The organism is Pseudoalteromonas sp. P1-13-1a (assembly GCF_001401875.1).
Lineage (GTDB): Bacteria > Pseudomonadota > Gammaproteobacteria > Enterobacterales > Alteromonadaceae > Pseudoalteromonas.
Genome location: NZ_LKDV01000034.1, coordinates 1 through 44775, shown reverse-complemented (window position 1 = coordinate 44775; position 44775 = coordinate 1). Strand labels below are relative to the sequence as shown.

The window sequence follows — 44775 nt, the reverse complement described above, 5'->3', positions numbered from 1 at the left end:
ATAAAACCCCCTATTTAGGTAGTTAACCCAGCTGTAAGCAAAAGAGCATCACCCCCTTTACAAACAATGGCGAGGGTCACTGGTTCAAGCCAGGTGATATTAAGCCAGCTAAAGGTATTGAAATAATTTAATCTTCTAATAACCTCGGCTAATAGTTAAATTCCCTTGTAAGCAGCTAAACTGTTGATTATAGTCTGTGATAAATCAAACAACATTCAAGCCAATGCCAACTAAGATCTACGCCAAAGCCAAAATACTGATAGTGGAAGAGCAGCCTCTCGCTCAAAGCTATATGAAACAGTCGCTAGAAAGGCTTGGCTTTCAGCAGTTGTACTTTGCCGATCATGCAATTGCAGCAAAAGAGCAATGTTTGGCGGAGCAATTTGATTTAATTGTATGTTCGTTTAATTTAAGCAAACACCAAGACGGCTACCAACTCTACGAAGAACTCAGAGTTAAACAACTGATAAAAAACTCCACCGCGTTTATTTTTATTTCTGCAGAAACCAGCGGTGCGCTAGTACATAGCGTTTTAGAGCTTCAACCCGACGATTTCTTAGTAAAGCCATTTACAGTACAAGAGTTAAAAACGCGGATTGAGCGTATTTTAAAACGTAAAAATGAGCTACAGAGTATTTATACTTTAATAGATGATGGCAACGACTCTAAAGCTATCAAAGTAATCGATGCCGCTTTAAATAAAAAAAACAATATATATAGTCCTATTCTACTGCGCTTAAAAGGTGATGCGTTGCTTAGGTTAAACCGCAGTGAAGAAGCTAAAGACTTTTTTACCTCGGTGTTAGATATACAAAAATTTGCCTGGGCCAAAGTGGGTTTAGTAGAAGCGTTGATTGCTAACAATGAGCATATACTGGCTCAACGTATGTTAAAAACCATGCTTGAACGTCATGAGACACGTTTAGTTGCTTTAGATTTACTTGGCCGGTTAGAAATAAAATTAAACCAATTTGAGCTAGCGCAAGATTTTTTAAGCCAAGCTGTGGATATTGCACCCCGTAATATTCAAAGACAAAAATCGTTAAGCAATGTTTCGTTAGTAAACCATGATTACGAAAAAAACTATTTAACCCAAAAAGACATAGCCAGCTACGCGCGTCATTCTATTCACGACAGCCCCGATATTTATCTCAATGCTGCCCGTGCCGGTATAGACTTTGCGCTAACAACCGATCAAACAGATCAAATACAACGTATTTCGCGCCAAACTAATAAATATATCAATGATTTAAAAAAGCAGTTTCCTAATAACGCAAATCAATCTCAAATTGATGTACTCAATGCCCGTTTGCACTATTTAAAAGACGAGCACCAAAAAGCAAAGCGTCTTATTGAGCAGCTCGATGATGACGATACGTTAATACGCTCTGTAGATGGGGCGCTTGATAAAGCAAAAGCGTTTCACGAACTGGGTTTTCACCAAAAAGCACAAGCCTTATTCAGCCAAATAATTAGCCACTGTGAACGCCACCCCAATATGAGTGATATGACTTACTTGCGTTACATTCAACAGCAGCAAAGTGAGCGTCGCGATATTAAAATGGGTCCGAAAGAGCTTAACAACCATGCAGTAACGCAGTTTAATAAAGGGCAATTAAATACAGCGTTAGAGGCGTTTACGCAAGCATTTAGAGTAATGCCGCGCAACCCAAGCATTGCTCTTAATTTATTACAGTGTTTATTTGATTCAACAAAACAAAAAGGCGGCACTTTTAACTTAGTTCTTGCCAAAAAGTGTTACGCCCTTTTGGGTAATGCTAGCTTGCAACCAGATCAGTCACAGCGATTAGATAAAATTCTGCATATGGCAAAAGAAATGAAACTCGATATACAAAACTTAAGTAAATAAAACCCTAGAGCTTTTTCATTGCAGCGGCATTTACACAGTAGCGCAAACCCGACGGTGCTGGGCCATCAGGAAAAATATGACCTAAGTGTGCATCACACACATTACACACCACTTCAACGCGCTGCATACCATGGCTTAAATCGCTCACATAACCAATTGCATCGACAGTTGCAGGCTGCGTAAATGATGGCCAACCTGTGCCGCTATCAAACTTTTCATCGGCATCAAAAAGTAAATTATCGCAGCAAACACATGCATATTTACCTGGTTCCAATAATGTACAACTTTGAGAGCTATGTGGGCGTTCTGTGCCCTTTTTACGTGTCACATAATATTGCTCATCACTTAGCATTGCCTGCCATTGCGCGTCTGTTTTTACAACCTTTTCGCGTGGCGTAGGGTTGCCATTATTGGCAAAATTTATAACATCATTCCAAGTAAGCATAATAGCCTCCTTCGGTATTAATAAGTGATTAGGGCCTGTTGTTCTTTTAAGGTTAAATTTGCAGCAGTCTGTTTGGTATTTAGGCAAGGCAGAGCCTATGCAGTGTAGTTATTCCCCATAATTGGGCGATAACGTAGCATTAATGCCAAACAGGCGCTGCCCAATGGGTTCTTCCTAGGGGCTATTTACTCTTTGTTGCTCAGCTTTTACTTAGCCCACTAGGTTACAAACCTCGCGCCGCGATTAAATAGCCCCTAGTTTGAACAAACTTTAATCCACAAAGTTCAACAGACCCTAACTAAAGCGAATAGTTTGCTTTTCATGATCTGAAAGTATGCGCTTCATATAGGCGTCTATGTCATTTTTTTGTGCGGGTAAACTTACACTAAATTGTCGCTCGTTATTGCTATGAATAATAAGCTCATCGTTCTTACTTTCTATATGTTCAATATTGCCAATAACAAGCCATTGCGGGCCAAATTTTTTATCAAAAAAACCTGCCAAACTAAATAACATTAAGTGCTGTGCATCGCGCTGAATAAAATTATCAAGCGTATTGCGCTTTTTAAAGGCGGGTGTCAGCCTGTAACAACACGAATAAAACACAAATAACCATAACCCTATTACGGCAGAAAACCAAATATGATCAGTTAACGATGTAAACAGCACCAAAGCACCTAAAATAATGCCAATACCAAGCACTACAAGGGCAATTTTTTTATTAATGTTATCCATTTGGCTCCCTTTTATTTAGCGTTTTTATCATCTGCTTTTTCGGTAGGCTCTGGCCAATCGTTAAAAAACACCTTTAAATAACGACTCTTTGCCAAGTACCACATTACCCAAAACACAATTACCATTTGCACAGCTAAAAACAGTGAAAACCGGTAATGACTATGTGCTGCTTGTATTGTTAACCAGCTTAAGTCGGTTATTGCGCACACAAGTAACGGCCAGCGCATGTAACGCCATGCCATCGCTAAACGCGCGCTTTGTTGGTGCGAGTCCCGCGGACGTCTTAAGCAAAATAAAAAAGTGGGCATAATCGCAATAGCACCAATTGAAATTGCGATAAAAAAATCGTTTTTAGATTTAAAAAATAACGACATTAAATCAAGCTCAGGGCGGCGACTCAGCGCCGCTATAACCCAAATAAAATACGCCCGTAGTAACACCAATAAACTTAGGTGAAATGCAATTGGCGTACGGTAGCTACCGTATTTATCCCAATACTCGGGTCCATATCGGCTCATTTTATTACCCTAAGCATTGTACTTATCAAACAGTGCAATTAAGTCATCTTCGCTAAGTATGTCTATGCCTAAATCTTGTGCTTTAGTTAATTTAGAGCCGGCTTTTTCGCCCGCCACCAATGCATCTGTTTTAGCCGACACACTACCGGCTACTTTTGCACCTAACTGTTGTAAGCGTGCTTTAGCATCGTTTCGGTTTAAAGTATTAAGCGTGCCTGTTAATACATAGGTTAGCCCAGCTAAAGGTTGTTCATCCTCTGAAGGCGGCGTTAGCGCTGGCCAATTAATGCCTTGTTCGATTAAAGCATTAACCACATCTACATTATGTTGCTCATCAAAAAAGCCACGAACATGCGTTGCTACAATAACGCCTACATCGCTCACTTGCGTAAGGCTTTCAACACTGGCGTGGGTTACCTTTTCAAGTGTTAAAAAATGATTTGCTAAGTTTTGCGCTGTGGCCTCGCCAACCTCACGAATACCCAGCGAATACAAAAACTTTGCAAGCGTCGTTGTTTTTGCAACTTCAAGCGCATCCACTAAGTTTTTAGCCGACTTAGGGCCCATACGCTCAAGTGACTCAAAGTGACCTTGTTTTAATATAAATAAATCTGCGGGGGTTTTTACCAGCTCTCTATCAACCAGCTGATCAACTATTTTGTCGCCTAAGCCATCTATATCAAGCGCTTTGCGTGATGCAAAATGCTTTATCGCTTGTTTACGCTGAGCTTGGCACACTAAGCCACCGGTACAACGAGCCACGGCCTCGCCTTCTACTTTTTCAACGTGTGAGTCACAAATAGGGCAACTGGCAGGAAATACAATGTCGCGTGCATCATCTGGACGGCGCTCTAGCACTACTTGTGTAATTTGCGGAATAACATCGCCAGCGCGGCGTATAATTACTGTATCGCCTACCTTTACACCTAAGCGGGCTATTTCATCGCCGTTGTGAAGCGTTGCATTTGATACCGTAACACCGCCTACAAATACAGGCTCTAAACGCGCTACGGGTGTTATAGCACCTGTGCGGCCAACCTGAAACTCAACATCAAGTAACTGGGTTATTTCTTCTTGCGCAGGAAACTTATAAGCAATGGCCCAGCGCGGTGCACGTGCAACAAACCCTAAACGCTCTTGTAAGGCTTTTTGATTTATTTTTATTACTACACCATCAATTTCATATTTCAGCTCGCTTCTGCGCGTTAAGATATCGCTGTAGTAATCTAAAGCCGCTTGTGTGCCTTCTACTAACTTTGTTTCTGGACACAGCGGTAAACCCCAATCAGTTAATTTTGCCAATTGTTGGTAGTGATCCTCAGGGATTGTACCCTCAGCCACCAGCCCGGTGCTGTATGCATAAAACATTAGCGGGCGTTTAGCAGTAATTTTTGAATCAAGCTGGCGTAGGCTACCTGCGGCTGCATTTCGCGGGTTAACAAATACTTTTTCGCCACGTTTTTCGGCTTCGCTGTTTAGTTTTTCAAACCCAGCGCTATCCATAAATACTTCGCCACGTACTTCAAGCTCTGCAGGGTAATCGCCACGCAGCTTAAGAGGCACATTTCGGATTGTTTTTACATTTTGTGTAATATTCTCGCCGGTAAATCCATCGCCACGCGTTGCTGCCTGAACAAGCACACCATCACGGTAAATAATCGACACAGCCAAGCCATCTAATTTAGGCTCACAACAAAAAGTGAGCTCATCTTGGCTCATTAAACGCTCTTTAATACGGCGGTTAAAAGCGCTAAATTCTTCTTCACTAAAGGCGTTATCAAGCGATAGCATGGGCACTTGGTGAGCTACTTGTTCAAATTTACTCAGCGCTGCGCCTCCTACCTTTTGAGTAGGCGAATCAGGCGTTAAAAATTCTGGATTTTCTCTTTCAAGGGCACTTAACTCGCGCAATAGTCTATCGTATTCTGCATCAGGAATACTGGGTGTATCAAGGACATAATAATTGTAGTTGTGTTGCTCTAACGTACTACGAAGATGATTAATTTGCTCACTAATGCTGCTAGACATTTAAACCTCAAAAAACATAAAAAAAGCCACTTTTAGGTAAGTGGCTTAATAAAAATAATGTACGCGTATAAATTACGCAGAAAATGCACGAACCTGCTCAACATATTGACGAACGCGCTCAACGGTCATTTCTTCACGCTCGGCATCTAAAATTTGTGCACCAAATTCATCGGCAATTTTCTTAGCTGCGCTATGTAACATATTAAACGCTGCAAGCCCATCGCTTTCACAAGGTAAAGTCATAAATAAGCTAACCCCTGCGGTGCTAAATTGTTCCATATTATCAATGTCAAACGTACCTGGGTTATACATATTTACTAATCTAAATAACACTGGACCTTGCCCTGCTGGGTCTATGTGGCGATTAAAAAAGCCTTCTTCTGAATATTTAAATCCTAAGGTATTTACTGCAGGCAATAACTTACTGCCTTGCATGCTTAGCCCCTCAGGCATTTGAATATGCACAATAACAAAGTCAGACACATCTGCTGGCGCTTCTTTTTCGCTCTCTGGCTCTGGTTCTAGCTCTGGCTCTTGGACTACTTGCAGGTCATCTTCAATGGGTGTTTGCGCCACACTAGTATCTATTTGCGGCTCGTTTGCATCAAAGTTTAGCTCGCCAAATTGCGGCTCATCTCGCTGGGCAACAACCGGCTCTTTAGGTTCAACAGGTGTATGCGAAGGTGTATCTTGCATTGGCTCAACCCGCTCTGAAGGCGCTACCTCTGGGCTGTCTTTTTTTCTAACTGACCATAAACCATGTACTAATAAGCCACCTATGACAAGTACACTGATCACAATTAAAACCAATCTTAGTTCTTCGGCCATCTCCTCACCTTTTATTATTTGTTATGCCTAAACCCGTGTATTAATTAACACTAATACGCTTAAATTAAACTGTTATGTATGTGCAAGTTGCACTGCTTGTTCTATATCTACTGCTACCATGCGTGATACGCCTGGCTCTGCCATAGTAACGCCAGTTAAACGCCCTGCCATTTCCATCGCAATTTTGTTATGACTAATATAAATAAACTGCACCGATTGTGACATTTCTTCAACCAAACGGCAAAAGCGTACCACGTTAGCATCATCAAGCGGCGCATCTACTTCATCCAGCATACAGAATGGAGCTGGATTGAGCCTGAATATAGAAAACACTAATGATAATGCGCTCAGCGCTTTTTCTCCACCACTTAACAGATGAATTGTCGAATTTTTCTTACCTGGCGGCTGTGCCATTATACTAACACCACTTTCGAGTAAATCGTCACTGGTTAATTCTAAATACGCGCTACCACCGCCAAATACTTTTGGAAATAGCTCGGCAAAGTCTTTGTTTACTTGATCGAAGGTAGCTTTAAAGCGTGTTTTGGTTTCGCTGTCTATTTTACGTATCGCCCCTTCAAGTGTATTTAACGCTTTGGTTAAATCCTCAAGTTGATTATTAAGGTAATCACTGCGCTCTTTAGCTTGTTCAAACTCATCTATTGCGGCTAAATTAACCGGACCTAGCTTATCTAGTTGATGCACAAGCCCACTGATCTGATTTTGCGCTGCATTTAAACTCAGTGAATCAGGCAGTGTATCTAAAACACTTTTTAAACTTTGCTTTAATTCTTCAAGCGGCTCAAGTGCTGCCTGCGCTTTTATAATTAGGCTTTGCTCTTCAATGCTTAGCGTTTGATGGTGTTCTTGCAAAGCCACCAACTCACCTTGAGAGTGCTTAAGACTCGCTTGCTTGCTTATAAGTGTTTGCTTTGCCTCATTAAGCTTTTTTTGTAACACATCTAAGCTCGCTTCACCTTGCTGATGTTTTATTAAAAGCTGTGCTATTTGCTCAGTGAGCTCTTGCTCAGGTATTAGTAACGCTTCCATTTGCGCTTGTAGCTCTTGCGCTTCTTCTTGCGCACTAATGAGCGCTTGCTCAGCATGATTAAGCTTTGTTTGACTAAGCTGCCACTCACTGTGTGCTTTTTGCTCTTTTAACGTGGCTTGATGCGCTTGTGTTTTATATTGCTCAAGTGTCGCTGCAGCTTGGCTGTATGCTGTATTACTGCGTGTGCAAGCGGCGTCGGCCCTTGCCAGTTCGTCAGCTAAAACACTTTGCTTTTGATGTAATACTCCAAGCGCAGTGTTGTGCTCATCGCGTGTTTTTAATAATTGTGATTGCTCAGTGGTTAATGCACGCTTTTGTTGCTGGTACTTTTCTAGTTGCTGTAAAAACTGCGCTACTTGCTCTTTTAACATGTCGCTGCGCGTAGTGGCCACGGCAATGTTTTGTGCTAATTGATGAATTGCGTTTTTAAGAACCGCTAATTCATCATTCAGCTTTTGCTGCTGTGTTTTTAGCGCATTAAGCTGCTCAACGTCTCTTGCAAGTGTATTTTCGGCCTCTACTAAGCTCGCTGTTTTTTGCTTTAACTGTGTGTGTTTTAAAAGTTGTGAGTTTTCGGCATTTTTGTCTGGGCTGCGGTGCCAGTTTCGAGCATGTAAAGCACCGCTCTTATCCATAACCGCAATATAAAATGTATCGTTTAATGCAGCTAAGTCAGCGTTTTCGCTGTACGCAATACGGGTCAATAAATCGGGATAAACACCCTCAGTAATCAACGCCGCAACGCTATTAACTGGTATTTCACTTTTGTGAGGCCACACACTATTGTTGCTTTGCACATCCGCTACGTTTAGGTGCTCAAGCGTTTGCAGTGCCTGTTCAACTATATGTTCAAACCCTGGTTTTACTTCTAATTGATCAAATAAAGTGTGCTGCTTATTATCATCTTCAATCCCTAAACTGCTTTTAAGTCCAGCAATGCGCGCTTTTAGCTCATTAACGTGCTGCACGCTTTGCTGATGCTGTTGCTCAGCGTCATTCACTAAATCGGTTTGCTCTTTAAGCGCTGCGTTGCACTGAGTTTGCGCCGTTTGCTTACTAGCAAGCTCATGAGTTAGGGTTTGTTTGTATTTTTGTTGCTCGGCTAGTTGCTGCTCTAATTGGCTACTTTTAATATCATTAATTTGGCTATTTAGCTGGCTAAGCTGTGCGTTTACATGGGCTAATGATTGCTCTGTTTGCTTAACACTACTTTGCTGCGCCTGTACTTTATTATTAAGCGCGTGCTGTTGTTGATTTAGGCTTTGCCACGCGGCTGTGTGCTTATTTTTTTCATCCGCTAAATCTGCAAGTGTAAGGGTAAGCTCTTCAACTTGCTCGCTGCACTCTAAGCCGTATTCACTTATCTCTTGGTGGCTCACAGCTAACTGCTCGCATACGTTTTGCTGCTGTGTTTTTAGCGCTTCACTTTGCAGCTTTCGCTGCTCAAGCTTAACCATACTTTGCTTAAGTGTTTGCGTTTGCTGTTTAATATTAATGTGTTGCTGTTCAGCGCGAGTCAACTCTGTGTGGGTAACGTGTTGTTGGTGCTGCGCATCGTTAAGCGCATCTTGCTCTGCATTTACTTGAGCCTCTAGGCTTGCAAGCACATCGTCATGGCCTGAGTGGGCCGTTTTAAAAAAGGCGATTTGCTCATTAAGCTTTTTAATTTGCTCACTTTTTTCAAGCTGTTGTTGATGCAGTTTTTGCCATTTTAATACAGCCACTTGGCCTTTTAAGGTACGCTCTTGCGCTTTTAAATCGCGATATTTTTTCGCATCAACTGACTGTAAAGCGAGTTTATCAAGCTGAGTTTGCAGTTCTTTACGCACATCGAGCAAACGCTCTAGGTTTTCGCGGGTACTTTTAATGCGGGTTTGGGTTTCGCGGCGGCGCTCTTTGTATTTAGACACACCGGCGGCTTCTTCTAAAAATACGCGCAGCTCTTGAGGTTTGCTCTCGATTAAACGCGAGATCATCCCTTGCTCTATAATTGCGTAACTACGCGGACCAAGCCCAGTGCCTAAAAATATATCGGTAATATCGCGCTTACGGCATTTGCTCCCATTTAAAAAGTATAACGATTGACCATCGCGTGTTACTAAACGCTTAATTGCTATTTGGTTTCTGTCGGCAAATGTATTAGGAAAATCACCTTGGGTGTTATCAAAAATAAGCTCTACTGACGCTTGCGAGATAGGTTTACGATTAGTTGATCCATTAAAAATAACATCGGTCATGGCATCGCCACGTAAGTTTTTAGCTGAGCTTTCACCAAGCACCCATCGCACAGCGTCAATCACGTTTGATTTGCCACAGCCGTTAGGCCCAACAACACACGTCATTTGATCTGGAAATGGAATTTTAGTGGGCTCTACAAACGATTTAAAGCCCGCTAATTTAATAGTGCTTAAGCGCATCTTATTGTTATTACCGATTATTATTGTTATTACTTACAAACAATTTAACTCATAAACAGTTAAAAAGTTAAGCTTGGCGTTTAAAGTTATCTAAAATAATACCTGTGGCCATTGCCACATTAAGTGACTCTGCCTCACCAAAAGCCGGTATGGTTATTTTATCGCTTACTAATTTTGCACACTGCTCGCGTATGCCATGTGACTCACTGCCCATAAGCAATACACCCTTTGCGCTAAAGTCTGTTGTATGTACGCTTTGCCCATCTAAAAATGCCCCATAAATAGGCATATTTAATGATTGTAAGTATTCAGGTAGCTCTACTTGGCTTACCGATACTCTGACAAATGAACCCATAGTCGCGCTAATTGTTTTAGGGTTGTAAGCATCGGCACTATCGGTACTTGTTACTATATGTTTAATGCCATACCAATCGGCAACTCTAATAATAGTGCCTAAATTACCAGGGTCAGAAACTCCATCAAGCGCCAATATTAAACCGTTGTTATCAGGTAAATCAGCCTTTGGCATATCAACCACGGCAATGGCCGCGTTGTTACTTACTAAGGTACTGGCTTTAGTCAGCGACTCTTCCTCTGCTGGCGTAAAATTTACATGTGGGAAGTGGTTTTGATGAGTATTTATAAACGCTTGTGTTGCAAATATATCAACCGCCATTAATGGGCTGTTTAACAACTCAAGTACGTTTTTTTCACCTTGTACAAGGTATTGATTATATTGTTTTCTGTACTTTTTCTGGCCAAGTTGGCGAATAAGCTTGAGTTGGTTTTTTGAAATCATAACAGCCCCATAAAATTATCTCCCTAGTATACCAGAGATGATTTAAAGTGCAGCACCACATATATTAAAAGCAGTGCCATTGCAGGCTGTAAGGCTTTTAAAGATTGAGCTTTGCGCCAAATTTAGGTAAATTAACAAAAAAACAACATGGATAATATTTTAATGGAATCAATACACCCTACTTCCCCAGAAACCACCCCTGCAGTAAGTGAGCCTGCTGCCCCTATTTTTAGCGGTCAAGTACAGTTTAGCGGCAAAGGCGGTGAATTTTTTGGTATTTGGATTGTTAATATTTTACTGAGCGTGCTTACTTTAGGTATTTATTCGGCTTGGGCAAAAGTGCGCACAATGCGTTACTTTTATGGCCACACCCGCATTGACGGCCACAGCTTTGACTACTTAGCCACCCCGATGCAAATTTTAAAAGGCCGTATTTTAGCGGTTATTGTATTTTTAATTTACTCCTTTGGTAGCAGCTTTTTTCCTTTTGTAGGTTTACTTTTTGCGGTTGCTTTTATCTTTTTAATGCCGTGGATAATTAACCAAGGCCTGCGTTTTAATATGCGTATGACCCGCCATCGTAATGTACGCTTTGCATTTAAAGGCGATTACGGCGAAGCCTTCATTAATTTTATACTGTTACCTATCGCCAGCATTTTTACCCTTTATTTATTAATGCCGTATGTTTTAAAACGTATCGACAGTTACATACACAGCAATATTAGCTACGGTGATACGCCATTAACCGTAAACCTAAAAGGTGAAACCTACTACTTAACAGCGCTTATTTGTTTTGTGGTGAGCTCTATCACTATGGTGGTTTTTATGGCTGTTTTGGGCTTGTTTGGCCTTGATTTAATGAATGCAGAAAACCAACAAGCTGCACAAGATCCAGCCAAAATGGGCATTATGTTTGGTGGGTTAATGATTGCTTATGTATTTATGATTGCCATAGTCACCGCTGTGTGGGCTGCGGCTATTCGTAATCATATTTTTGATAACAGCCAATTTGAAGACGTAGCATCTTTTAAATCAGAGCTGAGGCCTATTCCTTTTGCCATATTACTGTTAACTAATATGCTAGCCATTGCGTTTACTCTTGGGCTTGCCTACCCGTGGACCAAAGTACGCACATCAAGAATGCTTGCCGAGGTTACAACCGTTAGTATTTACCCAAGCGCCCTAAACTTGGTTGATAGTACACAGCAAGAGCAGTCATCATTTGCCGAAGAAGCAGCCAATGTATTTGATATTGACCTATCGCTAACCTAAGAGCTAATTATGCACGTACAGGGACATTACTTCCCCAAGGCATCAAGCAATTATCAACAAGGAGTCGCTAATATTGGCGACTCCTTAGTTGCAATTAGCCATGATGATCAGCTTATTTCAAGCTACGCTATAAGCGATATAACACTCACCCCAGGGCTTGCCGGTCTTGCTGACGAACTGTGTTTTAATGATGGTAGCCGCTTTATTCCTACTGATGTAAATTATCGCTGGCCTTTTAAAACGAATAAACTCGATAGACTCGAGCGCCTTGAAAAAAGTAAATGGGCCATTATCGCGGCTGTTATTTTTACACCGCTTTTTATGTGGCTAATGCTTTATAAAGTTGTGCCCACTATTGCCGTTTATAGTGTTGATACTCTGCCGCGTAGTGTTGTAGAGCAGATGGGTGAACAAAGCTTTACCATAATTGAAAAGCTAGCACTTGATGAAAGCGAACTGCCTAATGAGCAACAAATTAAAGTACAACAATACTTTAATACCATGCTTAATGAACTCTCACTTGAGCCATCTATTTATAGGTTGTCGTTTTATAAATCAGAGGCCTTTGGAGCGAATGCATTTGCAATGCCTCACGGGCGCATAGTGGTCACTGATGAATTAGCTAACTTATTAGCTGATAAACCCAACGCGTTAAAAGCGGTATTACTTCACGAAATTGGTCATGTAGTCCACCAGCATAGTGTACGCATGACCGCGCAATCGGCAGCCAGTACCATTGTACTTGCTGTGATATTTGGCGACTTAGAAGGCATAGCAGAAGTGGCACTTGGCACCGGTGCTACCTTTGCACAGCAAGGGTTTTCGCGTGATATGGAGCGTGAGGCAGATAGCTATGCACTCATTCAACTTGAGCATTTGGGTTATTCGAGCAATGATTTTGCCGATGCCATACAAGTACTCCAAAGTGCCCATACAAGTGAAAATGAGCACCTTGAAAAGGTGAATAATTTGCTCGAATACCTATCAAGCCACCCAAGTGCACAAGAGCGCATTGATAATGCCAGAAAATAACACGGTTTATATCCAACTTGCCCGCTATATTGTGGGGCTTAGTTGGATATACCACGGCTTTTTCCCAAAGCTGTATCATATTGCACCACTTGAAAAATTGATGACTGGCAGTGCAGGTTTTTCAGCACAAGTGTCTGACTTAATTACACGTTCGGCGGGTGTTGGCGAAATTATATTTGGTTTGTGTTTATTGGTATTTTATAAACATAAGCATATCGTTATTTTAAATATCGTAGCGTTGATTGGCCTTTTACTCGCTGTAGTAGCAATGCAGCCACAATTACTTATTGAAGCATTTAACCCAGTAACTACTAACCTGCCGCTTATTGGATTAAGTTTTATTTGGTTAAAAGAAATTACTAAATAATCGGTATCTTTAAAATAAAAAAGGTATGCCTGCCCATACCTTTTTTGTAGTGCTCTCTTATAGCGTTAATACTTATTTTTATGTGTCCACAAATGCAATAATTCACTGGCAATGGTTGCTGCAGCAATAGCAGTAAGCTCACTTTGGTCGTACGACGGTGATACTTCGACCACATCCATTCCGATTATATTTATACCTTTAAGTGCGCGTAGTATTTTAAGCACTTTATCAGATGTTAAACCACCGCACACGGGAGTACCTGTACCTGGTGCAAATGCCGGGTCTAAACAATCTATATCAAACGTTAGGTAAACGGGTAAGTCGCCTACTCGCTCACGTATTTGCGCTGCTATTTCATTGGCATGCAAATCGTTAGCTTGCATTGCATCAATCACTGCAAACTCATGCTTTGATTGGTCAAAGTCGGTGCGAATACCAATTTGTATGCTGTGCTCTACATCAATCAGCCCTTCCGTAGGTGCATGATAAAACATAGTTCCGTGATCAAAACGTGAGCCATTGCTGTATGTATCGGTGTGCGCATCAAAATGAACCAGTGCCATTTTGCCATGTATCTTTGCATGTGCCCGCAATAGCGGAAGCGTTACAAAGTGATCGCCCCCAAGGCCTAACAGCGTTGCACCTTGGCGAAGCATTTGCTCTGCGGCCATTTCTAACTGTGCCGTAAAATACTCCGGATCGCCTACCGGATAAGTAAAGTCTCCGGCATCGGCAACGCTTAACCGCTCAAACAAAGGAAATGTCCACGGGTATTTAGTGTCTTCCCAGGCTAAATGTACCGAGGCTCTGCGAATGGCATCGGGCCCTAAGCGTGCACCGGGGCGACCCGACGTTGCCAAATCAAAGGGTAAGCCTAATACAACAACATCTGCATCAATAGCATTAATGTTTTGCACCATAGGACGACGTAGAAACGTCATCCCGTTTGAATACAATGAGTGGTCAACATGACCAAACAAGCTAGACATTACTTATAACTCTTCTAAATAAGTGTAGCCATTAAGGCCGTTTTGCAACTCGTCTAAAACGCTTTGCTGTTCATTTTTATCTATTTTTGCAGACACTAACTGCGCGTACGACTGTTGAAAGCTCTCAACATCTAAATGCACATAGCGCATCATATCGGCCACCGTATCGCCTTGATTTATTTCGCTAATACTGGCAACACCTTGCTCATCCATATTGATAATAGCACTGTGCGTATCGCCAAATAAATTGTGCATATCACCTAAAATTTCTTGGTACGCACCCACTAAGAAAAAGCCCATTAAGTAAGGTTTATCTACACTGTACTCAGGCACGGGTAATGTGCTTTCAATGCCTTGACCATCAACATAGTGCTCAAGTGCGCCATCTGAATCACAGGTTATATCAAGTAATACCGCACGTTTTTTTGGTGCTTCGGTTAAGCCACTTAATGGCAATACCGGAAACACTTGGTCAATCCCCCACGCATCAGGCAATGATTGAAAAAGCGAAAAGTTTACAAAAAACTTATCGGCTAAACGCGCATTTAACTCGTCAATAATTGGGCGATGAAAACGGTTTTTGTTATCCATGTTTTTGTTAAGCTCATAACAAATACGTAAGTTAACTTGCTCTGCCCACGCACGCTGCGTTAAATCTAAAAGCCCCAGTGCAAATTGGTTATGCGCCTCTGCTAAGTCACCTTGGCTATCGTGATAAATTTCAATCAGTGCACGGTCATCCGTTAAACCGGTTAATTGCACAAACGATGCCCACATGTTTTTTAATAACAGAGGTGCATCTGCCACTGGTGCTACTAATTCCTCTGGCGTGTAACTTTCAGTACCAATAACATTAGAAATAAGCACTGCATGATGCGCCGTTAGTGCACGCCCCGACTCAGAAATAATCGTCGGCATGGGCTGCGCGTACTGCTTACAGGTATCACCAATGGTGTACACAATGTTATTTGCATATTCAGCTAAGCTGTAATTCATAGAGTTATGCGATTGGCTGCGCGTACCATCGTAATCAATCGCTAAACCACCCCCAACATCTAAGCACTCAATGCTTGCACCTAATTTGCGTAACTCACAGTAAAAACGCGCAGCCTCGCTTACCCCTAAACGCACATCGCGAATGTTTGCCATTTGCGAGCCTAAGTGAAAATGCACAAGTTGCATTAAATCAAGTTGGTCTGCCTCTTTTAAACGATTGACTACATGCAAAACTTGCGACGCTGATAAACCAAATTTAGATTTTTCGCCGCCACTTGCTTGCCACTTACCTTTGCCTTGCGATGCTAAACGTACGCGAATACCAATGCGTGGTTTAACATTTAGCGCTTTTGCTTGGCTAAGTACCATGTCGAGCTCAGAAAGCTTTTCAAGCACTATGTATACTTTGTGGCCTAGCTTTTCGCCAATCAGTGCTAAGCGCACATATTCTTTGTCTTTGTAGCCATTACATACAATCACTGCACTGGTTTTTTCTGCCATTGCCAATACTGTTAGAAGCTCTGGTTTGCTGCCCGCCTCAAGGCCTAATTGTTTTTTTTCTAATTCGGCTTGGCTTGCTACTATTTCTTCAACCACTTCGCGCTGTTGGTTTACTTTAATTGGGTAAACTAATAAGTAATCTTTTGGGTAACCATAGTTTTCAATCGCGGTATTAAACGCACTACATAAACTGTGCACACGATGATGTAAAATTTGTGGAAAGCGCACTAAAGCCGGTAAGCTCAAGCCCTTTTCTTGAAGTTGTTTTGCAATATCTGGTAGTGCAATAGTTTGCTCTGGGGCGTGAGCCTTTGGGGCAACATACACATCACCTTGATCATTAATACCAAAAAAACCTTGGCTCCAATGACGAACATTGTAACTCGTGCGAGCTTGTTCTAGTGATGTTGTCTCTTTCATTTATCTTTCTCTTTTGTTTAATGAATGCCGGTTCGGCGAGCTGCGCGCATTAAAAGAAAAATAGACTGTTAAGTCCAACAAGTATTTTTACTCGTAACGAGTGATTTTTAGTGTTGAGAAAAAACACCTACACCTTAGCTTTTTACAGCTAACCGCCTTTAGAAAAGCAAGCTGATAATACAGCTAAAAAATAAGTACAGCTGTACTTTTTTAATATAAAATAGAACAACTGTACTTATTTGGTATAAACATGAAACAAATTTATTTTAATCAAAACAAGCCACCTAAATTTTCTAAAATAACAGAGGCTGCCACTTTTGGTCTGACCAAAACATTTCCTAAACTCAGTGCCCGCCTTGCCATGAAGGTATTTTGTAATCCGCATAGCCGACGCCAATACGAATTTAGAACATGTATACAGCCAATTAATATTAAGCTTACTACCGAGCTTGGTGCAGTAAACCTGTACTATTTTAGCCAAGCCGAAAACACTAAAACGGTATTTTTATCTCATGGCTGGGCCGACAGCACTAATCGGTTTACTGCTTTAATAGACGAACTACTTGAAAAAGGCTTTAATGTTTACTCAATTGATCACATAGGCCATGGCTATTCGCACGGCAATACCTCGCACTTATACGGGTATATGCAGGGTCTAACAGCGGCTTTTGAGTACTTTAATGGGCAAAACATTACCATTAATAGAGTCGTTACACACTCTATGGGCGGTGTTGCTTTGTTAAACTTAGCGCCTCATTATTTAGAAAATAAAAAAATTGTGTTTATCTCTGCCCCTGCACAAATATTTGAAGCCATGTTTGCAAAAGTTAGGCAAGTGGGGATTTCTGAGCTCATGCTAGAAAACATGCTTAATAAGGTGTCAGACAAATATGGTATTAACTGGCAAAACCTTCACCCTGACCATTCTAAAAATAAAATAAACGAAAACATGTTGTTTATTCATGATAAAAATGACTCAGTGGCAAGCTTTGAAGCAATAAAATTATTGACTGAGAACACACCCGCAACACTTGTGGCCACACAGGAGCTTGGGCACGTACGCATTTTAAAAAGCCAATACGTGTACGACCAAATAACACGCTTTATGGATTAACAATGAAAAAAAGTGAGAGCACTAAGCGCAATATACTGCACAAAGGAATGGCCTATGCGGCTGCACATGGTTTATATAGCTTGTCGATAGGGAAAATAGCGGCAGTCACTAACATGTCGCGTACTGGGGTGATCTCACACTTTGCCAATAAAGAAGATATGCAAGTGGCTATTTTGGCCTACACCGAAGAAGAGTTTAGAAAACAGGTTGTTGATATATCTGTTGATGAAGATGCGTTAATTCATTTAAATAATTTTCAGCAACGCTGGCTTGAGTGGCTCAATTTTTTAGATACGGTATCGCCTGGTAAGCAGGCAAGCTGCCCGCTCATTAAAGCGTCGGTAGAATTTAAAGCGAGCCCCAATTGCTTGGTAAGGCAGTTTATGCAAGACCAACACTTAAAAATGATTAACTACCTCACTAAACTTGCAGTTAACTGCCAAGCACAAGGCTACTTTAGCCAAGACAAAGAGCCGAGTATTTTTGCGTATGAGTTTTATGGCTTATATACCGGGCATGTTGTACAAACAAGTTTAATAGACAATCCAGCTTTAACGCTTACTTATAAAAAAGTAGTTGGCAATTTAATTGAGCGATATATGCGTTAACAGCAGTAGCCTGTAAGGCGTTTTTCACCTTTAATATGACTTACTTTTTAAGCGCTTTTAGGCGCTTTTAGGCGCTTTTAGGCGCTTTTAGGCGCAAAAATAATAATAGCCATACCCAGTAAGGCAACCGCTCCGCCCACTAAATCCCACATTGTAAGTTTTACGCCATCAACAGCCCATAACCACAGTAAAGCCACACATATGTACACGCCGCCATACGCGGCATACACCCGTCCAGCGGCTGCTGGGTGTAACGTTAGCAACCACGCGAATAGCGCTAAACTGACTGCTGCAGGTATTAAAAGGAATATGGATTTATCTTCTTTAAGCCAAAGATAAGGTAAGTAACAACCAATAATTTCAGCAAGGGCGGTAATAATAAATAGCGCGATAGTTTTTACTTCAAACATAAAACCTCACGTAATTTAAATAACAAGAACATAATAACCCTAAGTAACTGCAAATTAGTTACTTAGCTAAAATATAATGTGAAATATGGGTAAAAGACTCTTTACCCATATTTAAGCAAAACAAGTTACTCGGCCAAGGCCGCGTCAGCCAGCTTCATTGTACTTTCGAACGATTTAGTACCGGCTATAAATAAACCGTTGTGGCAAAATACAGCGTCGTCTAAGCCTGTTTCAGCTTGAAACTCTTCATCCGATAAACCAGCCCACGCTTTAGGCAGTGACTTTCTGTCTTCAAACGAGCCAAGCTCTACTGGTACAGTTTGAATAATCCATTGGCCGTTTTGCGAAGGGTAAACCATAAATAAAGCGTCGCTTGATAAATGGTGTACTGTTTTTTTCCATGGTGTGTATTTTTCTAAAATAATCACGCGGGGATCTTTTGCCTCTTCTATTGCTTTTGCAACAATATCTTTGGCGTTAATGCTTCCCTTTGCTGAGGCAATAAAACGGGTTAATAAACGCGCTGCAAACTCAACGGCTTCATCAAAGCATTCATCAAAGTTGCCTTCCTCTTCCCATGTTGGATTAAACATAGAAAGCGTTTGGCTAAGCGTTATGCCCTCAACCACACCTTTAACGTAACCACAATCTATTGCATCAATAGTAGAGACTAAACCAGTGTCTACTCTATCAGCCACCGCTTGGTTATTATCACACAGTGCTAAACCATACTTTTTCCAAATTAAGCCAAATGACGAGTATGGCGTGCCATTTTCGCGCTCGCCTGCGCCGCCGCGTTGGTGGTGATCAAAGCGTCCTTTGTCAGGGTTGTATTCGCCACCTACATCAACAACAATATCGGCACTTTCTATTATGGCTTTATCGCGGGTTCGTACTAAGTTAAAGGCAGGCAATACATGCTTAAGTACCGCAATGCTAAACACATCGTCGGCATGGAAATTACCGCTGTGGGTTACTACTGTTAAATCGCTCATTGGTTTTGGGCTACTTTTAAAAAAGATAAAATTCTCACTTATGAAGTGCTAAATGCAGATTAAAACTTACGTGGCGAATTTTATACGAACAGCGCAATGAAAAACAGTGAAGTATTTTTTGCGCCCCCATTAAAGGGCAGGCGCAAGGAATAAATTAGCAATTTTATTTTGGCTCAGGGCTTAGACCAAGCTCCATAAATACACTTTGTGGGTTATCTTTATACGAGCCAAAGCTTGCACAGCGCTCAAAACCTAAATCCTCGTATAAACTAATTGATTCGGTTTGCTTAGGGCCCGTTTCTAAACGAATGAGTGGAATTTTTGTTTCGCCGGCATAATGCAGCAAGTTTTGCATGATACGTCTTGAAAAGCCTCTACCTCGGTAACTCGGTTTAACGTACAAGCGCCTTATTTCGCCATAAAGCGTACCGTCATTTTGCTTAACAATAGCACCACAAGCAATAATGCCATCTTCATTTTTTAAACCAATTGCGTAAACGTTGTCTTTATTTAATTCTTCTATTTTAAGAGATTGGGCTGTAGCCACCGGATATAACGAGTTTATCAGTCTATCTATATCTGCAAACACATTAACTACATCAGGATCCTTAGGGGTTAATTCGACTAACTGCATCTCTTGTCGTCCATTTTTTATTTTGAATCATTATAATAAGTTCATAATATATATTTACGACATGTGTTCCTAGTGTTGTTTAAACAAAATGTTTTAATAAGGTAAAAATAGATTTATTAAAACGTTAGCTAAATGAGCGCAAACAACGTTCAGGCTACTAAGCACTTAGGCTTTGCTTTTTTAATTGATGGGCATGCCACTTAAGGTAATTGCTGCTGTTCATTGGCTTTGCAACTAGGTAGCCTTGTATGCAATCTGCATTGAGCAAGTTTAGTAGCTCAAACTGCGCCTCTTGCTCTACACCCTCGGCGACCACAGTAATATCTAAACTTTTACCAAGGCTTATAATCGTATTAACAATATTAAAGCCTTTGCCTTTATCTAAAATTTTATCAATGAAGCTTTTATCAATTTTTATTTCCTGAACAGGGAAGGCATTTAAATGTGCTAAGCACGAATAGCCAGTGCCAAAGTCGTCAATTGAAAACACAAATCCACGTTCTTGTAGTTCAGCCATTTGTTTTATTGTGCTGTTTATATCACCCGACAACATGGTTTCTGTGATCTCAAGTTTTATGTGTTGTGGCTTTATGTTGAACTCTTTAATTGTAGAGCATAGCTCACGGGTAAGCTGCGACGAATTAAACTGTATATGGCTAATATTTATAGATACACTAAAGTGCTCTTCTATCATATTGCTTTGACTAAGTTGATTGATAAGGCTACAAATATTACGAAGCACTATATTTTGCAGTTTTTGGAGCAAACCGTATTGTTCTGCTATGGGTATAAACTGGTTGGGCGCGATAACCCCTTTTTCTGGATGAATCCATCTAATCAGCGCCTCTGCACCCACTAAATTCCCTTGCATATTTATTTGCGGCTGAAAATACGCACAAAACTCATTATTTGCAATGGCCCTTACAATATCGGTTTCTAATTCAGCTTGTTTTTCAAGTAATGTTTGCAACCTAGGATCATAAAAGCTGCAGCTGTTTCCCCCTTTTTCTTTGGAGCGGTACATAGCGGTATCTGCAAATTTTAATATGTTATCGGTGATTGTGTGCTCTTCGTTGATTAAACAAATGCCTATACTACAGCTCACTTGAAATGCCAGCTCCCCAATTGAAAACTTATCGTTAAACACGCTTTGCACTTTTTTTGCGACTATTTCAGATTCAACACAGGCTTGGTGATTATGCTCACCAATGTATTCGAGTAAAATAATAAATTCATCGCCCCCCACTCTCGCTAACGTATCTGATGCTCTTAATACGCCACTTAAGCGTTTTGCCAATTCTTTTAGTACTTGATCGCCTGCGCCGTGACCTAGTGAGTCATTTATTCGTTTAAAGTTATCAACATCTAAAAACAAAAGTGCGCCCGTTTTGTTGCTGCGTTTAATACGCTCTACACATTTTTTTAAGCTGTCGCTGAGCATGCGCCTATTAGGTAACCCAGTTAAAGGATCAAAAAAAGCAAGCCGCTGCACTTCTTGCTCGGCTTTTTTGCGTAGGGTCACATCTCTTGCCATCCACACTACGTGTTTAAGTTTTGGATTATCTGGCTGGTAGTTGTTAAGTGCGGCCGCTCTACCTTCAAAGGTAATGTGGCCCTTAGGCACTTTTAAATCGTACTCAAATACTTGCATTTCATTAGTTTGGATGGTTTTTTTGATAACCCCCATAATCATGTCGGCATCTTTTACAGGGAACAAATCTTTTACACTTTGACCAACCAAATCATTCGATGATTCGAGTAATAAATCATTCGAGGTGCCATAAATATCGGTATAGACTCCCTCTTCGTTCAAAATCAAAATAAGATCGGGCATCACCTGCGTAAACGCTTTAAATTTTTCATTACTTTTTTGCAGGTCTGCAACTAGCTGCCTAGCTTTTAGCGATTCTGCGTTTTTTTCAAGTGCTATGCTGGAAAAGTGTACAAAATAGTCAATAAGCTCTAAATCTTGTTGTGTAGGTGCTTTAGGGGTGCCGTGGTAAATAGCAAACGTGCCTAATATTTCATCAGTGGTTGACACAATCGGGGATGACCAACAAGAGTATAAACCATAGCTTTGCGCTAACTCTTTGAAACCTTCCCATAAAGGTGAGAGGTTAATATCAGGTGCAATAATTCGTTCGTTTTTATAAGCAGCGGTGCCGCAAGATCCAACGTTAGGGCCTATAAATAAACCATTTATTGCCTTTAAATATCCATCGTCGATATTTGGGGCAGCACGATGAAATAACTGATTACCCGTTAAAGAAAGTATAGAGCACCTTGCCGAGCTGTCTTCAATGATCTGCTCTATAGCTAAACAAATATCTTGTAAAACATCATCTAAAGCTATACCTAACGCAATTTTAGATAATATATTCTGCTGGTGAGATAACAATTGTTTTAGTTTTGCAGTATTCATACTTCACCATGCATCTAGGTACTATTAAGTTATTAAGCACTTTAAAAAAGCAGTGCATCAATAACTTCCTGCTCTTAGTTCGTATATTTAAAGTGAGTATAGTTAAAAAACTTACAACGCGAGTTTTATTATTACGATTAAAGAAATTGTTTTTAATAAAATAGCTAAATATCAGTGTTAGTATGCGTCAAGCTCACATTGTTTTGCAACAAAAAATAAACATTGTTAACAAAGCAGTCCAACTAAGACACTCATCAACTTTTTAAAAATTTTGCAGGTTTAACACTTTGTTACTTAAAAAGGCTGTTCAAAATTATCAGTCTAATTATACTGCATGCAGATATGAGTATTTTTTTGAGGTTACTGTGCAGATCATACAAGGTATGGAATATTTTTTTTCGGGCTTTAAATTAATTAGCCAAAAAGGCCTTAAGCGCTTTGTGCTTATCCCGCTTTTACTTAATATTTTATTGTTTGGTAGTTCACTCTTCTTTTTATTTGGTTGGCTAAGCGACAGCTTTAATTATATCAACAACATGTTACCTGAGTGGCTTAGTTGGCTTGAGTGGCTAATGTGGCCTATAGCAATACTTGTTGTACTATTTAGCTACAGTATGCTTTTTACCGTAATAACCAACTTTATTGCCGCACCATTTAATGGCTTACTCAGTGAAAAAGTTGAGCTTTATTTAACAGGTCAAAAAATAAATGACGACGGTTTTGCTGATTTAGTTAAAGACATACCCCGCATGGTAGGCAGAGAGTGGACAAAGCTTTGCTATTACTTACCCCGCGCTATTGGCTTTTTTATTTTGCTGTGGATTTTACCCGTTATTGGCCAAGTATTATGGGTTTTATTTACATGTTGGATGTATGCTGTGCAATACAAAGACTTCGCTTTCGATAACCATAAAGTAGGCTTTAAACAAATGAAAGACGATTTAAAGTCTAAGCAAGGCTTATCTTATGGCTTTGGCTTTGCTGTTATGCTACTCACTGCAATCCCATTTATTAACCTAATTGTTATGCCCGTTGCTGTGTGTGGCGCTACCCGTTTGTGGGTAGATAATTACCGCTCTAAATACCGAGTGGGCTAAATAACACTATAGCAATTAATAAAAGCACCTTATGGTGCTTTTATTTTACCTACTTCAATTTAAGTGCTGTGTAATTTAATTTAGCGCGCCTTGGTAGTGGTGCATTTTTTTCATCTTGTAAAATAAACGTAGTGATCACTATCGAGAATAACTGCTTTTCAAACGTTATGTTGATGACTTCGCCTATTTTAGTTTTATAAGTATGCTGCTGATTAAACAGTTTAAGCTCGCCGTTTGCTAATTGCTCAACATACAAATAGGGGGTGTGCAAAGGCAGTTTTAACCTTATAACATTTAAACTGCTTTGCTCTTGCACTGCAATCCACTCACCTTCTTTATAAAGCGTATTAAAACGCGTTATGCCCTCGGGCTGTAGTACAGAGTCTTTTTGTATTAAACACGTGCTGCACCCGTTTACACGCCTTTGCTGCCAATTTACTGGCTTGTTATTATAATAAAGTGCATCAGTTAGTAACCATTCACTATCATGGCTTTTGCCAGTGTTATGTGTGGCGTTTTGGCTACACGCAGCGATAAAACAAATAATAGCACCTTGCAAGAGGGCTGCTTTTATAAATCGGTAGCTCATTTAGTGCTCTTTAATTGCTTTAATTTGGTTGATTATAACCTCGCTTGGTGCTGCTTCTTTTATATAGCTAGGCAATGAAGTAGAAACAGCTTGAACACGTTGTTGTTGATACTGTTTATGGCTCATTGTATTGGCAACACCAAATCGATTGCCTGCACTTTGCGAGTAAAACTGCAAGTTGATCATGCCCCACTCGTCAGCGTCGGTAAGTACAGTAATTTGCGAGTCTTGGTTTGCATCAAAGTTAGTCAATGTATCGCCAAATATTGCATTGCAATTATAATCAACCGCCTCTGAGCCTGGTCTATTTAATCCGGCGCTTTCTTCAATAGCACTTTCATTTATATCTGCAGCACTACCATTTGAATAGTCAATTATAAAGTCATCTGTCGAGCCCGTTTGATTATTAGTATTTGGTACAAGGTCACAATTAATATTATTGGTATAAAACCGATCGTAATAACGGTCGCCTTCATTATTGCCTATGCTTGCAAGCCCCGTTAATTGATATAAGTAATTCATTGAGCTTAAATGGTTTGGCTTAAAGTTCACTTCTTCATCGCCACCATGGTAAAGCCCTAAATTATGGCCTAACTCATGAAAAATAGTAGATGCTTGGTAATTGTTCGTCACATTTTGTGATGTTTGATCATCAACCGATAACCCCCAACCGCCCATGGTCAACATTAGGTCATTACCATTTATTTCAGCAATACCCGAGCCACTAATGCTGCCGTCTTCGTTACCACTGTTTGCCATTAATAAATAATGAAAAATCGGACGGCGCGTTGTATCGGCATATTCCATTTTATAAGCAAATAAATTAGCTGTGCCTTGATCATATTCAAAGGGCGTGTAGCTGTTAAATGGTACGGTTGTACCGCCCCCTAAATCAAAGTTAGCGGTAGAAATACCCGTGCTTTGATCAAACAAATCGCCCACATCAAAGTGAACCATGTAACCATTAGATGCAAATACACTCACTACTTTTTCAAGTGCTATGCGCTGTGGCGTAATACCTGGATCTGTACTGTCCATATAATCAATTTCTATAAATATATCTTTTTGATTTTCACGTGCTCCCCATTCATATAAGGGTAGCCCGCCAAAGGTTGAGCCTTCTTGCTCAGCACAATCTGGAATACCATCTAAATCAGTATCGGTATCACAGGTAACATCGTTTTGCCCTGCAGGCGTATTAAAAACTGAGTAAGACCAATCGCCTGCTTGGTTAGTATCTGTTGCATTAAGCACTCGTTTTAAACTTGACCCTTGTTCAGCCTGCATTGCTGGCGCATTGCCGCCTTGCCACTGCGCGGCACTAACTGGTTGCTGGTTAGAGTTACCAAATTTTACAAAGTCGATTGTTTGTGTTGCTGCGCTGTTTAATAGCTCTGCATAGCCATTTATATACCAATAAGGACGTAGTTCATCGCTTTGGTTACCCACCAGCACAATTTTAGGGTTATTAAGTGCCGCACTTGCTAAAAATTCATCACCAAAGCGGCTTTGCAGTAAAATATAACTGCCGTTTTCTACTACTTTATTGGGTAAAGTAAATACTTGCTCGGCGCTTACTGAACTATCAAGCATATTAATTGCGCGCGTTTTTAATGAGTAATTTTGTAAATTAACAGCCTCTCCAGTGCCATTATAAATCTCAACCCAGGGCGTATCATTAGTAAATTGAACCGATATGATTTCAGTTATTTTTAAATCTTGGGTAGACGTAGTAAACTCACTCACTTGACCAGCTATTGAAGCAGTGCCGAAGAAATTTACTAACTGATCAGTTAAGCGGACTTTGTATAGCGTGTTTTCTAAAAAATTAGCGCTTAGGTTAACGCTTTTAAAATACTCATTCGTTTCATCTGGCCCATCAGAGATACTTTCTAAATTCAATGCCACACAGGTTGCAAAATCATCACTTGATACCTGAATACTGCCTTCACAACTACCCGCGCTACTATTAACAGTTAACGAACTACTGCGCATTACATCAGAGAACGTAATGCTAAGGGGGGTGTCAACCAATACCGGTTCATCTGATCCATTAGGTGTTATTTCTGTCACCGTTGCTGCGCTGGTATCAACAATTGTCGTATTAAGTAAAAAATTAGTGCTGTCTTCACCGTCACTGGCTATCAGGGTATAGCTTTTTGCAGAAATACTATTTACAGGCGGTGTATAGCTAAAGCGCAGCGCTTGGGCATCAATAACGCTCACTTGTGCCCCTTCTAAATCATCTGGAAAGATAATTTGTACCGTATCCCCATCGATGTCATTTACTGATAAATTAAATTCAGCACTTAAGTTGTACTCCACTTCAAGGCTTACATCATCAGCTACAGGTGGAGTATTTGGCGGCACCACAGCAACTGTTTTTTGGGCACTGTTAGTTGCATCGTCGTTATCTTTAACTGTGGCTAGAAAGGTAATATTAGTATTTTGAGCAACTACGGGGGCAATAAACGTTATACTAAACTCTGTTTGCGTAAATTCGACCACAGGGCCGTTTGTTTGCTGCCAGCTTATTTCGTTAATAGTGCCATCGTCGTCTTGCGCAGTGGCTGTTATTGTGACTGACTCATTTTGCATTGCCTCCTCAGGCCCTGCTAAAGTAATACTAGGCGCACTGTTTAATTGCGTAATAAGTACCGTTGCACTGCCTTGCACAGTGCCTCCTGCATTATCAGTTACAGTAACAGTAAAACCTAGCGTTTCGTTTTCACTCACATTCGGTGCAGTAAAGTTTAATACACCTTCGGTTTGGCTAAATTCAATAGAGGAACCAGCAGATTGCACCCACACTATGCTGGTAATCGTGCCGTCGATATCTTGTGCATTAGCAGTTAAACTCACTTGGGTATTAGCCAGTGCGCTGCTTGGGCCTGTAATGTTTACCGTAGGAGGCGTGTTTTGGACAGTAACCGTGCCTGAAAACACCTGCTCTGTTGTCGCCCCGTCGTTATCGGTTACTAGCACCGAAAAGCTAAAATTAGTGTCAGTATTTACATTTGGGGCAGTTACCGTGAGTGTGTTGCCATTGGCTGTAAAGGTAAATTCAGGCCCCGATAGCTGCTGCCACTGGTAACTAGAAACCTGCCCGTCGCTATCGCTTGCTTGAGCTGTAATGGTAAAGGTTTGGTTAGCAACAATAACACTGCTGCTAACATCAATACTAACGGTAGGGGCAGTATTAGCAGTTGAACCGCTGTCTGAGGAGTCACCATCACTGCCCCCGCCGCCGCAACCGGCTATTAAAAGTGATAAAAAAAGTAATCCTAGCCATTTGTAAACATTATTTAATACCACTTTTATGCCTCTATGATTTAGCTATACAAATTTTGGGGCACCTTAACAACGTTTAAATGAACGGTGATTTCCTCACGATCATGATACAAATGCTTTGCTTGCAACTCATAGGTTATACCGTACTTAGTAAGCTCTTCTTTGATCATCGTCAGGCATTCATAAACACTATCAAAGCGTTTTTTCATAGGCAGCTTTAAATTAAATATAAGCTCTTTGGCGTATGCGTTTACTGCCCAGTCAATCATTAGATTAGTCACTTTGGTTGGTTTTTCCACCATATCGCACACTAACCAATTAATATTTCTTTTTTCTGGGCGATATTTGAAACCATCGGCTCTAAAATGTTTAACTTGGCCTGTTTCCATCAAACTATCGTTCATTGGGCCATTATCTATTGCACTCACAAACATGCCTCTGCGCACTAATTGATAGGTCCAACCGCCAGGGCAAGCACCTAAATCAACCCCTCGCATGCCTGGTTGTACTCGCTCTTCACGTTCTTTCTCAGGAATAAAAACATTAAAGGCTTCGTCAAGTTTTAACGTTGAGCGGCTCGGTCCATCACTTGGCATACGTAAACGTAAAATACCCATAAAAAATGGCGAATTATTATAGCTATACGAATACCCTACATACGCGGCATTATTGGCTAAAAATAGTACATGCATCACTGGGCGGTTTGCTTTTGGCTCACGCAATACCGTGTTTTGTTTTTCAAGTGCTTTTTTTAGTGGTGTTGATATTTTTTTACAAAAGGTCAGCAGCTCTTTGCCTTCGTTAGTATCGGGGGTTTCTACACGCAATTCACTGCACAATGGAAACTCCTTTGCGGCTTCTTTTAATGCCGTCACACGGTCCTCTACCGGCATATTTTCAATCAACGTACCTGCAAACCACTGGCGCGCAAATACCATATTTTTAAAATCGACCTTTTTGATTATTTCGTCGCTGTGTTGCGCTTCAAAACATTCATAAATCACGTAGCCGGTATTTGGTTTGGCTTTAACATAGCCGGCAAAACCTTGCTCGGCAGCATGAAACGTTATTTCAGCAGCCGCATCGTTTTCAAAACCACTACGACAATAAATCACAACACTAGACATATTAACCCTTAAACTCTTTAAAACTTAAATCGTGCAACTTGCACTAAAATAACAACCCAACCAATTATAAAACATAACCCACCTAGTGGGGTTATTGGCCCTAACCACTTCATTCCGCTGAGGGCTAATAAATACAAACTGCCACTAAAAAGCAGTGTACCGGCAATAAAAAAGCCACCCGCTATGGATAAATTAATACCCCACTTAATTAAAATTGCTACGGCTATAAGTGCTAAGCCGTGCACCATTTGATACTCAGCTGCGGTTTTAAATACCCCGAGTGAATACTCAGTTAAACGACTTTTTAAGCCATGCGCGGCAAACGCCCCTAACATAACCGACAACATGCAAAAAAAGCTGCCTGTGAGTAAAAATAGTTTAATCATAATTGCTCCACTCTATTAGCTATAAATTTATAGGCTTCACGCGCCGCTGTTTCGCGGTTTTCAAGCTCGCTCACTCCACTTTTTTTACGCGGTTTAAGTGAATGATCACCATCGCTAAGCCATACAAAGCTTGGCTGTTTTGGCATAGAAAGCGTTTTAAGCTCTTCACGGGTACCAAAGGTATCTCGCTCGCCTTGTAATACTAAAAACGGGCAAGGTATATCTGCAAAATGCTCGGTGCGCAGCTTTTCAGGTTTACCGGGCGGGTGAAACGGATAACCAAACGCTAATACACCTGCAATCGGTTGAGTAGAGGTACAGGCAAGCATAGATGCCATACGCCCACCCATCGACTTGCCGCCAATAAATAACGGTAAATTAGGTTGCGCATTTGTCAGTACTTGCTCGTAATAAGCTAACAGTTTTGGAGCTCGCTCTGGTGGCCTACGTTTTTGTGTTTGTTTAGCAATTTGCATGTATTCAAAATCAAATAAACCTACATCAATACCCTGCGCACTAATGAGTTTAGCCATATGCTGCATAAAATCAGAATCCGCCCCTGCACCCGCACCATGTGCAAATATAAACTGTGCAATAGCCGGCTGCGTTGCGCTTTTAAACCATTCAATCATTATTAATACTCTTGTTCTTGCTCTACTAAGCTCAGCATCCAATCTTTAAACGACACTATTTTACCCAGCTCTGTTTGCGACTCTCTAATCACTAAGTAATACGCGTTTTTACTCTCTAAACTGTGGCTAAATGGGATCACTAAACGGCCCGCGTCAATATCGGGTTTGGCAAGCACACTATTGCCTATTGCTACCCCTTGGCCGTGCACCGCGGCCTGTAGCACCATTGATGAGTGGCTAAATATAGGGCCTTGATTCACTTGAACGTTGCGTACACCCGCCGTTTTCATCCAAGTTTTCCAGTTACGCCGTGTGGTATCGTGCAACAGCGTGTGTTGAGCTAAATCACTTGGCTCATTAAGCGGCTTATGACCGCTTAATAACAGCGGGCTGCATAAAGGCACTAAATACTCTGTGTGTAGTTTGTAAGTTTGAACCCCGCTCCAATGCCCTCTGCCATAATAAATAGCAATATCTACATCATCACTTAATGAATTTTCATCTTGGTCTTGCGCTTTTATACGCACATCTATTTCAGGGTGTAGCTCATTAAACAAACTTAACCGAGGTACTAACCACTGAATCGCAAAACTAGGAGTTAAGCTTACGGTAAGTGACCCCTTTGCACCGCGAGCAAGTAGCTTTTCGGTAGCATCTATTAACTGCGTAAAAATCTCTTTTATATCTAAAAAGTACCCTTGGCCTTCTTCAGTTAACAACAACGAGCGGTTTTTACGTAAAAACAATTTTAGGCCTAAATGTTCCTCAAGTGTTTTAATTTGGTGGCTCACTGCTGCTTGCGTTACATACAGTTCTTCTGCTGCTTTAGTAAAGCTTAAGTGGCGTGCCGCAGCTTCAAAAGCTTTAAGTGCGTTTAATGGAGGGACTCGTCTTGACATAGTAACCAAGCTTAGAATTAGTTTTTCTTATGCGTAAGATTATATACAGCATCGTTGTGCGTGTATATTAAAGGAATAAAAAAAGCGACCTAAGCCGCTTTTTAACTATTACCTAAATAGGTGTTAAATTATAAATCGCTTGCGCTTGTATCAAGTGGTGCAAAGCTTTTAATTAAATCATCTACCGCTTTCATTTGCGATAAGTACCCTTCAAGCTTACTAAGTGCCAATGCACATGGACCATCACACTTTGCTTCATTAGGATTAGGGTGCGCTTCAATAAATAAGCCCGCTATACCCAATGCCATGCCACTGCGAGCAAGCTCGGCAGCTTGTGCACGGCGTCCATCAGCAGAGTCTGCTCGCCCGCCTGGGCGTTGTAGCGCATGGGTTGCATCAAAAATAACCGGTGCCATAACTTTCATATCATCCATACCTAGCATATCAACCACTAAGTTGTTGTAACCAAAGCTTGAGCCGCGCTCACACAGTGCAACATTGTTGTTACCCGCTTCATTAAATTTAGTAATGATATGACGCATTTCATGGGGTGCTAAAAACTGTGGTTTTTTCACATTAATAATGGCACCCGTTTTAGCCATAGCGACTACTAAATCTGTTTGGCGTGCTAAAAATGCAGGTAACTGAATTACATCAACCACTTCAGCAACAGGCGCAGCTTGGTGTGGTTCGTGCACGTCGGTTATAAGCGGAATACTAAAGGTATTTTTAATCTCTTCAAATATTTTTAAGCCTTCTTCCATACCTGGGCCGCGGTATGAATTTATTGATGAGCGATTCGCTTTATCAAACGAGGCTTTAAATACATAAGGAATATTTAATTTAGACGTTACTTCTACATAGTGCTCTGCAATGCGCATTGCTAAATCGCGCGACTCTAAAACATTCATACCACCAAATAATACAAATGGTTTGTCGTTTGCCAGCTCAATGTTATTAATATTAATTACTTGGTTGTTCATTTAAATTCCTTAAGGTGCAACTGCTTGCATCATTAATCCACAAATGTAGGCCATATATGTACCTACACCATACCCTAGTACAGCTAATAAAACGCCCACTGGCGCAAGCGAAGGGTGAAACGCAGAAGCCACCACAGGCGCCGACGCAGCGCCGCCAACGTTAGCTTGCGAGCCCACCGCCATATAAAATAACGGGGCTTTTATTACTTTGGCTACAATCAGCATTAAACTTGCGTGTGTTAGCATCCAAATAGCCCCAATTAAAAATAATCCTGGGTTACTAAATATAGCGGTTACGTTCATATGTAAGCCAATTGATGCCACTAAAATATATAAAAAGCTCGAAGCAACTTTTGATGCGCCAAACGCTTCTATTTGTCTTACTTTAGTAAATGATAAACTAATACCAATCGTGGTTGAAATAACAATTAGCCAAAAGAATTTACTGTTTAAGCTGTACTCTTTAGCCCACGCATAATTGTTTGCAAAAAACGGCCCTAAAAAGTCGGCACAAAAATGAGCGAGCCCTGTTATACCAAATGCTATGGCAATAATGTTCATGTAGTCATTAAGTGTCGGCATGCGAGCATGCTGTGCATGGTATTGCTCAACACGGCTTTTTAAATCTTCTATAGCGGTTGTATCAGCCCCTGTTGCGGCATCAATTTTTTTATGGTTTGCGGCCATTAGTAATAAAACAGCCATCCAAATATTCGCCACAATCACATCAACGGTCACCATAACCGAGAAAATATCGCCGCCCACTTCAAACATTTCTTTCATTGAAGCTTGGTTAGCGCCGCCACCAATCCAGCTGCCGGCAACCGTTGTCATACCACGCCAAACAGCATCTGGGCCGTGGCCGCCTACTAAATCAGGGCTAAATACACTCACCACTAAAATTGATAAAGGTCCACCTATCACAATACCCAGCGTTCCCACTAAAAACATAATGAGCGCTTTGGGGCCTAAATTGATAATCGCTTTTAAATCAATACTAATGGTAAGTAAAATTAAACATGCAGGAAGTAAATATCGCGAGGCAACATAATAAATATTGGAGCTATGCCCATCAACAATGCCAAAGGTATTGAGTAAAGAAGGTAAAAAGTAACACAGCAATAATGCCGGTACATACTTATAAAATGCTTTTAGTTTGGGGTTTTCGCTGCTAGAGGTTTTAAAAATAAACCCTAAAATTACAGCAAGCAACCCCAGAACAACAGCATCATTAGTAATTAATGCAGTGTGAGTATCAGCCATATTTGTTCCTATTCTTAATGGTGTGTTTTATTATTATCTTCAAGTTCTTCTAGTTGATGCTGAATAATTTCGATTGCCGGATCGTCCGGGCACTCATCAATAAAAAACTGTAAATCATCGCGTGCCATTTTAGGACAATCTAACTGGTTGAGTAAGTAACCTCTGTCGCGTCTCTCGTACGGGTCATCGCCTAATAGCTCCATTAGCAACTCAACACAAACTAAAGCATGGCCAAATTTATTCTCGCTAATAAACGACCATTTTTGCTGCGCTAAAAACAGTTTATAAACTTCATCGTTATAGATAAGTTCAAGTGGCTCTTGCTCTTGGCCATTTTCTTCATCTGCATTTTCAGGAATGATGTACCAACTTTGTTGCCCACTGCGCGGCTCAATAATGTAGCCTTCTTCATCACTTATAGCGACATGCACGCTAATATCGCCCTGATTAATACACACACTGGCGTCTAAATGCGCTTGCTCAAGCAAGTGTGTTAATAAAATTCCTAATGTGGTTACAGAGCCGCTGCGCATGGTGAGTGTGTAACTCAAACTATTTATTTTATGCTCTGGCACCTTTAAGCCTGAGGCACTAAATAGCCACTTGCTATAAAAAGTATCGAGTAAAGCTTCTAATCTATCGTGAGGGTCTTTTTGCTTAACGCACAATGCATTTATCTGCTGTTCAAAGTCAGTTAAAACAGAAAAAGTAGGTGCTAAGTCTATTTGAGGGTCCCATTTCGATTCTGCATTAATACACCGATAAAGTGGCGGTGGAGTAAATTCATCATATGTATCATCTAAATAAGATTCGTCGTGTTCGTCATACCCGAGGGTGGTCATCAATACTACAACATTTATTAAAAAACGAAGGCATAGTTTACCTAATTTTAAGGATAGTTACCAATCCAGCAAAGCTTTGGCTTATAAATTAAGAATAGTGATGTGCTTTACAAAAAAGTGGCAGCCACGGTAGCTTGTGAAAGTGTGAAGGATTTGGCAAATACAGAGCGGCGTTTGCAGAATAAAGCGTTTGTCTAGAGTGCTGTGCGTGTCTAAAAAATTATACACGCACCGACTCTTAACCAGAAATTCTTATAAAAGTAGTGGCGATTTAGCCGTTGCTAAATACCCTATTGCTAAAATGACCACCGTATTAACCGCCACATACATAATTTTAGGCAGTGTTTTCGTTTGTTTAACGCTAATAATACCTATCGCAATGTAAATCACCACAAGCACTATTTTTTCTAATAACCATAGTTGCTCAAATGGGTTTATTTTGGCCATAAATACGAGTGTAAATGCAGAAATAAGTAACAAAGTGTCAATGCTGTGACTACCAATAAAAACCAATTTATTTTTGGCAAGCTTGCCACTGCCCATACGCGAAAAAGAGCGGATGTAAAATAAAATAACGCTTAGCATAGCAATTGCCATGTGTGAGTGTTTTACTGCTAAATAATCCATAAGCCTCAGTACTTTTTGTTTTAATAAAATTATTATACCAATCCGCATAAGTAAGTGATCTATTTTGAGGATGGAAAAACGTGTTGATAGCAAGACAAAAAATTCGCTATTTAGTTGTTCTCGGCAATTGCTCCTGCATTGCTCTACCTTCTGCATCCATGCAGTCGTAAATAAGAATTTTTTAACGCAGATAGCGACACGTTTAACCCCGCAAAATGATTAGATATTATTGCGGATTGGTATTAGAATCCGTTTAACGTTCAACATGCTCTACGGACTATCTCGGCTATTATGCCCTATAAACCAAAAAGCACATAGCTGCAAACGCTATGTGCTTTTTAATGTACAGTAATAGCTAGCCTTGCTGGCGTTGCACGTTCTCAAATGCAAGTTGTACATTTTGAGAAAAAATCTCAATTAAATTACGTTGCGTATCGGTTATATTTTTAGGGATCCCCGATATAAATAGCATCGAATTATGATTGTACTCGCTGCTACAATAAGCAAATAAATAGTTGTCTTTATAGATTATGCTCTTATCTTCAAGTGCTTTATGGCAGGCTTCTAATTGCTCACTAGGAAGTACATCATCTAAGACTTTACCTTCGCTTTTTTCAAACTCTCCCGTAGCAGAGCGAACAATCAACTTATCATTACTACTGTCTTCAATATTTTGAGCAACCAATGTTGTTGCATAAACGGCTTGATCCGCAATGCCTAGTAAAGAAGTAAGTTGCTGCATTACTCCTTCCATAAACTGCTCAATTGAACGCGTTGCAAAAATATCCCGCGAGGCAATAATGATTTTTTCAAGCCCTTCGCGAGATTGTTCTATAGAAATAATATCGCGATACGAGCGCAGGCTTGACATAATAACAGTAAACAGCTTTTGCGCTGTCAACTCTGTTTTTGATTTGTAATCATTAATATCATAATTAATAATAACTTGACGTTCAGGTGCTTGCCCTGGCTGACCTGTTCTTAAAATAATACGAATATGATTATTGTTAGCTTCTTCGCGGATAAATTTAGCAACTTGCAACCCGGCATCATCGGTTTCCATTACTACATCTAGCAGTACAATAGCGGCATCTGGGTGCGCATTTATTAATTCTTTTGCTTCAGCGCCCGAATATGCGCTTAAAAACTCTAAACGTTTATTCTGAAATTCAAAATCACTCAACGCAAGCTTTGTAACAGCATGAACTTCAGGTTCGTCATCAACGATTAATACTTTCCAAGTGCCAAGCTCTACTTCACTTTCTAACTCTTCTGGCTCATCTGAAAATAAAAAATCACCCATCATATTAAAAGTTCCTTAATGCATTTATAGAACACACATCATGGCTGTTTGTTGTCAAATTAAGGCCATTGTGCGAGCGTTACACGATCGTTATTTCCCAAGTCTTTTACTGTTTTAATATTTATATACGCCATTTGCTCAAACAAATGTCGAACAGCTTCACCCTGTTCAAAACCATGTTCTATTAAAAGATAGCCACTCGCGAGCAAATAGTCACGTGATTGTGTAATTATTTGTTTTATATCAGCCATTCCAGCCTCATCGGCCACTAACGCAGAAAGCGGTTCAAAGCGCACATCCCCTTCTTTTAAATGCTTATCGTCGTGCTCAATGTAAGGGGGGTTGGTAACAATTAAATTAAACTGCTCATTTTTCAGCGCGCTAAACCAGTTACTTTGCTTAACTTGCACATTATTAATCGCTAAACGCTGCTGATTACGCGTCGCTAAGGCCACTGCATCTGCTACTTTGTCTACTGCGGTAATATGCCACTTTGGCATTTCACTGCCCAGTGCAAGTGCAATAGCGCCAGTCCCAGTGCCTAAATCAAGCACTTTAGCTTGCTCAGGCATGGCAAGCTCTAAAGCGTGTTCAACTAAGGTTTCAGTATCCGGTCTAGGAATAAGCGTCGTGGCATTTACCTCTAGGGGTAAGCTCCAAAATTCGCGCTCACCAATAATATGCGCTACGGGCTCACCGTTTAAGCGCCGCTGACAAAATTCATCATATTGGCGCTGCTCATCGCTACTAAGCGGCTTGTCTGGCCACGTAAATAAATAACTGCGAGGCTTTTGAAGAACGTGTAATAACAGTACTTGTGCATCTAATTTGGCACTGTCACTTGTTGGTGCAAGTATGTTTGCACCAACCGCGATTGCCTGCTCAAGAGTGTGACTCACAATTACTCATCGCCCATGGCGGCAAGTAAATCGGCCTGATGCTCTTGCATTAATGGGTCAATAATTGCGCCTAAATCACCAGTTACCACTTCGTTTAAGCGATAAAGCGTTAAATTAATACGGTGATCGGTAATACGCCCTTGCGGGTAGTTGTAAGTACGAATACGCTCTGAGCGATCGCCACTTCCCACTAAATTACGACGTTCAGAAGCTTCTTCGGCTTGGCGTTTTTCATCTTCGGCCTGCTGTAAGCGCGCAGAAAGCACCGACATCGCTTTAGCACGGTTTTTGTGTTGCGAACGCTCATCCTGACACTCAACCACCACACCTGTTGGAATATGAGTAATACGAATTGCAGAATCGGTTTTATTTACGTGCTGTCCACCGGCACCCGAGGCTCTAAATGTATCTACTTTTATATCAGCAGTGTTTATTTCAATGGCTTCTGCTTCTGGAATTTCAGCCATTACTGCTACCGTACACGCAGAGGTATGTACACGCCCTTGCGATTCAGTCTCTGGTACACGTTGTACACGGTGAGCGCCCGATTCAAACTTAAGCTTACCGTACACGCCTTCGCCGCTAATATTTGCGATAACTTCTTTGTAGCCGCCGTGTTCACCTTCATTGGTGCTTACCACTTCCACTTTCCATTTTTGTGTTTCAGCGTAACGGCTGTACATTCTAAATAAATCGCCTGCAAAAATAGCCGCTTCGTCACCACCAGTACCGGCACGTACTTCTAAAAATACATTGTTGTTATCTTTAGGATCTTTAGGAAGCATAAGCACTTGTAGCTCATCTTCTAACGATAAAATTTGCGCTTTAGCTTCTTTGTATTCTTCTTGCGCCATTTCACGCATATCGGGATCTGAATCTTTTAGCATTTCTTCAGCAGTGGCGACGTCGTCTTGTGCTTGTTGGTATGCTAAAAATGTTTTTACAATTTCTTCAAGCTCAGAGTATTCTTTTGAAAGAGCACGAAAGCGGTTTTGATCACTAATGACCGACGGATCGCTCAGTAGCGCTTGTACTTCTTCGTAGCGTTCTACTAAGGTTTCTAATTTACGATATACAGACTCTTTCATTTAACTGTTATTCCTGATCAATACCTAACATTTTTTTCAACTGAGTTAGTTGAGCCACTTCACCTTTTTTAGCCGCATCTTGAATTGCACGGGTAGGCGCGTGCATTAAGCGGTTGGTTAATTTATTGGCCAACTCTAATATAATTTTTTCTGCATCTTTACCTGTATTTAGCTGACTAACCGCCCGCTCAACAAGTTCAGACTTAATGGTTTGTACGTCGTTTCGGTAGTGACGAATTAAGTCAACCGAATCGAGAGAGCGAACCCACATTTCAAATTCTTTTACGCGCTCGCTTATTATTAATTGTGCTTGCTGTGCTGCCTGTTCACGCGCGGCCATATTCTCACTTACAATGGCTTGTAAGTCATCAACGGAATATAAATAGGCCGCATCAAGCTCGCCTACTTGGCTTTCTATATCGCGCGGTACAGCTATATCAATAAACAGCATAGGCTTATGGCGGCGCTGTTTTAATGCTTGCTCTACTACCCCTTTACCTATAATTGGTAACGTACTGGCTGTTGAGCTAATAACAATATCGGCTTTGTGCAAACGTTCAGGTAACTGCGCCAGCGCAATCACATCGGCCGACACTTCTTGTGCCAAACCGCGTGCACGCTCAATGGTTCTATTGGCAACCGTAATTTGTTGCGGCTCATTTTGGTATAAATGTTTAGCGACAAGCTCTATTGTTTCGCCGGCACCAATTAATAACACATTGGTTTTATCAAGCTTGCCGTAAATATGTTTTGCTAAATTAACCGCAGCAAACGCCACCGACACAGCACTAGCACCAATATCGGTGTCAGTACGAACCTGCTTAGCGACCGAAAAGGTTTTTTGAAACAACCTATCAAACTTAACGCCTACAGCATCATGTGTTTTAGCGCTATGGTAAGCTTGCTTAATTTGCCCTAAAATTTGCGGCTCACCCAATACCAATGAATCTAAGCCGCACGCAACACGCATTAAATGATTAATAGCAGCATCACCTTGGTGGCAATATATATTTTTGCTCAGTTCATGTTCATCCAGGCCATGGAAACTGGCAAGCCACGCTAGCAATGCTTGGGAATTTGACTGCTCAAGGCTACAATAGATTTCGGTACGGTTACAGGTAGATACAATAACGGCTTCGTTAAAGTCGGCATGACCGCTTAATTGCTGGAGCGCCTCAGACATTTGCTCAGGCGAAAAAGCCACTTTTTCACGTAATTCTACGGATGCGGTTTTGTGATTAATACCAAGTGCTATGATGGTCATATTTGCCAAATATTGCTGCGCCCTACTTTAAAGGCGGCAATTTTACCAAAAATCAGCGGAATATGGAAAGTAAGGAACAACATTTGATTAGACATTATTTAATTTTATTCACTCTTTTTCTGTTTTTAGCGGGCTGCGCCCACAAAATTGATACAAAAACAACGCTTTACGATGATTGGAAACCTCGCTTAGCGGCGCAAAAAACCTGGCAAGCTCAAGGTAAGTTAGCGTTTATAAGTCCTGATGAGCGACAATCTGCAAACTTAAATTGGCAACAAGACGAAAAACAAAACAACTTAGTGCTCACTACGTTTATTGGTACACGTATATTGTCGTTAAAACAAACTCGCACAGGTGCGCTACTTGATTACGACGATAAAACATACACGGATACTAACGCTGCGTTATTATTAAAACGCTTAACCGGTTTTGATTTACCTGTTGATAACGCTGATAACTGGTTAAAAGGCACGTTAACCTCACAAACATTAAAAGTAGACGAACTTGGCCGTGCACAACAAGTTATCTGGTACGATAACACGAATAAAAAATGGCAAATAACGTATTCAAACTATAAACAGCAAGGTGGCTTTTGGGTCCCCGGCAACGTCACGCTAAAACACCAGCAAATTAAAATCAAAATTCAACTCTACAATTGGCAGTTTAATTAAGCATGAATACTCAAACGGCTTTTTCGGTCATTGCGCCGGCAAAACTCAACTTATTTTTACACATCAACGCGCGTCGTGATGATGGCTATCACGAACTAGAAACTTTATTCACCTTTTTAAATTTTGGAGACACACTCGAATTTTCTGCTAATGAAAGCGCTACTATTTTAGTAACGGGTGATACTAAAGACATAGCAGATTGCGATAATCTCATCTATAAAGCTGCTTTATTACTTAAAAAACATTGTCGTATTTCATCAGGTGTGAAAATAAATCTAATTAAACGCCTGCCTATGGGCGGCGGTGTTGGTGGCGGTTCGTCAGATGCTGCCACCACGTTACTTGCGCTTAATAAAATGTGGGATACTCAGCTAAGCATCGATGAATTAGCCAACCTAGGCTTGCAATTAGGTGCCGACGTACCGGTATTTATTCGTGGTAAAAGCGCCATAGCGCACGGTATTGGCGAACAGTTGGTGGAAGTAGAATTAGCGCAAAAATGGTATTGTGTAGTACACCCTAATCAACATGTAAGTACCGCTAAAATATTCACCCATCCAGATTTAAAACGCGACACACCAAAAATTTCAGGTGATTGGCGAACCCACAAATTAACCAATGATTGTGAGCCTTTAGTTAAAAAGCTCTGCCCCGAGGTTGAAAAAACCCTGCAGTGGTTGCTAAAATACGCCCCGTCGAAGATGACCGGAACAGGTTCATGTTGTTTTGTCGAATTTGCTAGCCAAGTTCAAGCACAAGATGTACTTGATAACCTCCCCCATACTTGGCAGGGTTTTGTTGCTTCAAGCACAAATGTCTCACCTGCTCATACGGAGCTTGCCGCCATATTCGATCAATGAAGTAACGTACAAGTAATCATAAGTTAACGCGTAGTAGGTTTTACCTATTTACCCGTTAGTCCAAAAATTCAGTGCCTGAGGAACCCTACCGTGCCTGACATGAAGCTCTTCGCTGGTAACGCAACACCTGAGTTAGCTCAAAAAGTTGCAAAACGTTTGTATATTGAATTAGGCGATGCTGTTGTTGGCCGTTTTAGCGACGGTGAGATCAGTGTTCAAATAAATGAAAATGTTCGTGGCTCGGATGTTTTTATCTTGCAATCAACCTGTGCCCCTACTAACGATAACCTAATGGAACTTATTGTTATGGTTGATGCTCTACGTCGTGCATCAGCAGGTCGTATTACGGCCGTTATTCCTTATTTTGGTTATGCACGTCAAGACCGTCGAGTACGTTCTGCGCGCGTTCCAATTACCGCTAAAGTTGTTGCCGATTTCTTATCAAGTGTAGGTGTTGACCGCGTTCTTACGGTTGATTTACACGCCGAGCAAATCCAAGGCTTCTTTGATGTACCAGTAGATAACGTATTTGGTAGCCCTGTACTACTTGAAGATATGGAAGAGCGTGAGTTTGAAGACGTTGTTGTAGTATCACCAGATATTGGTGGTGTAGTGCGTGCCCGCGCTATTGCAAAACTACTTCACGATACAGACCTTGCTATTATTGATAAACGTCGCCCGCAAGCAAACGTTTCTCAAGTAATGCATATTATTGGTGATGTTGAAGGGCGCGACTGTATTATTGTAGATGATATGATTGATACCGGTGGTACCTTATGTAAAGCCGCAGAAGCACTTAAAGAACATGGTGCTAAACGCGTATTTGCCTATGCAACACACCCTATTTTATCGGGCAAAGCCGCAGAGAACATCCGTAACTCAGTAATCGATGAAGTAATTGTAACTGACTCAATCCCGTTATCTGATGAATTAAAAGCGCTTGATAAAGTAAAAGTACTGACACTTGCTGACATGTTGGCCGAAACAATTCGTCGCATCAGCAATGAAGAATCTATTTCAGCGATGTTTGAACACTAAAATCACGCATCTGCTTGAACATGTAAGCGCCTTTTGGCGCTTTTTTTGTATGTGTTGTTTATTTTATCGGGGGGTGGTGTTATGATAGCGCGCCTTTTGGGTAGGGACCTTGGTCGCAAAGGCCCTAACACTTTTAATTATTGGAGACATTATGTCTAACGAAACTTATACTTACAACGCTGAACTTCGCGTAGAAACTGGTACTGGTGCGAGCCGCCGCCTACGTCGCGAAGACAAAGTACCTGCTATCCTTTACGGTGCAGATAAAGAAGCGGTATCGCTTACTCTTGCTCATAAAGACATGATCAAAGCACAAGAAAGCGAAGGTTTTTACACGCACATTCTTACGCTAAATGTTGGCGGCGAGTCTGTTGAAGCTATCTTAAAAGATATTCAACGTCACCCATTCAAGCCAAAAATCACTCACCTTGATTTCCAACGTGTAGATGCAACTCACAAACTAGTAACTAAAGTTCCTCTTCACTTCATCGGTGAAGAAGTAGTAACTAAAGCTGGCGCAACTGTTGTTCACCAGTTAACTGAAGTTGAGATTTCTTGTCTTCCTAAAGCGTTACCAGAATTCGTTGAAGTTAACGTTTCTAACTTAGTAGTTGGTGATTCAGTTCACATCTCTGACCTTGAGCTTCCTGCAGGCGTTCAGTCTGTTGAGCTAGGTAAAGGCGAAGGCCACGACCTGTCAGTAGTAACTATCAAAGCTAACAAAGCAGCTCCAGCTGAAGAAGAAGCTTCAGACGCTGCTGAATAATATTTAAGGTCTTGCACCTTGAATTCTATTCAAATGCTTGTGGGCCTGGCTAATCCAGGCCCCGAATACGCAAACACACGCCACAATGCAGGTGCTTGGTTTATTGAAGAACTCGCAGCACGCTACAACTGCACGCTCAAACACGATCCTAAATATCACGGCCTAACTGGCAAAGTGATCATCCAGGGCCAAGAATTCAAATTATTGATCCCCACCACCTACATGAACTTAAGTGGTAAAGCGGTCGGTAGTTTAGCCAATTTTTTCAAAATCCCCGTGGAAAACATACTCGTTGCCCATGACGAAATGGATTTAGACCCAGGCGTTGCCAAACTTAAAAAAGGCGGCGGCCATGGCGGTCATAATGGCTTAAAAGACATTATTGCAAAAATGGCAAACCAAAAAGATTTTATGCGCTTACGCATAGGTATCGGTCATCCAGGGCATCGTGAAATGGTCACAGGTTGGGTGCTTGGAAAAGCCCCCAAAGAAGACCAAGAAAAAATGGATGCAGCGGTTGATGAAGCAGTTCGTTGTATGGAAATACTTGCAAAAGATGGTGTGTTAAAAGCACAAAACAGACTACATTCTTTTAAACCATAATCGTTTAAACGAATCTTAACAAGGTATCTTACTATGGGTTTTAAATGTGGCATCGTTGGCTTGCCTAATGTTGGTAAATCAACGCTTTTTAATGCACTAACTAAAGCGGGTATTGAAGCCGCTAACTTTCCTTTTTGTACCATCGAACCTAACACAGGTGTAGTACCGGTACCCGATCCTCGCTTAGACGAGCTAGCAAAAATTGTAAATCCTCAACGTATTCTACCTACTAGTATGGAATTTGTTGATATTGCTGGTTTAGTAAAAGGCGCATCAAAAGGTGAAGGTTTAGGAAACCAATTTTTAGCAAACATCCGTGAAACGGATGCAATTGGCCATGTAGTTCGCTGTTTTGAAGACGAAAACGTAATCCACGTTGCAGGCACTATTGACCCTGCTGACGATATTGACGTTATCAATACCGAATTAGTACTTGCCGATATGGACAGTGCTGATAAAGCCATTTTCCGTAATGCTAAAAAAGCAAAAGGCGGCGATAAAGACGCTAAAGAGCAAAATGCAGTACTTGAAAAAGTTAAAGCACATTTAGACGAAGGCTTAACACTTCGTTCTTTAGAGCTTACTAAAGAAGAAAAAGCAGCAATTAGCTCAATTAACTTCTTAACTATTAAACCTACCATGTACATAGCTAACGTAGCTGAAGATGGCTTTGAAAATAATCCACACCTTGATCGTGTGCGCGCTATTGCAAAGTCTGAAGACGCGGTTGTTATTCCGGTGTGTGCAGCAATTGAGTCTGAGCTTTCTGAACTAGATGAAGAAGACAAGCTTGAATTTATGGCTGACCTAGGCTTAGACGAACCAGGCCTAAACCGAGTAATTCGTGGTGGATACGAGCTACTACATTTGCAAACCTACTTCACTGCAGGTGTAAAAGAAGTACGCGCTTGGACTATTCCAGTCGGTGCAACAGCACCGCAAGCGGCTGGTAAAATTCACACCGACTTTGAACGTGGCTTTATTCGTGCACAAACCATTGCTTATGACGACTACATTGCCTTTAACGGCGAAGGTGGCGCTAAAGAAGCAGGTAAAATGCGTCAAGAAGGTAAAGAGTACATTGTTAAAGATGGCGATGTAATGAACTTCTTGTTTAACGTATAATTACACTTAAACAACCTGTTTATAAAAACCCGCTTAATGCGGGTTTTTTTATGCCTGTAACAAGTAAGGTTTTATCCAAAAATTAAACGGCCTTAATCACTTTTGGCTTTTTATACCACTTTGCTTAGTTAAGAGATCTATTTTGAGGATGGATAAACGTGTTAATAGCTAGGCAAAAAATTCTATTTAGTTGCTCTAAAAGAGAATTTGTTAACACAGATAGCAACACATTTAGTCCGCAAAATGATTAAGTATTGTTACGATTTACTATTTTACTAACGAGCTATGTTAAATACTCTATTTGACGTGAGAAATACGTATCTATAATAAGCAAATTGCCCTACCAACTGTCGCCACGGTGATTCATATGTAACTTTTAGCGCAATTAGCGCAGCTTATGCCTGCTTAAAATGATTACATAGCCTAGTTGTTAAGTATCATAGCTTCATTCAATAGCTAAAATACGCAATAAACTTAGGCTTTAATACGTCTTGATCGCAAAACGACTACTGAAATACTCAGCAATTTTTGTATTAACGGTTTTAAGTTGTTATTACTTAGTGTACTTTGGCAGTTGATTTGCAGTTAAAAAAACAGCAATTTTATTAAAATTTAGTCTCTTAGCTTAATTTTCCTGCAAACAAACCCTGTTAAGTGTTTTTTTGCAAAAAAGGTGTTGACGGATTTGGGTCATATCAGCATAATACGCCCCGCACTCAGCGATGAAGTGATAACAAAAGAGATGGCTAAGTAGCTCAGCTGGTTAGAGCACATCACTCATAATGATGGGGTCACAGGTTCAAATCCCGTCTTAGCCACCATTTTCTTTTGTTGCTCAATAAAGAGCTTAAAATAACTACCTTCCTTTGATTATTCAAAGTGAAAATGCGGGAGTGGCGGAATTGGTAGACGCGCTGGATTTAGGTTCCAGTATCTTAGGATGTGAGAGTTCAAGTCTCTCCTTCCGCACC

General features: G+C 40.8%; 39 protein-coding genes, 2 tRNA genes and 1 pseudogene. 15 read left to right on the top strand and 27 right to left on the bottom strand.

The window, feature by feature from the left end; all coding sequences use genetic code 11:
* Positions 1 to 223: 223 nt before the first annotated feature.
* Positions 224 to 1870 carry a tetratricopeptide repeat-containing response regulator gene (locus AN391_RS16980; protein WP_055016497.1) on the top strand — a complete coding sequence of 549 codons (1647 nt, stop codon included), beginning with the start codon at positions 224 to 226 and terminating at the stop codon, positions 1868 to 1870.
* A gap of 4 nt (positions 1871 to 1874) precedes the next feature.
* Here AN391_RS16980 and msrB read toward each other — a convergent pair whose 3' ends face one another.
* The 7 genes from msrB to AN391_RS16945 form a co-directional block, all read right to left on the bottom strand.
* A complete protein-coding gene (gene msrB / locus AN391_RS16975) occupies positions 1875 to 2315 on the bottom strand; it encodes a peptide-methionine (R)-S-oxide reductase MsrB (protein ID WP_055016496.1) in 441 nt (146 codons plus the stop codon).
* 294 nt (positions 2316 to 2609) lie between these two features.
* Positions 2610 to 3050 (bottom strand): hypothetical protein, encoded by a 441-nt coding sequence (locus AN391_RS16970; protein ID WP_055016495.1) that lies wholly within the window; start codon positions 3048 to 3050, stop codon positions 2610 to 2612.
* Between the two features lie 11 nt (positions 3051 to 3061).
* On the bottom strand, positions 3062 to 3568 hold the full coding sequence (locus AN391_RS16965; protein WP_055016494.1) for a DUF2919 domain-containing protein: 507 nt from the start codon (positions 3566 to 3568) through the stop codon (positions 3062 to 3064).
* Between the two features lie 9 nt (positions 3569 to 3577).
* Positions 3578 to 5596 (bottom strand): NAD-dependent DNA ligase LigA, encoded by a 2019-nt coding sequence (gene ligA / locus AN391_RS16960; RefSeq protein ID WP_055016493.1) that lies wholly within the window; start codon positions 5594 to 5596, stop codon positions 3578 to 3580.
* A gap of 72 nt (positions 5597 to 5668) precedes the next feature.
* A complete protein-coding gene (gene zipA / locus AN391_RS16955) occupies positions 5669 to 6424 on the bottom strand; it encodes a cell division protein ZipA (RefSeq protein ID WP_055016492.1) in 756 nt (251 codons plus the stop codon).
* Between the two features lie 72 nt (positions 6425 to 6496).
* On the bottom strand, positions 6497 to 9892 hold the full coding sequence (locus AN391_RS16950) for an AAA family ATPase (protein ID WP_055016491.1): 3396 nt from the start codon (positions 9890 to 9892) through the stop codon (positions 6497 to 6499).
* 67 nt (positions 9893 to 9959) lie between these two features.
* Positions 9960 to 10691 carry an RNA methyltransferase gene (locus AN391_RS16945; RefSeq protein ID WP_055016490.1) on the bottom strand — a complete coding sequence of 244 codons (732 nt, stop codon included), beginning with the start codon at positions 10689 to 10691 and terminating at the stop codon, positions 9960 to 9962.
* 162 nt (positions 10692 to 10853) lie between these two features.
* On the opposite strand from AN391_RS16945, the gene AN391_RS16940 reads away from it, so the two are divergent.
* The 3 genes from AN391_RS16940 to AN391_RS16930 are packed head-to-tail and all read left to right on the top strand — an operon-like array spanning position 10854 to position 13362.
* Positions 10854 to 11963 carry a YjgN family protein gene (locus AN391_RS16940; RefSeq protein WP_055016500.1) on the top strand — a complete coding sequence of 370 codons (1110 nt, stop codon included), beginning with the start codon at positions 10854 to 10856 and terminating at the stop codon, positions 11961 to 11963.
* Between the two features lie 9 nt (positions 11964 to 11972).
* A complete protein-coding gene (locus tag AN391_RS16935; protein ID WP_055016489.1) occupies positions 11973 to 12995 on the top strand; it encodes a M48 family metallopeptidase in 1023 nt (340 codons plus the stop codon).
* The gene (locus tag AN391_RS16930; protein WP_146258093.1) at positions 12982 to 13362 is read left to right on the top strand and encodes a DoxX-like family protein; all 381 of its coding nucleotides are present in this window, start codon (positions 12982 to 12984) and stop codon (positions 13360 to 13362) included. The genes AN391_RS16935 and AN391_RS16930 overlap by 14 nt, the downstream gene beginning before the upstream one ends.
* Positions 13363 to 13427: 65 nt before the next feature.
* Here the strand turns inward: AN391_RS16930 and speB are convergent, their stop codons facing one another.
* On the bottom strand, positions 13428 to 14351 hold the full coding sequence (gene speB, locus AN391_RS16925) for an agmatinase (protein WP_055016488.1): 924 nt from the start codon (positions 14349 to 14351) through the stop codon (positions 13428 to 13430).
* 3 nt (positions 14352 to 14354) lie between these two features.
* On the bottom strand, positions 14355 to 16268 hold the full coding sequence (gene speA, locus AN391_RS16920) for a biosynthetic arginine decarboxylase (RefSeq protein ID WP_055016487.1): 1914 nt from the start codon (positions 16266 to 16268) through the stop codon (positions 14355 to 14357).
* Between the two features lie 250 nt (positions 16269 to 16518).
* Here speA and AN391_RS16915 point away from each other — a divergent pair, with 250 nt between their 5' ends.
* Both AN391_RS16915 and AN391_RS16910 read left to right on the top strand, forming a co-directional pair.
* Positions 16519 to 17382 carry an alpha/beta hydrolase gene (locus tag AN391_RS16915; RefSeq protein ID WP_055016486.1) on the top strand — a complete coding sequence of 288 codons (864 nt, stop codon included), beginning with the start codon at positions 16519 to 16521 and terminating at the stop codon, positions 17380 to 17382.
* A 2-nt stretch (positions 17383 to 17384) separates the two neighbouring features.
* On the top strand, positions 17385 to 17990 hold the full coding sequence (locus AN391_RS16910) for a TetR/AcrR family transcriptional regulator (RefSeq protein ID WP_055016485.1): 606 nt from the start codon (positions 17385 to 17387) through the stop codon (positions 17988 to 17990).
* Between the two features lie 77 nt (positions 17991 to 18067).
* On the opposite strand, the gene AN391_RS16905 is transcribed toward AN391_RS16910, so the two are convergent.
* The 4 genes from AN391_RS16905 to AN391_RS16890 form a co-directional block, all read right to left on the bottom strand.
* Positions 18068 to 18400, bottom strand: coding sequence for a YnfA family protein (locus AN391_RS16905; protein WP_055016484.1), 333 nt, complete (start codon positions 18398 to 18400; stop codon positions 18068 to 18070).
* A gap of 125 nt (positions 18401 to 18525) precedes the next feature.
* Entirely contained in the window at positions 18526 to 19395 is an 870-nt protein-coding gene (locus AN391_RS16900) for an MYG1 family protein (RefSeq protein WP_055016483.1), read from the bottom strand.
* Positions 19396 to 19558: 163 nt separating this feature from the next.
* On the bottom strand, positions 19559 to 20029 hold the full coding sequence (locus tag AN391_RS16895) for a GNAT family N-acetyltransferase (protein WP_055016482.1): 471 nt from the start codon (positions 20027 to 20029) through the stop codon (positions 19559 to 19561).
* A 157-nt stretch (positions 20030 to 20186) separates the two neighbouring features.
* On the bottom strand, positions 20187 to 22451 hold the full coding sequence (locus tag AN391_RS16890; protein WP_055016481.1) for an EAL domain-containing protein: 2265 nt from the start codon (positions 22449 to 22451) through the stop codon (positions 20187 to 20189).
* 383 nt (positions 22452 to 22834) lie between these two features.
* Here AN391_RS16890 and cysZ point away from each other — a divergent pair, with 383 nt between their 5' ends.
* Positions 22835 to 23548, top strand: a complete 714-nt coding sequence (cysZ, locus tag AN391_RS16885; protein WP_200909050.1) for a sulfate transporter CysZ — start codon at positions 22835 to 22837, stop codon at positions 23546 to 23548.
* Positions 23549 to 23597: 49 nt separating this feature from the next.
* Here cysZ and AN391_RS16880 read toward each other — a convergent pair whose 3' ends face one another.
* The 14 genes and pseudogenes from AN391_RS16880 to hemA all read right to left on the bottom strand — a co-directional run bounded on the left by AN391_RS16880 (position 23598) and on the right by hemA (position 38741).
* Positions 23598 to 24137: a hypothetical protein gene (locus tag AN391_RS16880; RefSeq protein WP_235576497.1), complete on the bottom strand. Its 540-nt coding sequence runs from the start codon at positions 24135 to 24137 to the stop codon at positions 23598 to 23600.
* Positions 24138 to 27452 (bottom strand): PKD domain-containing protein, encoded by a 3315-nt coding sequence (locus AN391_RS16875; RefSeq protein ID WP_055016480.1) that lies wholly within the window; start codon positions 27450 to 27452, stop codon positions 24138 to 24140.
* A 17-nt stretch (positions 27453 to 27469) separates the two neighbouring features.
* Positions 27470 to 28555 (bottom strand): 23S rRNA (cytidine(2498)-2'-O)-methyltransferase RlmM, encoded by a 1086-nt coding sequence (gene rlmM, locus AN391_RS16870; protein ID WP_055016479.1) that lies wholly within the window; start codon positions 28553 to 28555, stop codon positions 27470 to 27472.
* Between the two features lie 17 nt (positions 28556 to 28572).
* Positions 28573 to 28941 (bottom strand): DUF423 domain-containing protein, encoded by a 369-nt coding sequence (locus AN391_RS16865; RefSeq protein ID WP_055016478.1) that lies wholly within the window; start codon positions 28939 to 28941, stop codon positions 28573 to 28575.
* Positions 28938 to 29573, bottom strand: coding sequence for an alpha/beta family hydrolase (locus AN391_RS16860; protein ID WP_055016477.1), 636 nt, complete (start codon positions 29571 to 29573; stop codon positions 28938 to 28940). The genes AN391_RS16865 and AN391_RS16860 overlap by 4 nt, the downstream gene beginning before the upstream one ends.
* 2 nt (positions 29574 to 29575) lie before the next feature.
* Positions 29576 to 30472, bottom strand: a complete 897-nt coding sequence (locus tag AN391_RS16855; protein WP_055016476.1) for a transcriptional regulator GcvA — start codon at positions 30470 to 30472, stop codon at positions 29576 to 29578.
* Between the two features lie 128 nt (positions 30473 to 30600).
* The gene (gene kdsA, locus AN391_RS16850; RefSeq protein WP_055016475.1) at positions 30601 to 31455 is read right to left on the bottom strand and encodes a 3-deoxy-8-phosphooctulonate synthase; all 855 of its coding nucleotides are present in this window, start codon (positions 31453 to 31455) and stop codon (positions 30601 to 30603) included.
* A 9-nt stretch (positions 31456 to 31464) separates the two neighbouring features.
* Positions 31465 to 32718, bottom strand: coding sequence for a DUF819 domain-containing protein (locus AN391_RS16845; protein WP_055016474.1), 1254 nt, complete (start codon positions 32716 to 32718; stop codon positions 31465 to 31467).
* A gap of 14 nt (positions 32719 to 32732) precedes the next feature.
* A complete protein-coding gene (locus tag AN391_RS16840; RefSeq protein ID WP_055016473.1) occupies positions 32733 to 33560 on the bottom strand; it encodes a tetratricopeptide repeat protein in 828 nt (275 codons plus the stop codon).
* Positions 33561 to 33812: 252 nt separating this feature from the next.
* The gene (locus tag AN391_RS16835; protein ID WP_055016472.1) at positions 33813 to 34187 is read right to left on the bottom strand and encodes a SirB2 family protein; all 375 of its coding nucleotides are present in this window, start codon (positions 34185 to 34187) and stop codon (positions 33813 to 33815) included.
* A 364-nt stretch (positions 34188 to 34551) separates the two neighbouring features.
* A pseudogene (locus AN391_RS16830) lies at positions 34552 to 35493 on the bottom strand (DUF3369 domain-containing protein); the annotation flags it as partial.
* 56 nt (positions 35494 to 35549) lie between these two features.
* The gene (gene prmC, locus AN391_RS16825; RefSeq protein ID WP_055016471.1) at positions 35550 to 36389 is read right to left on the bottom strand and encodes a peptide chain release factor N(5)-glutamine methyltransferase; all 840 of its coding nucleotides are present in this window, start codon (positions 36387 to 36389) and stop codon (positions 35550 to 35552) included.
* A gap of 2 nt (positions 36390 to 36391) precedes the next feature.
* The gene (gene prfA, locus AN391_RS16820; protein ID WP_055016470.1) at positions 36392 to 37477 is read right to left on the bottom strand and encodes a peptide chain release factor 1; all 1086 of its coding nucleotides are present in this window, start codon (positions 37475 to 37477) and stop codon (positions 36392 to 36394) included.
* A gap of 7 nt (positions 37478 to 37484) precedes the next feature.
* Positions 37485 to 38741: a glutamyl-tRNA reductase gene (hemA, locus tag AN391_RS16815; protein ID WP_171042088.1), complete on the bottom strand. Its 1257-nt coding sequence runs from the start codon at positions 38739 to 38741 to the stop codon at positions 37485 to 37487.
* 83 nt (positions 38742 to 38824) lie between these two features.
* Here hemA and lolB point away from each other — a divergent pair, with 83 nt between their 5' ends.
* The 8 genes from lolB to AN391_RS16775 all read left to right on the top strand — a co-directional run bounded on the left by lolB (position 38825) and on the right by AN391_RS16775 (position 44773).
* On the top strand, positions 38825 to 39412 hold the full coding sequence (gene lolB, locus AN391_RS16810) for a lipoprotein insertase outer membrane protein LolB (protein WP_082422816.1): 588 nt from the start codon (positions 38825 to 38827) through the stop codon (positions 39410 to 39412).
* Between the two features lie 2 nt (positions 39413 to 39414).
* On the top strand, positions 39415 to 40272 hold the full coding sequence (ispE, locus tag AN391_RS16805; protein ID WP_055016467.1) for a 4-(cytidine 5'-diphospho)-2-C-methyl-D-erythritol kinase: 858 nt from the start codon (positions 39415 to 39417) through the stop codon (positions 40270 to 40272).
* Between the two features lie 90 nt (positions 40273 to 40362).
* On the top strand, positions 40363 to 41310 hold the full coding sequence (locus AN391_RS16800) for a ribose-phosphate pyrophosphokinase (protein ID WP_004588832.1): 948 nt from the start codon (positions 40363 to 40365) through the stop codon (positions 41308 to 41310).
* Positions 41311 to 41461: 151 nt separating this feature from the next.
* Positions 41462 to 42076 carry a 50S ribosomal protein L25/general stress protein Ctc gene (locus AN391_RS16795; RefSeq protein ID WP_055016466.1) on the top strand — a complete coding sequence of 205 codons (615 nt, stop codon included), beginning with the start codon at positions 41462 to 41464 and terminating at the stop codon, positions 42074 to 42076.
* An 18-nt stretch (positions 42077 to 42094) separates the two neighbouring features.
* Entirely contained in the window at positions 42095 to 42679 is a 585-nt protein-coding gene (gene pth, locus AN391_RS16790; RefSeq protein ID WP_082422814.1) for an aminoacyl-tRNA hydrolase, read from the top strand.
* Positions 42680 to 42712: 33 nt separating this feature from the next.
* Complete coding sequence (gene ychF, locus AN391_RS16785) at positions 42713 to 43804, top strand: redox-regulated ATPase YchF (RefSeq protein ID WP_055016464.1); 1092 nt, start codon at positions 42713 to 42715, stop codon at positions 43802 to 43804.
* 744 nt (positions 43805 to 44548) lie between these two features.
* Positions 44549 to 44625, top strand: a tRNA-Met gene (locus tag AN391_RS16780).
* Between the two features lie 66 nt (positions 44626 to 44691).
* Positions 44692 to 44773 (top strand) — tRNA-Leu (locus tag AN391_RS16775).
* Positions 44774 to 44775 lie beyond the last annotated feature (2 nt).

Coding starts and splice junctions, on each gene's coding strand:
- cysZ (WP_200909050.1), top strand. CDS start 22,835: ATGGAATATTTTTTTTCGGGCTTTAAATTAATTAGCCAAAAAGGCCTT.
- rlmM (WP_055016479.1), bottom strand. CDS start 28,555: ATGTCTAGTGTTGTGATTTATTGTCGTAGTGGTTTTGAAAACGATGCG.
- AN391_RS16890 (WP_055016481.1), bottom strand. CDS start 22,451: ATGAATACTGCAAAACTAAAACAATTGTTATCTCACCAGCAGAATATA.
- AN391_RS16880 (WP_235576497.1), bottom strand. CDS start 24,137: ATGAGCTACCGATTTATAAAAGCAGCCCTCTTGCAAGGTGCTATTATT.
- AN391_RS16940 (WP_055016500.1), top strand. CDS start 10,854: ATGGAATCAATACACCCTACTTCCCCAGAAACCACCCCTGCAGTAAGT.
- zipA (WP_055016492.1), bottom strand. CDS start 6,424: ATGGCCGAAGAACTAAGATTGGTTTTAATTGTGATCAGTGTACTTGTC.
- AN391_RS16895 (WP_055016482.1), bottom strand. CDS start 20,029: ATGCAGTTAGTCGAATTAACCCCTAAGGATCCTGATGTAGTTAATGTG.
- AN391_RS16865 (WP_055016478.1), bottom strand. CDS start 28,941: ATGATTAAACTATTTTTACTCACAGGCAGCTTTTTTTGCATGTTGTCG.
- AN391_RS16855 (WP_055016476.1), bottom strand. CDS start 30,472: ATGTCAAGACGAGTCCCTCCATTAAACGCACTTAAAGCTTTTGAAGCT.
- ispE (WP_055016467.1), top strand. CDS start 39,415: ATGAATACTCAAACGGCTTTTTCGGTCATTGCGCCGGCAAAACTCAAC.
- hemA (WP_171042088.1), bottom strand. CDS start 38,741: ATGACCATCATAGCACTTGGTATTAATCACAAAACCGCATCCGTAGAA.
- AN391_RS16835 (WP_055016472.1), bottom strand. CDS start 34,187: ATGGATTATTTAGCAGTAAAACACTCACACATGGCAATTGCTATGCTA.
- AN391_RS16980 (WP_055016497.1), top strand. CDS start 224: ATGCCAACTAAGATCTACGCCAAAGCCAAAATACTGATAGTGGAAGAG.
- AN391_RS16840 (WP_055016473.1), bottom strand. CDS start 33,560: ATGACCACCCTCGGGTATGACGAACACGACGAATCTTATTTAGATGAT.
- AN391_RS16900 (WP_055016483.1), bottom strand. CDS start 19,395: ATGAGCGATTTAACAGTAGTAACCCACAGCGGTAATTTCCATGCCGAC.
- speB (WP_055016488.1), bottom strand. CDS start 14,351: ATGTCTAGCTTGTTTGGTCATGTTGACCACTCATTGTATTCAAACGGG.
- AN391_RS16910 (WP_055016485.1), top strand. CDS start 17,385: ATGAAAAAAAGTGAGAGCACTAAGCGCAATATACTGCACAAAGGAATG.
- AN391_RS16965 (WP_055016494.1), bottom strand. CDS start 3,568: ATGAGCCGATATGGACCCGAGTATTGGGATAAATACGGTAGCTACCGT.
- AN391_RS16915 (WP_055016486.1), top strand. CDS start 16,519: ATGAAACAAATTTATTTTAATCAAAACAAGCCACCTAAATTTTCTAAA.
- AN391_RS16970 (WP_055016495.1), bottom strand. CDS start 3,050: ATGGATAACATTAATAAAAAAATTGCCCTTGTAGTGCTTGGTATTGGC.
- msrB (WP_055016496.1), bottom strand. CDS start 2,315: ATGCTTACTTGGAATGATGTTATAAATTTTGCCAATAATGGCAACCCT.
- prfA (WP_055016470.1), bottom strand. CDS start 37,477: ATGAAAGAGTCTGTATATCGTAAATTAGAAACCTTAGTAGAACGCTAC.
- ychF (WP_055016464.1), top strand. CDS start 42,713: ATGGGTTTTAAATGTGGCATCGTTGGCTTGCCTAATGTTGGTAAATCA.
- AN391_RS16795 (WP_055016466.1), top strand. CDS start 41,462: ATGTCTAACGAAACTTATACTTACAACGCTGAACTTCGCGTAGAAACT.
- AN391_RS16905 (WP_055016484.1), bottom strand. CDS start 18,400: ATGTTTGAAGTAAAAACTATCGCGCTATTTATTATTACCGCCCTTGCT.
- AN391_RS16845 (WP_055016474.1), bottom strand. CDS start 32,718: ATGGCTGATACTCACACTGCATTAATTACTAATGATGCTGTTGTTCTG.
- AN391_RS16950 (WP_055016491.1), bottom strand. CDS start 9,892: ATGCGCTTAAGCACTATTAAATTAGCGGGCTTTAAATCGTTTGTAGAG.
- ligA (WP_055016493.1), bottom strand. CDS start 5,596: ATGTCTAGCAGCATTAGTGAGCAAATTAATCATCTTCGTAGTACGTTA.
- AN391_RS16935 (WP_055016489.1), top strand. CDS start 11,973: ATGCACGTACAGGGACATTACTTCCCCAAGGCATCAAGCAATTATCAA.
- AN391_RS16945 (WP_055016490.1), bottom strand. CDS start 10,691: ATGATTTCAAAAAACCAACTCAAGCTTATTCGCCAACTTGGCCAGAAA.
- kdsA (WP_055016475.1), bottom strand. CDS start 31,455: ATGAACAACCAAGTAATTAATATTAATAACATTGAGCTGGCAAACGAC.
- AN391_RS16860 (WP_055016477.1), bottom strand. CDS start 29,573: ATGATTGAATGGTTTAAAAGCGCAACGCAGCCGGCTATTGCACAGTTT.
- AN391_RS16930 (WP_146258093.1), top strand. CDS start 12,982: ATGCCAGAAAATAACACGGTTTATATCCAACTTGCCCGCTATATTGTG.
- speA (WP_055016487.1), bottom strand. CDS start 16,268: ATGAAAGAGACAACATCACTAGAACAAGCTCGCACGAGTTACAATGTT.